The sequence below is a fragment of the Streptomyces sp. NPDC023573 genome (genome assembly GCF_055559735.1).
This window is the reverse complement of the sequence record NZ_JBVHKB010000014.1, coordinates 118,175-160,382: the sequence shown is the minus strand read 5'-3', so window position 1 is coordinate 160,382 and position 42,208 is coordinate 118,175. Positions and strand designations below refer to the sequence as shown.

The following is a 42,208-nucleotide window of genomic DNA, read 5'->3' as shown; positions in this document are numbered from 1 at the left end:
GCGCGCGTCCTCCTCCGGAGGAACGACGCACGACCCTACGGGTCGTAAAGACGACGAAACCCTACGGGTTTCCCAAACCATTCCTCCGGAATAGTTTGGTGAATTCCTCCGGAATTCCCGCATGGGCGGGGTGGGTTGTGAGGGTGGGTTCGGCGAGTATGGGAGTCGTGGTGGTGCATGACCCTACGGGCCATCACAAGCCAGGCGCGACAAGAGTCCTGACCGTTCGCCGGGCGACACGACCTCACCTGACGGAGCACGGGGGACCGTGGTGCCCGAACCCTCCGGGCCCGGACACCCGCACCAGGATGCCAAACACGCCAGCAACGATCGAGAGAATCGGACAGCACCAGCAGACCAGACAGCGGCCCCGGTGTGACTCAAACCGAGAGCTAGATAAGAACATGACGCAGTACCCCCCACCCCTGCACCCCACCAGGACCCCGGAAAAACCCCGAACGGAAAAGCCACCGGCCACCCCGAAAAGAAAAGCCCCACCCACCCGTGAGAGAAAGCCGATCCACAAGAGCCACTGACAGGACGACACCAACCCTGCCCACCACACCCGCTGACGGACACGCACCGCCCACCTGAGGCCACCCCCAACCCCACCCTGTCGACACCCAGCCGACCGGGCATCGAGGGGCGGAGGAGACCTCAGCCACCTAATACCTACGAAGATCAAGAAAGCGCTGGTCAGGGGCGTGGGAGCCCTGCGATAGGCCCCCTGAGGAGGGACATAACGCTGGCGATGTGTCCCTCCTCAGGGGGCGTTGAAGGGGCGCAATGTCAACTGGACTCGACACGCGGAGTGCTCGCGTGTCAAGCAGAGGCGACATGGGGGCCAGCGGGTTCATGACGGCACGGCTGGGCGCCACGAGTGAGTTGTGTCCCCCAGGAGGGACACAACTCGTCCTTCATGTCGTGTCGAAGCGACATCCATGTCAAGCCCAGGTGACATACTGCGGCCGGAACGACGAACCAGATGCTGGGAGAGCAACCTCGTGCCAACCGAGCCGCAGCGTCGCAGGACCGGTCCCCGCGGCGAGCCGCAGCCCAAGCTGCCACTGACCGATCCAGCTGACGCCTTCAACCAGCATCTGGCCCCCGTCAGAGGGCTCGACGACGTCGCCCGGCAGTACCCCGGGCGGAAGCTCACCCTGGAAAGCCAGCGGAAGCCCCTGGAGTTCTACGGGCAGCCGGACCAGCCGAACGCGTTCTCCATGGACAGCCTGGAGTTCTTCTTCGTCATCGCACAGTTCTTCCGCGAGGCCCTGCCCCTTCGGATGATCCTGCTCCTCATCGCCTGTCAGCGGGCCGGCGGGCGCATCCCCCTGACCCAGGACGAGATGGCCACGGTGCTGGACGTGTCCCGGACGAAGGCCAACGAGGCCCTGGGCGAGGTCATGTTCCACGGCATCGTGTTCAAGGTGAAGCGCGGGGTGTACCAGTTCAACCCGCCCTACAGCTACCGCGTAGCCGAGTTCATCCCTGGTACCGAGACGACGCCGGCGGAGTACGTGAAGGTCGACCAGCACGCGACGATCGCTAAGATCCGGTCCGACCAAAGCCTCCCGGATCTAGTGCGCTTCCCCTCATTGGAGAAGATGCGCCAGGAGATCGAGAGGCTGCGGAAGGAACGGGCCGAGCAGCGTGAGCAGCGCCGCCGGGACCGTGCTCAGCGTCTGGAGAAGGGGATCGATCTGTGAGTCTGCATTTCGCTGCAGTCAATGCCGAGGGCATCGTCGCCGACCTGGACCTGCTGCCCGCCGCCTACCGAGTCCTGCTGAAGCTCCGTGCTCACAGCGAGCCAGGCGGCCGCATCGAGATCGACCAGATCACCATCGCCGGCATGCTCCACCTCAGCCGAGCAGCCGTGAACGCCGCCATGCGGGACCTCGACCTGGCCCAACTCGTCACGAAGCAGCGCGCCGGGATCTACCAGATCAACGCCATGCTCGCCCCCTACCTCTCCCCCGAGGACGCAGTGGCCGCCATCAAGACGATGCCGGCCGAGCAGAGACTCAACTCCCCAGGCTTCGTCGACCGCTACAAGAGCGCCGCAGCCGCCTACCAGGACCAGCTGGAGACCAAGCGACGCGAGCGAGAGAAGCAGAAGCGCCGCCAGGTACTCAAGGCAGTCTCCTGACCGATGGTGCTTTCGCCTTGCGACGCACGTCCTCGAGGCGTCCCCGCAGTTCGGACTTAATCCTTGCCGGGACCACGCAGGGCCATGTGGCGCTTCAAGGCCTCCGCTCGCAGCCGCTCGGTCAGCCGGCTTCGGTCTGCTCCGTGAGTCTTGTTGCGATGGCAGTTAGGGCACAGAGCGATCATGGCGCTCGGGTAGTCGCGCCCGCCTGAGGCATGGTTGTCGATGTGATCGACTTCGAGCAGCGGCCTACCCGCTGCCGTGCGATACGGAAGGTTCGGAAGGAGACACTCAGGGTTCTCACAGCGGCCTTTGCTGCGCCTGAGTACCTCTCGGGTTGCCGCACCGTCCCGGTGACGACGCTCTGCCGTCGTCTCTCGCCGGACCCCGTGCTTCCCTGCTGCTTCACGTTCCAGCAGCGCATCGCACGCCGCGTTGTAGGCCGCAGTGTCCGAAGTGGACCGAACCCGCATCCGCTGCGGCGCATACGCGACTGGTTCGAGCCAGCAATTGCTGTCTCCGCGTTCTCCAGTTGCCGTCGCCTTGCGTAGTTCAGTTGACGAGACCTCCAGCCACTGAGCAAGGGACGGCATCCTTTGCTGCCGATTCGTCACCTTTGCAGCCTCTATGGGCTTTGCCCAGCCGTAAGGGCAAGTACTGCTGATCTCCCACGGCACCACATGGGGGCCACAGACAGCTAAGACGCTCTTAACCCCAACGCCGAACCTCCCAATCTCTCCCCCTCGCTTCCTGGCCGCAGACATCCTGAGGATCGTTGCGGCGCCCTCAGCGCCAATCGCGTCGTGCATGTGTCCCTCCCCGACGGCATCGACCTGCCAGGGTTACACGAGGCACTGACACGCAGTTCCGCTTCAGTCAGGCTCGAGATGCGCTTGTGATGCCCCACTTCCTGGGAAGGAGCGAGAGTCGCACCGCAGCGCCCGATTGTGGCTGGCCTCCTCTTAGCAGGGCTCCTGGTCCCCTCCTGCGGGCGCAGACCGCTCGATAGGGTGCCCTTGCCGAGGGCTGCCTCGGTCCCCTGCGCCAAAGCGCCACGGCGCGGGTGGTCTGGGACGAGCAGGGGGTTTGGGTGACGGACGTTTCGCCCGCGCAGGCGATGGCCCGAGCGACGGCCGTCGGTGGACGGGTGGCCGACCTGATGCGACGGGAGCCTCAAGGAGAGGACCAGACGTGCCCGTGGGAGCTCGTCGTCACTCTCAGCGGCAGCCCCGAGGACCGGGCAGCCGCAGGGTGGATAGTCGCCGACGAGATCATGCGGGAACGCACTGACGGGCGTGCACGGAGCTACGGCCAGTGGCGCGAGGCCACCCTGAACGGGGAGAAACTGACCGGGAAGGATCACCTCCTGGTGGAGCACTTCGCGAAGCCCGTCTTCGAAGCGGCAGCCGCGAAGAAGAAGGGCAACCACGGCCTGGCCGGTTACGTCGGCGAGTGGCTCTGGTACCTCCTGACCCGCGACCTGCCTAAGGATCCCGCGCGCGCCGTGGAGATCCTCGGACCGCCGAAGGCCGCCGTCAACGACGGAGGCGGCGACGGACTCATCGTCTACCGGGAAGGTGGAACGGACCGGGGCTTCTCCTTCCGTCTATGGGAGATGAAGAAGTACACCGGCAAGGCGAACCGGGCGGATGGGGCGATCCACAAGGGCTGGACGCAGCTCAGCACCAAGGGCGCGACCTACCTGGGGATGCTTTCCTGGGGCGACAAGCTGCTCGCTGACGACACCCGGGAATTCGTGGGCAGCCTGACCGAGCAGTGGGTCGATGAGGAGGAGTCGGCCGGCGGCGGGGTCAGCGTCGCGCTGAATACCACGGCGATCCCGACGAAGGCTTTCCACCTCGCGCACCAACACTTCACCACCCACAAGCACCCCGGCGCACTGCAGGGCCTGGTGGTGGCGATCGACGACCTTGAGGGCTTCGCCCATGAGGTGAGGGAGTACGTGTGGACCGCACTCTAGACCCGGCCGTACTCGCGACCGCCCTCGGCGAACACCGCCCCGGCGGGGTCCTGCCCTCGGCGCAGGACCTGCTGGCGGCCATCACCGAGCTGGAGATTGCCGCCTTCCGCAGGGACCATGAGATTCCGGACGACGTGCTGGCGACAGCGTGGCTCCTGCACGGACTGGCCGCGGTCGAGCCCGAGACGCCCGGGTTCGACCCAATGCGGACTCGGCAGGCCCTCGCTGTCAGCGCGCACGTGATGGACCTGGCCCTGGCCGACGAGCGACACTCCCCCACCGAGCGGCTGAGGATCGCCTTCGCCGCCCAGGCCGGGTACCGCAGGTGCGAGCAAGAGCCCAATGCCACCGCGGTCTACCGCCAGGTCAAGAACCTGGTGAACTTCACCTCCTCGCTCCCGGCGCACCTCGACACCCTGGCCCTGGAGGCCGGCGTCGTCTTCCTGGCGTTCGATCGGCCCGACCTGAACCGGGCCCTCTCCGCTTGGCGCCGCCAGTTCGCGGAGCTGCGGACTCTGATGAGCGATGAACCGCTGGCGGGCACAATGTACGGACCCGCTGAAGCCGTGGTTGAAGCGGTCCACTTCCTTCGCCTGTTCCTCTCGTTCGGAGATTCGGACCGTCTGCACGAGGCGCAGGACCTACTGGGCAGCGTGCTGGACGGGCGCGCCGGCCGCAGTGATCCGGCCGCCCGGTGGGTCGCGGCCCACCTTCTCGGCCTCAGCGGCGAGATGGCCGCCAGTAGCCTGTACACGCTGCTCCCCGAGGGGACGCCGGATGCGGTTGCGCGGACCTTCGCCGTGTCTCACCCGCCGGTGATGACTCTGTGGCGCCCGCAGCGCCAGCTGCTGAACCTGGAGCGGGGTAACCCGGTCGACCCCGGCACCAGCCGGAGCCTGATCAGCGTGCCAACCAGCGCGGGCAAGACGCTGATGGCCCAGCTGGTCATCTGCTCTCACCTGGCACAGAAGCCCGGCCGCGTGGTCTACGTCTCGCCGATGCGCAGCCTCGGCCGGGAGATGCGGGCCGCGCTGCGCGGCCGGCTGCGGCTGATGGAACGCAAGCTGGTCGCCGAGCAGCCGGACTTCCCGCTCGCCGACGGCAGCGGGTCCCTCGTCGGAGACGTAGACGTTGTGACCCCGGAACGGCTCATGCACACGATCCGCAACAACCCAGGTGGAGCGCTGGACGACGTCAGCCTCATCGTCGTCGACGAGGCCCACCACCTCACGCAAGGACGGCGCGGCTTCGTGCTGGAGAGCCTGCTCGCCCTCCTGCGAAACCGCCCCGACATCCGGCTGGTGCTGCTGTCAGCCGCTGTCGGCAACCGGGCTGCCCTGGCTTCGTGGCTGGACCCGACTCGGCCGGCCCAAGAGGTGTACTTCACCGACGACTGGCGCGGCCCCCGGCGTCTGCACGGCCTCATGTACCCGCAGCTGCTCAAGAGCCAGGCCGTGCGCACTCCGCGCAAGCGGAGCAAGAATCACTCGTCCACTACCCGGGCCAGCGTTCCGATAGCCTCCCGGCTCGACGTCCGGCCGACCGCCACCAGCGGCACCTTCGGTCTGACTATCCCCAGCGTCGGCACCAGGGCGTATGCCTCCCCCAGCTCCTGGCAGTGGAACAGCAGCACCAGGCTCGGCGGCGGCACCGCGGACTACGAGGTGTTCGCCGTCGGCGCCGCTGCCCTGACCCGTGCCGGCAGTGTCCTGATGGTCGTCGCCAGCAAAGTACTCGCCAGGAACGCCGCCCACGCCATGGCCGAGCGGTTGGCTGTCCGCCCCGAGGCGGCGGCGCTTACCGAGTTCCTGGCCGAGACCCTCGGTGAGCAGCACCCTCTGGTCAACTGCACCCGCCACGGCGTCGCCTTCCACCACGGTGACCTCCCCGACGACGTCCTCCACGCCGTCGAACAAGGGCTTCGCGACGGGGACCTGCTGGCCATCGCCAGCACCACCACCCTCACCGACGGCGTCAACCTCCCGGTTCGCACCGTCATCATCAATCACACGGTCCAGGGCGATCCAACGCGCGGCAACCAGCGCAGTCTCAGTCCTGCGGAGCTGTTGAACGCCATCGGCCGGGCTGGCCGGGCGGGTCGTGAGAGCGAGGGGTGGGTCATCCTCACCCGCCCCTATCCTCCCCGGCCAGAAGAGTTCGAGACACTCACCCCCGACACCGAACAGCTCACCGTCACGTCCGAACTGCTGAGTGAGGAAGCGCTGTGGGCACTTGCACAGGCTGAGCGGGAGCTGCAGCATTCTCTCGACGCTCTGTTCGGCGTGATGGGGAATGTCGCGGCCGACTTCGCCGCGTTCGTGTGGCTCGTCCTGCAGACCCATGCCGAGACCCTCCACGCACCCGGCGACCGGCTGGACCCGGTGCGATCGCTCCTCGCGATGAAGCAGGCCGACGACGAGACCGTCCCGGCCCGCTGGATGGCCCTTGCGGAGCAGGTCGCTACGGTCTACGACTCCACCGACCCTGGCACCGCACGTCGCTGGGCCAGCACCGGCACTTGCGTCGGATCCGCGCGCTTCCTCGACAGCATCGCTCAGCGCCTCGCGGAGCATCTGGTCGCCCAAGCAGCCCCCGTAGACACTCTGGACGAGATGAGCATCTTCTTCGAGCCGCCCGAATGGCCGCTCGAGCAGACCCTGAGCTTTCTAGCCGAGCAAGATGTCTTCGGGAGCCTTCTGGCGCTGCCCGAGACCCGCGGATGCTGGAAGTTCGATGGCACAGGGGCCTACGCCCCCGACGTGCCGATCAGCGACGCGATCCGGAGCTGGATCTCCGGCACCTCCATCCCGGAACTGGCCCGCATCTGGATGCCCGACAGTGAGCCGGCTGATCCGAAGCCGCTGGAGCAGGCCGTACACAGCATCAGCAAGGCCTTCGAGCACGCGATCAGCTGGACAGCCGGCGCCTTGGTCAACCTCGTCAACAGCCATCCCCTACTGACCCCCACCACGCCCCGCCTGTACGCACACACGGCCTGGCACATCCGGCACGGCGTTGATACCGCGCAGGCGATCACCCTGCTCACCTCCGGCATCACCTCTCGCCGCCTGGCCCAGCAGATCGGCCGCACCGCGGCAGATGCCCGCATCGGCTCCAATGACCTCCGCACCTGGCTCGCCGAACAGGAGATCGATGGCTGGATCACTACGTACAACGCCAACACGTACGAGGTCGAGGACCTCCTCGACTACGTGAGCAAGCCGGCCAACCCGCTCAATGAACTGCTGCGGGGGCGCCCAGTGACCACCCCTCTGACACGAATAGGCTGGGGCGCCGAGAACGGGCCCGTCACCCTGAGCCGCCCAGGCAAAAAGCCGACGCCCATTAAGGTCAGCCGCGACGCTGCCCAGATCGCGACGATCCCCGCCGCCCGGCACCACGCCGTCCTCACCATGATCGATAGCGGTCTCGACCTCACCCACCACCTTGAGGCCGGGCAGCTGGTCACCTCCCTGGCCATGTCCAGCCTGTAATCACCTCCAGCCCAGGGCGGCGAACCCACGGCCCCTCAGACATCGATGTAGGCCACGACGATCATCGTTATCTGGGGTTCGCGGGGTGTGTTGCAGGTCAAGCTCATGTGGCTGTGTGAGGGACGTTAGGCACGGTTCTGTCGGCTGGCCAGCGGCAAGTTGTGTCGCCAGCCGAGTTCACGACCGGGAGCGACCCTGCCGACGCCGTTGCGCCCGGCAGGGTCAACCTCTTCGTCAGGCACCGGTCAGGTGCTTGATTGTCAGATCGATCACCAACGCTGTCACCAGCGCAATGAACTGTCCGACAGGACCTAGCACGCGGCGGGGCTCTTGGTCGGCCTGGTGCCGATCGTCAGAGTTCGAGATGGGCATTCCCTCCGCCTCCTTCCTTCTTCCGTCTGCCATCGGGTATTCGTGGCAGCGGAACGTCCTACAACGGAGTCTTAGATTTCGGGAGTATTCAGGCATCGGTAGGGGGAAGTCGCAGCGCATCGTCATCTGGGAAGGCCGCCTTTGGGGAAGTTCCGCGGTCCCCAGCGGCCCGAGTTTTGGCGAATTTGTCGATGTCCAGCGCGCAGTGAAGCCGACACCTTGTGCGCAGAGCAGTGATGAAGTAGAGGACGCGGACGTCTTCGATCTCGTGGGCGTACTGGCGCAGGGCGCATTGTGTGTCGAGGCCTTGCCTGCGGCGTAGGCGGCCACGGCGGCGGTCAGAGCGACCGGGCTCGCGACAAGGGCGGCGACGGCTTCGGATTCCACGAGCCCCGGTCATGCCGAAGAGGCCCGGTCGCCGTAGGGCCTTTCGTCTGATCGGGTCGAGCTGTCAGAGCAGGCTGGCACAGTTCGGCTGCAGAGCGCCATGGCGGCGCAGTGAGAGAGGTTGAGCGCATGCCTGCTGATCCGGGAGTTGTGGAGACAGTCACGATCGCGTTGGTGACGGCACTGGTTACGACAGTGGGTACGCAGTGGCTGGTGGTGCCGAGGTTGGAGGCCCGCAAGCGCCGCATCCTGGATGTGCATCAGGCCCGGGACCAGTTCCTGGCGGAGATGCGGCGGATTCTGGGGGCGGGCGGTCGACTGCAAAACTTCGAGGCGCCGGCCCCGGACGATCCGGCGTGCTCGCCGGTCATGCGGGAGCGCATTGAGGCGGGGCGCGCCCGCTGGGTCAAACAGCTCGAAGACGCCACCGAGTGGCTGGTGGACAACGTGGAGCTGTACGCGCCCAGCTGGCCGACCGAGTTGCTGCGGGACCTGATCTCCACCTACGTGGCCCAGGCCTGGGCGGTGATGCTCTCCGAGCGTCAGGACACCAGGAAGGCGGAGATTCTGGTGGCGCTCACGACCCCTGTGTGGGAGGTCTTCGGCTCCCGAGGCTGGGAGCGACGCCCTTCAGACATCGCACGGGCGCAGCGGAAGCTGGCGGCGCTCATCGCGGAGATGGCGGCCGAGGCCGATCGGCGGAATGCCCCTTCTCCTGCCGCTGCGTGAGCACGGAGCCACGTCGTCTGAAGCCCCGTCTGAGGTATGGGCGGGGCAGTGACGGCAACCTGCGTCGGAGCGAGTTGGACCTCCTCAGGCTCACCTACTTGGGCGCTAGGTCAGCCGTCCCGGCCATCATCGGGCCCACGCCCGGGTCCTGGGCAAAGCGCGGCAGGCGGCGCTGTCAGCAGAAGTACGGAATGCGGCTCGGGCTGTTCATTCTGTCCGCAGGGAGCGCAGCCGCTCTGCGATGGCGTACGAGTCCAGCTGCAGGGTTCGGATGTCGGCGATCAGGTCACGCCACGCTTCAAACTTCGTGTTGATCTGCTCCCCGTGCATGCCCAGGTAGGCGACGGCGACGCCGAACCCGTACAGCTCGTTGCGAGCAGGTAGCGGACGCAGGAGAACGCACTCTTCCAGCATCACAGCGGCCCGCCAGAAGGGGTCCGGGGTGTGCTGGTCGTGGCGGGGCGGGTCGGTCTTGTGCCGAGCGGCCAGGCCGGCGAACACGGAGTAGTCGTTGACGGCCAGGTCGTCCAGCAGGTCGGCCTGGCGCTCCAGGAACCAGCGGTAGTCGACGTAGTACTCGGCAGGCACAGGTCAGGCCGCCCGCGGAGCGAGCGCGGCCGCCGCGGGTCCGCCGTATTCGGCGTCGAATGCGCTGGCCGTCGCCGTGTCGCCGGTCACCCGGCGAAAGATCTCTGCACCCTCATCGAGCGCGCGCTCACGCCTCTTCTCCGCGGCCACCTGCGCCAGGTAGCCATCCAGCGGAAGACCTTCCGCGTCGGCCAGGGCCTGCAGCGCGTCCAGGGTGGTGTCGTCGATCTCGATGCCAGCCATGCGTCGAGTATGCCGCGCCCATCTGTACCAGGACCACCCACTACAGAAAAGCGGGGGGGCTTGCTGGGCTTAGAAGGGATCCTCGGGGCCCGTCGCGGAGGATTCTTCCGAGCCTGCTTGCGTTGGCCGTGTGGCGATCAGTTGGTTGGTCAGTTCGATCGTGGCGAGGTACCACCAGAAGATCCAGTCGAGGAAGGCGTCGGCGTAGTCGCCATGCTGCCCGGCGTTGCGGTGGCGTAGGTCGTACCGGTTGGCGATCTCGAACAGGGCCCCTTCGTCCTTTCCGAGATGTTCCTTGATCAAGGCGCGGCGTTCCTCCAGGACGCGTGCGAGAGCGACGATGGCCGATCGCTTGTTCTCGATGGACGTGTGGCGTCTGCGGAAGAGTGCGATGGCGTGGTCGACGTCGCCCAGGATGCTGGGGGCACTGTCGTTGAGTGTGCGGTGCACCAGGGCGCTGCGTGCGTCGTCGGTGACAGCGACTAGCCGTCCGAGTTCCTCGCCTTCCGAGGCCAGCTCGTACTCGATGCCGGCTTCGCGTAGCAGCCGGTTGACCTTCCACCGGTACAGGATGCGGGCGGGGCTGTGGTGGAACTCCTGGTGGTGCCATCCGCAGCCGCTGTATGGGTGGTGCCGTCGTGTGCGAGGCCGGCTGACCAGGTCGTGGAAGACCTCGATGAGGCCGTAGAAGGTGTCTTCGTCCCAGTCCTGCCAGGCCAGGGGCCACAGATCGGCGATGCCGAGGCGGTCCTCGATGATCGCGGAAGCATCGGGTAGCTCGTCGCGGTCGTCGACGCAGTACGCTCCGAACGCCTCGGTCAGGTAGCCGTCGTCGGCGAAGGCACTGATGAGGCGGGCGAAGTCCTTACGGGGGCTCCGCTCGGCGCGGGATACTGAAGCGGCCCTCTGGCCCTGCCGCTGGGGCCAGTACGGGCGGGGCGCTGTCGCGTGCTGGAGCTCGGACGCGCGCGCGAGAAGCTCCTTCAGCCAGGCGCTCTGCTCGTCCTTCTGGGTCTTGTGCGCGGTGCCCCATCGGCTGGCTGAGGTGGTCCAAGGATCGTCGGTCAAGTTCGCTGCCGTGGGTATCGCTGCGAAGTCCGCGGCTGCCGTGCCGCCCACCAGGGCTTCGGTCAGTAGCCAGGTGACGCGCTCGTCCCACGAGGGGCCTGCGGCGTGAAGGGCGTGCTCCCCTTCGGCGACGAACAGTGATGTAGGCCAACGCAGCTCGTAGTTGCTCAAGTCCAGACTCACGTCGTCATCATTACCCACCGGGTAGATGCTGCGAGCCTGGTTGTCACAGTGCAGGTGCCTTCGCCTGGCTCCTTTACTGGCGTGGGACGAACGCAACCAGTGCCCCGGCAGTCGCCAGGTAGGGCGTCAGGCAGGAACTGTGTGCCACAGGGAGCTGGCCCCTGGTCGCTGGCCCTCACCGGGCGCCGACGTCCTGGCAGGCCCGCGCTGGGCCGGCTACCGCAGGCCGACCGTGCGCAGCGCCGCCTCGTTGCCCCTATAGGGGTAGTTGTGGCCGTGTTCCAAGCTGCGCTGGATCAGCTGCCCGTTCTCCTTGTCGGCGTGGAAGATCGACCAGCTGCTGCAGGCTTCGCAGATCTCGCAGGTGAGAAACGGGCGGAGCGGGTGCAGATTTTGGTCGCGGTCGGCGAGGTAGAGGCTGCCGGCCTCGATCCGGTCGGCGCCGGTGACGACCATGGTCGCGGTGGGCACGACGGGGTGGTCGCCTGTGAGTCGGCGGTAGCCGAGCGTCTCGCTGGCGCTCAGGCGGTCCCAGTTGACCGAGGTGACGTGCAGCAGGGACCAGTCGGCGAGGAAGCGGGCGCGTTCGAAGAGCAGGGCCAGGTCGGTGAAGGCGTCGGCGAGGGCGCCAGGGGTGGGCAGCGGTTCGTTGGCGCGACCGTGAGCGTGGTTGTTGCGCCGGCCAGCGAGGCGGGTGGCGGCCTGGTCGGCGTCGGACCCCTCGACGAGGAGGGCGGCGAGTTCATGGAAGGGGTGGTCGGCGTTCAGACCGGCAGTGCCGGTGGCGGATGCGGCTTGCTGGAGTATGCGTGTCCAGTCGCCGAATCCGGGGCCGCCCGGCTGAGTGGAGATCTTGTTCTGCAGGCTCTTGAGCGCTTTGAAGGTGATGCCAGTCTCCTGGGCGAGGCCGGCCACGAGCAGTGCGCAGAAGCCGAGTAGGGCCTCGGCGGCATCGAGGACGGCTTTGTAGGCGCGGTCCCGGTCGTCGGTGCTCATACGGGCCTCGACCTCACGCCAGCGCTGCGCCAGTGGGTAGGGGAAGCGCGTGCGGGCTATGTAGCCAGGGTCATCGAGCTGGGCGGCGGCGTCGGCCCGAAGGCGGATCAGCTGGCCGGCGCGGATGATCGAGCGGCGTGCCTCCAGGGGATCCTCGCTCTCCCCGAAGACGTCATCGACGAGATTCTCGGCCTCCTGGTGCCAGCGGGCCATCTGGTCTCCGGCGAAGTCCAGTTCACCGAGCACAGCCGACAGCGCATCATCCCGGCTGGGTACGCGAAGGCCCCGCAGAGCACGGGGCGAGATCCTGAAGACTCCATGCATCGACGTGAACAGTGGCCGAAGTTGAGGGCTGGAGCGCAGGAACGCCATGATCAGTCGGGGATGGCCGGGCTCGATGGGGACAATCGGGCGCAGAACCAGGAGGGCAAAACTTACCGCGGTGCGAATGCGGATCGGTCCGACGAGGCTCAGTCTGGGTCCGCGGGACCCGAAGGCGTTCACCATGAGAATGTCGCCCGCTTGGATGAGGTTCTGAGGTGGGGCCTCGGTCAGCCACTCGCCTTCGTCGAAGTCAGAATCGTCACCGTTCTCGGGATCGACGATGGACGGCGCATGGAGGTCCCTGGGTCGCAGGTAGCGAATGCTATCTGCGGTCCGCTGGGTCGCGCCGACTTCCGCGACCTTGATGGCTCGCGGGACGATCACCTGGTACAGGTCGCTGAGCAGCGGACCGGGCGCCGACGCCTGGCCGCCAGTCAAGGGCATTGCAGGATCCGGCACGAGTCCCCCTCGAATGTGAAGTGCCCAAATTCTAGGCCTGCACGGGCGCCCTGGTATCTCGGTGGCCGTCGTCGCGCGTGCGCCGCTTGCGCCCGGGCTCGGCCAGGGAGGTCGCGGTGTCTCCGGAGCGGCGGGGGGTTGGGGTGCTGAATGCCCTGAAAACAAGCAGGCTCACGGAGTTCGGGTCGTCGAATTTCGTTTCCTCGACCGCGAGAGAATGCAATTGATGCACGCGGTATTGCGATTTCGGGCCCGATTAGGGCCTGCGAAGTGCCTGACCCCTGCCCGGGCCTCCCGCGAGGGTCCGAGGGTGTAGCGGCCGAGGCCGTCGGGGTCTGGTGTGCGGCGGTGCCTCTCAGATGACGATCTCCCCAGGTGATGTGGTCTGTTGGTTGGTACGGCCGCAGGGTTCGGGGTGGAGTCTGATGGTCGTGTCGAGCGGGTCCAGGGGCGGGAGTGCATTTCTTCTCTGACGTCCCCCCGCAAGATCTCCGTTTGGAAAGTTTTCTTGTCATTTTCCTGGTCTGACGTGTAAGTTGTCTCTATGAGTGATGACGTGTGGGTCGATGACGGCGAGCGGGACGAGGGCATCGGCTTCGGGACGGCGCTTCAGGACCTGCTGTGGGCCGAGGCGAAGCGGCGTGAGGGCATCCCCGCGGACGGGCATCCGCACAGCGTGGACGCCCTGCGTCCGAAGTCGCCCGCGGCCCGGCGTCTGCATCTGCGGCACCTGGAGGTCGCCGCCGAGTGCGGTGAGATCGCCGAACGGGTGATGAAGGAGGCTGCGGCACGCTCCGGGCGGGCGGGGGCGAGCTACCCGGAGATGGGGACGGCGGCGAGGATCACGCGGCAGAGCGCGCGAAACCGGTGGCCGCAGGCCGTGGGCACCCGCTGGACCCTGCACACCCTGACCGGGCGCCAGCCCCCGCACGGGAGGGACACCGTGATGACGCGGAGCAGGGAGAAGGCCGTCATCACCGGCTGGGACGCGGTCCGCAAGGGCGACGCCGCCACCGGCGGTGTTCTCGCCGCCGTGGTCAGCGACTCCGAGCACCGGGTGGTGTGGGCCTCCCTCTTCGATCCCGCCGAGTACGACGCCGTCACCATCGACGTCCCCGAGGACCTGGTCGACATCCCCGCCGACAGCGAAGCCCACCAGGCGTGGGCCGACCGGTGGGCCCAGTTCGTGGATGCGGAGATCGAGCGCCGGACCGTGCGCGCATGAGCACCCCCTTACCGACGGAGGCCTCCCCCGTGAGCAAGCCCGTTCTACGTCCTCACCAGCGCGAAGCCCTCGACGCGATCCTGCGCGCCCTGGAGCTGCCGCCCGGCACCCGCCTCCCGGCCCGGGGCCTGCGCACGCAGGTCATCATGGCGACCGGCTCCGGCAAGACCCTCGTCGCCGCCCGGAGCGCGGACGAACTCCAAGCCGGCCGCGTGCTCGTCCTCGTCCCCTCCCTGGATCTGCTCATCCAGACCGAGCAGGCCTGGCGGGACAGCGGCCGCACCGGCCCCGTGCTAGTGCTGTGTCCGCATAGGTTCACCGGGTTGGGGTCAGCGCGCTTGGACGTTCCGTGAATTCCGGTACAGCGGCGCGAACGGCACCTCACCGCACAGCCCCTGGCAGACTCTCCGCGTGATTCAGAAGAAGCTCGACGCGCTCTCGCAGATGATGGACGAGTACAGGGCCATGCCGTTTCCAAACGGGTTCCGCGGCCTGGACATTGAGGACCAGGACATGGTCATGCTCGACGCGGACACCGCCGGCTACGCCTCCCGCGTTCTCAAAGGCCCCCTCCCCGAACCGTCCCGCGGAGGCTTGATCAGGTTGGTGGGGGCGTTCGAGAAGGTTCTTCCAGCAATCAGCGACGAGTACGCGAGCAAGTACTACACGCTTGCACGCCACGTGGCCTCGCTGGCTGCCGAGATCGAAGCCATACGCGACAAGTAGTCCCCTGGCGGGGAATGTTCGCCGGGCTGGCGGTCGTGACGGTTGGATGTGCGGTGACGTCCAATCCGACCGCTGGAGGTGCGGTGGCCGAGCCTGTCCGTGTGCGCAGACTGACCGATCAGGAGGGACAGCTGCTGCAAAAGATCGTGCGCCGGGGCAGCACGAGTTCGGTGCGCTACCGGCGCGCGACGATGCTGCTGGCCTCGGCCGGCGGGAACCGTGTCCCGGTGATCGCCCAGCTGGTGCAGGCCGATGAGGACACCGTCCGGGACGTGATCCACCGGTTCAACGAGATCGGCCTGGGCTGTCTGGACCCTCAGTGGGCGGGAGGCCGTCCCCGCCTGCTCAGCACTGACGACGAGAACTTCGTCATTCAGACGGCCACCACCCGCCCGGCGAAGCTCGGCCAGCCTTTTACCCGCTGGTCACTGCGCAAACTCGCCGCCTACCTGCGCAAAGTCCACGGCCGGACCATTCGCATCGGCCGCGAGGCGTTACGCAGCCTCCTCGCCCGCCGCGGCGTCACCTTCCAGCGCACCAAGACCTGGAAGGAGTCACCCGACCCGGAGCGCGAGGCGAAACTGGACCGGATCGAGGAGGTCCTGGACCGTTTCCCGGACCGGGTCTTCGCTTTCGACGAGTTCGGCCCCCTCGGGATCCGGCCCATCGCAGGCTCGGGCTGGGCCAGCCAGGGACGCCCCGACCGGCTCCCTGCCACCTACCACCGCACCCACGGGGTCCGATATTTCCACGGCTGCTACTCGGTCGGCGACGACCGCCTGTGGGGTGTCAACCGCCGCAGGAAAGGTGCCGTGAACACGCTGGCCGCGCTGAAGTCGATCCGCGCTGCCCGGTCCGACGGAGCACCGATCTACGTGATCATGGACAACTTGTCCGCCCACAAGGGCACTGACATCCGCCGCTGGGCGAAGAAGAACAAGGTCGAGTTGTGCTTCACCCCGACCTACGCCTCCCGGGCGAACCCGATCGAAGCCCACTTCGGACCGCTGAGGCAGTTCACCATCGCCAATTCGAATCACCCGAACCACACCGTTCAGACCCGGGCCCTGCACGCCTACCTGCGGTGGCGCAACGCCAACGCCCGTCACCGCGATGTCCTGGCCGCCGAGCGCAAGGAACGCGCCCGAATCCGCAGCGAGAAGGGCATCCGCTGGGGCGGGCGTCCCGTCGACACTGCGTCCTGAACAACCCGGCGAACCTATGCGGTCAGAGCACTAGGCATCTCCTCACTCCGTGGTGAGGAGGCGTCCTTCCCGAACACCACCGACGCCACCGAGCTCGTCGAGTGGACCCGCAACCTCGACAAGGTGACCGTCTTTGCGACCTACGCCTCCCTTGGTCTCGGCACTCTGGAGCGCGCCCACCAGGCGGGCCTGGCCGGCTGGGACCTGATCGTCGTGGATGAAGCCCACCGCACCTCCGGGCGGATCGGGAAGCCGTGGGCCGTCGTTCACGACAACCAGCGCATCCCGGCCGCCCGGCGCCTCTGCATGACCGCGACCCCCCGGGTATGGCAGCTCGACGAGGACACCCCGGGCCAGCCCGGGGAGCTCGTGGCGAGCATGGAGGACGACCCCGACGGCCCGTTCGGCAGCAGGGCCTACACCCTCACCTTGTCCGACGCGGTGAGCCGGGGAATCTGTGCCCGCTACCAGGTCGTGTGTGTCGACGTCACGGACACCGAGTACCAGGACACCCTGCGCCCGGGCAGTGAGGCCACTACCGAGGAGGTGCGCGGGGCGAGGATCGCCGCCCTGCAGACCGCCCTGGTCAAGGCCTCGGCAGAGGAAGGCTTCAAGCACACCCTGACCTTCCACCACCTGGTCAAGGAAGCCGAAGCCTTCATCAGCGGCCTGCCCGACGTCGCCGCCCGCCTCCACAAGGACGACCCGGAGCTCTACCCGAACACCATCTGGGCCGAGTGGCTGTCCGGGGAGCACACCCCGCTCCAGCGTGCCCGGGTCCTGGACGAGTTCGCCACCGGCATCGCCGGCGACGGCACCGTCGTGGAGAAGAGCTACCTCGGCTCAGTGAAAGTCCTCGGGGAAGGCGTCGACACCCGCGACTGCGACAGCGTGTACTTCGCCGACGTCCGCGGATCCATGCCCGACCTCGTCCAGGCCGTCGGCCGCGCCCTGCGCATGAAGCCCGGCGAGGACAAGACCGCCTCCCTCGTCGTCCCCATCCTCCTCAAGCCCGGCGAGAGCGCCGCGAGCATGCTCACCAGCAAGGCCTACGGAGACCTCGCCAAACTCCTCGAAGCCCTCCGCGCCCACGACGCCCGCATCGTGGAAACCCTTGGCCAGACCCCCTCCCTCACCCGTACTGAGCCCCCCAGCGATTCGGACATGGACGACGTCGAGACCGAACAGGGGGAGGGCGATGAGGCGCAGGGGCCGAGTGCCGGGGCACGGGAGCTGCTGAAGTTCAGCGCCCCCCGGGATCCCGCGGTGCTGGCAGCGTTCATCAAGCTGCGGATCCTGGACCCCGAACACGAGCACTGGCGTCGCGGGATCGAAGCCTCCGTCCTCTACACCGGCCAGCACGGCGACCTGCGCGTGCCCTTCACCTTCCGCGTCCCCGACTCCTCGCAGGACCACGACCTCGACGGCGGGCAGGGCTCTGTCGGTGAGATGGGGTGGCCGGCGTCGCTGGCCGGGTTCCCGCTCGGGCAGTGGATCGCCGACGCCCGCCGCCAGTACGCCCGCGGCACCATGTCGGACGACCGCATCGACCAGCTCGAGAAGCTCGGCATGATCTGGTCCACCGTCGACATCGCCTGGGAAGAAGGCCCGTCCGCCGCCCGCGCCTGGGCGCACCTGCACGGCCACCTCCTCGCACCCCTGGACGCCACCTACGAAGGAGCGAAGGTCGGCATCTTCCTGAAGAACGCCCGCGCCGCAGCCCGCCGCGCCCACGACAACCAACACCGCGAAGCCGAAGGACTCCCCGCTGACACCACAGGCTGGGCCCTGTCCGAGGAACGGCGCGAGCAGCTGGAGGAAATCGACGCATCCTGGTGCCCGGCCTGGCCCGTCACCTGGCAGCGCACCTTCCACCTCACCCGCCTCCACCTCGAAGCCGGCGAACCCCTCCCCACCCAGCCCGGGCAGGCCCTGGCCCAGGGCGAGGACCTCGGCCGCTGGGTCCAGGCCGTCCGCACCGGGTGGGACAAGCTCACTGGGGCACAACAGTGGATGTGTGATCAGGTTCTGGGCATCGAGCCGGCCGAGGAAGCTGAGAAGCCGAAGCCCTCGATGAGCCAGGCCCAGAAGTGGGCCATCCACCTCACCGCTGCCAAGCAGTTCTTCGATAGGGAAGGCCACCTCAAGGTCCCCCGCAAGCACATCGAGACCATCAGCTTGCCCGACACCGATGATGCCCAGGCAGAGGAGCGTGCCCTCAAGCTTGGCGCGTGGATCGCGAACCAGCGCTCTCGGGCGACGGCGCTGACCCCTGGCCGGGTGGAGCAGCTGTCCGCCATCGGGATGCGGTGGACGTGACCATCGCTTCCCCGTGGCCGCTACCCTGTCGCCCGGCTGCTGGGCCGGATCGCCGGACGTGCACCTTCCCTCGTGGGCACACCGGCTTGAAAGATCCGCTGATCCAGGCCTTCATCGCCGCGAGGGAAGCTGCACCACGGCCGTGGGTGGAGGGCACACAGGGTTCCGTGACAGCAATGCTCACCAGGACTGCTCACCAGGAAATTCCCCTGCGTCCCGACATTGGGCAGCATGCAATGTTCCCGAACATCCGTGAATCACGGAACTTGAATCCGTGACGTGCATTACGGTGAGGATTACGCCGCCAGCGCACTGCGTAGTGCGTTAGGTAGTGGGTACGTGGCGGAGCCGGCTGTACACCCAGACTCCGCCTCGCACCGCTGGTTACGGACGCCGGGTTAGCTGGAGAGCCACATCGCCAGGTTGATTGTCATGTCGAGCATGGCGAGAAAGACGGCCCAGCCACCCGGTGGTTCGTAGCGAAGCACAGCTACTCCTCTTTCAGGCCCCTACGGCGAGCAGCCGGGCGGGCCTGGTCCTCCCGACCGCGGTGCGGGAGCACGGAGTAGCGGGCAGCCACGAACGACCCGCGAATCACCGACTCTAGATGGCTCGTCAGCGCGCCGGGCGATTTTTCTGCTTTTCACGCTTTCGGTGATCTCGACGTGGAGAGCGGCTCTCGGAGCCGGGTCGAGATGAGGCACCGAACCCGTCGAGAATGTGCGCTCAGGCAGGGGCGGGGAAGTTCTGCCGATCGACCTCGGCCTCGATCTGCTGGATGCGCGCCGCCAGCTGCCGTTCCGCGCGCCTCATGCGTCCCGGGCTGCGCTGCCACCCTCGCGAACCGAAGACCTCCCACACGGGCGTGGTGAGCCACTCCAGAAGTTCGGCCTTTCGGTTGTCCTCACGCTCGGAGATGACTACCGCCCGGACTTAGGGAACGTAGGTGCCGACGACGCCACGCAGGAAGCCGGTGGGCCAGCTGACTGCGTACGTCTCCATGTTGTCGACCATCCACTCGGTCGCCACGTCAAGCTGCTTCACCCAGCGTGCCCGCTCCGCTTCTACGCGCTCACGCATGACGGGCGTCCATGCCCCATCGTCCGCGGCCGGCGCCTCGAAGTTCCGCAGCCGGGCGCCCGCTGACAGGATCCGCAGCATCGCGGCCAGGAACTGGTCCCGGGCCAGGTGCGCCTCCAGGATGCGGCGCTTACGGGCCTCCAGTCGCGGCATCACCAGCCACCCAGTGGCCACCGCCGTGACCAGTGCTGTCGCCAACGCAATGAGGATCGTTTCCGCCACCCCAGGCCCCTCGGACATACGCACAACCCCTTTTAAAGCGCCGCCGTGGCGCCAGCGGCCGAAGTCTGCCAGCCATCTCTGACACCTCGGACCGATCCAGAGAAACGCCTCCGGTCGGCCGAGTGATTTAGGCATGATCGAACTTGTGGAATCTGAAGTTGTCGCCGCACTCATCGCCAGCCCGGTCGCCCTCACCGCCGCTCTGGCCGCCTACGGCGCGGGCAAGGCACAAGGGCACAGCACCTTTGAGTCCGTACGGCGTACTTTCCAGCGGGAGTCCCACACGCATCTGCTCGCCACGGCGTACACGGTCAAGCGGGTTGCAGTCGAGGTCTTTCGGCCCTGGCACGATCCCTCCGAACCCGAGCTGGCGCCGCAGATTCAGGAAGCAAGGCATCGACGTCTCTCGCAGCGTTGCACCCGGTCACGGAAGCAGTGGCAGTCGTAACCATGGACGGCCCTTCACACATCGCGCGACTGGCTGAGGCCATTCTGAGACGCGCGGGAGTTCTCGAAATGCGCGCAGGCTTCCACCTGGCGCGCAGACCCGACCCGCAGCTCTCCGGGAGCCAGGGAGACTTTGGGCGCCTGACGAGCGCCATGGATACCGTGGGTGGACCCTCGCCAGAGTGCACCAACCCCTTCAACCACCGCGAGGAGACCGAACGACCGTGAGCGTCCACCCCTTGCCCCTGGCGATGGCCAGTCAGCAGACCGTCGAAGAGCGGCTCATCCAGTTCGTCAGCGCCCGCATCCAGGAGCTTGGCCCCGACTTCGGTTCCGCCCGCAGCCTCGCGGCCTGGACCACGGCACTCCTGGTCTCCTACACCGAGATCCTTCCCAACCTGAAGGGTCAGGGCCCGGAGTATGCGACCGGGGTAGCGGACGGCCTCGGGCAGGCGCTGCGCCACATCGCCAGCGGCTGGCAGGACCACCCCAACTTCGAGACAGAGTTCGCCGTGCAGACGCCGGCCAAAGCCGAGGACTGGACCCGATGAGCGACCAAAACGAACCGCAGCATCCCGAGGAGCCCGAGAGCGACGCGGAGCAACCTCCAGCGTCGGCGACCGTGCCCGCCCAGAGCGGGAAGAAGGCCGAGCGCCCGTCCCCGCGGCCGGACGTGTCCTACACCCCCGTGTCCAACGGCATGGACTACCTGGTGAGCGTCTTCCAGCACCTGACCGAGGGCGCTACGCCGCCCGGAGCCCGCGACCTCAAGTACACGGTGCTCCACCTCCAGGCGGCCACCGAGGTACTGCTTAAGGCCCGCCTTTCGCATGAGCACTTCAGCCTCATCTTCCAGAACCCGGCCGAGGCTACCCACGAGACCTGGGAGAGCGGCAAGTTCAAGAGCTGCGGCACTCTGGACGCCTTCGATCGGCTGCGCGGTATCGCTCGCCTGGCCCTCGACGTGGACGACCGCAAGCGCATTAAGGAACTCGGGGAGAGCCGCAACGCTCTCCAGCACTACGGCCTGACCCAGAACGCGTATGCCTTCGAGTCCCGCGCGGTGAAGGTGCTCGACTTTCTGCTCACGTTCATCAACCGGCACCTCATCCCAGGGCTCGACGAGGTAGAGGCTCGGGATGTCGAGCAGACGATGCAGGCTTTCCGGTTGAAGCTCAAGAGCATTGAGACGCTGGTCAAGCAGCGCATGAACAATCTCCGGGACGCCTTGGCCCGGGTCGCCGACGTGACGGTGCAGTGCCCCGACTGTGAGCAGTGGGCCCTCGTCACCGGGAACGGAGAACATGGCCTGACCTGCCTGTTCTGCGACCAGGATTGGAGTGAACCGGATTTCACAGCCCTCACCTACGCCTGGATGATCCTGGGGGTAGACGATGAGTCAGTCGTCCAGGAGGGGGGCGACCCGCCGGTGGTCGAATGCCCTGAGTGCAGTGACCGCGCGTTGGTTCCGGACACGGTGACCGCAGCGAGCAAACCGGGAATGTCGCCCTTGTGCTTCTCGTGCGGCACCGTCTTCAGGAATCTGATCAACTGTGAAGGCGGGTGTGGGACGGTTCTCGACGTAGTCCCTGATGGCGAGTCGATCCCCATGTGCCGCAACTGCATCGACATCCGATACGCCGCCTTCTGAACTCGTACCCCGCCACCTGATCTACCCGAAAGGCAGTGCCACGAGTACGGGATGCAGCCCGAAAGGCCACAGGCCAGAGCCGCCGAGCGCCCCCGCCACCGGGCCGCCTGCGCGAACTCACCCAGGACGGGAACTTCGCGTACCACGCCGCCATCGCCCACTTCATGGGCAGCATCCCCACACCCGCCAAGGTCGCCTCACCGACCCGATGGATCGACGGCGAGCAGACCGCTCGCGCCCGCTGGCGCTCCCTGGTCGACTCACGGCGTGTCCTGCGCGCACAGGGCTGACGCGGAATCGGGGATAACCATGGACCTTCAGGGAATCGGCGCAATGGGTGCCGTGCTTGTTGCAGCGGTTTCGGTCCCCGCGACCGTGCTCGTGGGCAGATGGCAGACGCGAGCCGCGCTGCGCAGCGCCGACGCCACGAGCCAGGCCGGGCTTTCGCAGGCTCATGCCACCTACCGGGCGGCCCTTGACCAAGCCACCGCCCAGACCTCCGCGGCCCACGACCAATGGCGCCGTGGAATCCGCCGGGACGCCTGGGCAGCCTTCCTTCTCGCCGTCGAAGACGCCGTAAGCTCCGCAACCGAAGCCCGGACCCGGGCAGACGAAGACCTGCATGCGCTGCGCCGGGCTGTGAAGACGGCACTGGTGATCATTGAGCTCGAAGGACCGCCACTCGTCGTCGAAGCCGCAAAGCTGCTGCGCCGTACCTCCAGCGACTACCTGGACCTCATCGAGGGCGACCTCGAGGCATCCCGTGCCTGGCACTCTCTGGAATCAGCCACCACCGAGGAGCAAGCAGATCAAGGCGACTGGGGGCCCACCCCGCTCCACGACGCGCAAGTTGCACTTTCAACCCTGTCCACCCTGATGCACACCGTCAGAGCCACGGCTGGTGGTCTACAGCCCGTTCTCTTCGGCTTCGACCCCAACGAAGAAGCCGACACCGCATACAGGCGGATCGAGCGAGCACATACCGACGCGGTTCAAGCGCTCGCGGTCTGCCCAGCCGTTTCCGCCGGGCAGGCCCGTACTTTGCTGCATGACGCTGCGCATGCCGGGCGATACGAAATGCACCTGCAGCAAGCGGACTACCTCGCCTTCATCGACCAAGCCCGCACCGCGTTCCTGGAGACAGCGCAGGCGCATCTCGACACCGCGGAGCCAGCCACCGTGATCTCACCGGAACGATAGGCGGCAGCAGTCAGTGCCTGTTTTCGATCCCCGGTTTTGAGTAGCTTTGGGTCCTAGGCTGGCTGGGTGTCCAAGGGCGCTGGGGAGGCCGGAATCGAAAACAGGCACTCAGTCACGCGCGAGGGCGCTCGCTTTCGCGCCGTACGCGGGGAGCGGCGGCCTCGTACCGATGGTGCAGCGCCCCGAGCGGCCACAGCACCTGCTGGACGAGGGCTCGGCTGCCAATCATGCTGTGCAGATGTTCAAACGTGGATGGCGAGCGTGGCAGGACCGGCAGACACAGAACCGGATAGTGGCGGCCCGGATGAACGCGTTCTACGACTCGCTTTCGAAACAGGAGAGGACGTCTGTCCAGGGCGTCGCTATCAAGTACGGCCGAGAAGTCGACTACCTGCGTCTACTGCGCGCAAAGAACGCCTCGGCCGCCCCGTACTACGTCGGGCTGTCCTCAGAGATGGGGGGCTTCACCCATGTCACCAAGCGGGCTGTCCTGGTCGCGGACACCGTGCTGTTGTCCGAGCACGGCACCGGAGCCGTGCACCAGCTCGGCTTCCACTCAAGCCAAAACCGTGAAGTCGACCCATCAGGAACAGGTGTTTCCTTCAACACTGGTCTGATCAGCCGCTACGGGATGGTGACCAAGGACATTGGAGAGTTAGGCCAGTGGCTTCTGAACGCTGAGCCTCTGCTCCGCAGCGGGCTGGTTTGGTATTGCCCGGTCAAAGTATCCGGGGGGTCTGTCAGCAGATCGGACATCGACTCGGAGCCTCCGGAGATTGATCCACTCCCTTCCTTCAGCGACCGGTCCATCGACTTCGTGGTGGAGCACGGCCGGGCCGTGGATCTGTCGAGGGTCAAGCCCATTGCCAGCCGGGTGGTCCGGCCGATCCTGGAAATCGATCTGCCCTTCATCAACGGGCTCAGCCTTAACGACTTCGCGCAGGTGACCAGCGAGGAGTTCAACTCCTACACCCAGTACCGTGACTTCATGCGCTCTCGGCTCCTCGAACTCGACGACGCGCTGGAAGCCGTCGACTCACAGCTCGCCCTGGAACGAATCGCGCTCGCCATCCGTGACGAGTTGAGCGCCGCTACTGCTGAGATACACAAGGCGACCCGGTCCCGGGCCCTGATCCGGTCCGGTGCTGTGCTGGGTTCGACGAGCGCCGTCCTTGCCGCAGTCCGCCCCGATGCCCTCCAAGGTGCGCTTGCCACCAGCGCGACGATCGCAGCTGGCGCAACCGGCCTGTGGCCGACCATCCAGGCATTTGCTGATATCAAACCCAAACGCGCACACGGCAAGTGGTACTACGTATGGATCCTGCAGAAGAAGGCCGCACGCTGAGCATGCTGTCACTGTCACTTCTCTTGACCGGGAGCGGGCACCATCTACAGCTACGTGCTCCAGATGGAGGGTGGTCGCCTCGCACTCGACGAGGCGACCAGTGCGACCGAACTGCCGCGGTCTCCAAAGTCCAAGGGCTGATCACCGCCGTTTGCGGCTGGTGACAGAGTTCCTACCGGCACCCCTTCTCGCGCTCGCGTCACTCCAGCCTCAGCAGTTCCGTTCGGGGAACGGTCACAGTGACCGTTCCCCGAACGCTTTCCGGAAGCTCCCCTTTCGGATAGTTGCCCTTTGACCTGCTGGCACGGGGTTCAGAAACAGGCACTCAACTTGTTCTTTATCTACCAAGATCTTCCGGGCTTGCCGATGGCCTTGAGGGTCTCGGGTCGTTTGACGGTTTTGCCGACGTCGTAGCGGGGTGCCGGGTGTTTGTTCTTGGCGCCGGGTGGCCGGCCGGGTCCGGTGCCTCGGGGTTTGGGAACACGGGCCGGGCAGGCGAGGTGAGCGCGGATCGCAATTCCTAATTGGCAGCCGAGTCGTCGTGAGGCGTCGGGTGGCCAATCCGGGGAAGCCACAAGCGGCAGAAGCGTGAAAGCCACACCCGACACCTCTGGGCGGGTCAACCATACGAAGGGCTCACCACGTCCCGCAGAACAACGTAGGGAAGCGTGACGCCTCCGCAAACGCTTCCCTCCGAACAGCATCAGGCAGCAGACTCACCTCACGGCCTTCGTCGTGGTCACGTGCACCTTGGTCGGAGCACATGATCAGACGAAGGCCGCCCCCATGTCCGGTGATTCTCCATGTGAGCGACGCAGTTCGAGGCGCCCTTCGAGGGGGCCCGGACCTCGAGCGAGTCCCTACCAACCCATGTTCTTGGCCACCTCGGCCTGGGCTGCGGCGATCTCTTCACCGGTGGACTCGATGATGTCCACCTCCTCCAGGCGTGCCAGCAGGTCTGCGAGAGCCTGCTTCTGAGCCGGGTGCGTGATCGGCACGGTGTTCAGGTCGGTGCTCATCAGCCAGTCGAACAGCACGATCGCGTCAGCACGCCACAGACGGAGATCGACGGTTGGTGTAGACCCCCAGGGGAACCCAGTCTCCATGGGAGCATCTTGCCAGGTCAGCGCGCTGTGGCGCGTCACAGATCAACGGTCACGCGGCTGCCCGCCCAACCTTCGGCGTCGAGGTCAGAAGAAAAAGAACAAGCTCAGCCCTCGTCGGATTACCCGAGTACCCCAAGATCGGTATCGGGCCGGCAGTGGTCGCATGCTCGGACCCCGTCGGAGAGAAGGGCGCGGGCCTGGTCCCGGTCGATGCTCCGGCGCCGCGGTCCCGCAGCGTGGCAGTGACCGGAGTGCACCTCGATCGGAGGCCGGCCCTGGCCGATGCCCAGCTCGACAATCCAGTCCGGTGGCGGCGGCCGCCGCTCTTCGCCCTGCCGCCGCTCGGCCTCCCGCTGCTCGACTGCAGCGATGGCGTCGTCGATCCGCCCGAGCCACATGGCGTGCCACAGCCGCAGCGTATGCAGGCGCGGCAGGTCCGAAGGGAGATCGTACATATGTTCTACTTTACGTCGCGTCCGCGAACCACAGCAGCGGGCGTACCTTTCGGGAACCGGTGAGGAGGGGCCACATGACCGGCGCTGACCTGCTGCGATCCCTCGCCGTCGATCCGTCGGCATTGGATCCTGCCCCGCCGTGGACTCCGTGCGGGAGCGCCGGCATCGAGCGGCTCGAAGGCCGCTATCCGTGTGTGCGCTGCGGCCAGACAGCGACGGTGGCCGGTGTCGTCGACGCCCCGGGCCATGGCCGCCGCTGGATGGACACGTGCATGCCCTGCCTCATCGCCACCGCCCCGCGCGGCGGTCCCAGTGCACCGCTGGCTGACACGCTGGCTGTGCTGCGGGAGGCGGCCCATGAAGCAGGTGCCACCGTGAACATCGTCGCGACGGGGGCATAGGCAGTCGTGGATCGCTACTGCCTGACCCTGACGATCGGGGCTCGGATCATCGCACGCGGCTGGTGGCCTGACGTGGCGACGGCCGACCGGAAGTTCGCGTCCTGGATCAACGAGCGAAGCAGCACCGACGGCGCCCACATCATCCTTACCGATGAAACCGACGAGCGACACGTACTGAATGCGTGGCCGCGGCAGGACTGACGCGAGCACCCGATAGCGCGCTTCGGCCCCTGCCCGGATCCGGGCAGGGGCCGAAGTCTCCTGCGGGGGCCGATAGGTATTTGCTGCGGGGTGTGCAGGTCAGAGCCGCAACACGCCTGCGTTGCAACCCGATGTTGCACCCTCGTGTTGCACGCCTCTTTCGCGTGACGAACCCGCTCGGCAGGCATGGCGATGCTGCAGAACCAGGTCCGGCTGCCAGGTTGAACACGTCCGTCCGGCCCACAAGGATGAGTGGAGATCCGCCGTGCCCGTCGCGTTCCGCATCAGGTGCTGCCTGTGCCGCAAGAACATCCCGCTCGCCGGGGACGTCATCGCCCTCGATGGCGAGTGGCAGCGCCGCCACCCGAACATGCACGGCACCCTCGCCTGTGAACGGTGCATCAGCGACTACGGCTGGAACTGCTGCACACGGACCGAGGGAGGCTTCGTCGACGGGCACGTCGCCGCACCCGAGGGGCAAATTGACATCGACGCCTGGTGCCATCACCTGAACCGCGGCACCCACCGGGCCCTGGTGACGCTCCACCCCCGCTCCGGCCTGCTCCAGGGAGCGGAGCCGTACCTGCGCTCCCTCGCCGCCCGCAGGGGGACCAACCCCGAGATCGCCGCCATGCTGCGCACGGTGATCCAGGAATGGGAGGAGCAGCACAGCCACCCCGGCACCCGGCAGGCGGCCACCGCCTGAATCCGGCTTCTCCCCCGCCGCACGCTGGCTGATCATCTCGCTGACACGGACTCAATTCCCGTGGCAGGGTGCGGTGATCGGATCACCGGACGGCAGGGGGCCCCGTGGAAGCACGGATGTGGAACGGACTGGTCGGCGTCGCGAAGGAGACGTACACCGCCTCGCTGGGCGAGGGGGCCGTGCCAAGCCCGCTGATGATGCCGCTGGTGCGCGGCGAGCTGGTCGGGCTGATCTGGGTCCGTCCGCTCAAGGTCGGCCAGGACGCGCTCGCCGGGATCGCGGAGCTCGCGAACATCGCCGCGGCGGCCGGCGCGGACGAGGTCGTCCTCGCCTGGGAGACCCACGACGTCGCCACCGCCTGCGATCTGCCCATCGTCGGCCCGGCGCCGTGCCTGAACATGGTGCTCGCCACCCCGGCCGGGCACGTCCTGCACCAGTTCCCCTACAGCGAGCAGCTCCTGTCCCGCAGTCCCGAGGGCGGTCGCCCCCGACTGGAGGCCGGCCCCCGCGCCGCAGCCCGGCGGCGAACTGGTGCCGCCGATCCAGGCCGCGGTGAACTTCTCCTTCACCCCGATCGAGCTGGACCACCCCGACCCGTTCGGCGTCACCGTCGTGCTGATGGAAGAGGACGGCTACCGCATCAGCCTGACCGAAGCATTCGCCCGCTGACCCCGTGGCCCGCGACTTCAACGACGACGCGCCCCGCCGCATCCAGGACGCGGACGACCTGATCAACGCCCGCAAGCGGGACGAAGCCGAACGGATTCGCGCCCGCCAGCAGGACGAAGCTGAACGGATCTACGTGGTGACCACCAACCTCGTCATCGACGCCCAGGAGCAGCTCGCCCGGCGCCGGCTCCTGGACCGCATCTGGCGCGCAGGGGCGGCCATCAGCTGGCTGTCCTTACTCGCCGCCGTCATCGGCACGGGCATCGCCTGGGGAACCACAGGCGACCCGGCGCGGTTCGTCGTGGGTCACCTGATCTGCGGCGGCCTACTCCTCATGTCCCTGCTGACGCTGGCCGGCGTCTACTTCGCCGGGCGGAACGTCTCCAGCCGCCAGCGCCTCGAGGCGCACCTCGCCTCACAGCAGGAGTCACTGTGGCAGCAGAAGGCCAAGAACAACCCGGACGTGGACGACCGACGCAAGCTCTACCGCGAGGAAGTCACAGCCGGGGTCGAGCAGTACCAGGCCGACAGCCGTAAGTACCGGCGCATCCACAACGGCCTGCAGACCCTCATCATGATCGGCTCAGCGTCCACGACCACGATCGCGGCCCTGGACACCGGCAAGGAGCTGACCTGGCAGAGCGTCACCCTGACCGCCATCAGCTTCGCCATCACGGTGGCCGCGATGTTCACCGGCTACTACAAGTTCCGAGAGCGCAGCTTCTTCCTCCAGCAGACCGCCGACGCCATCGAGGAGGAAGTGAACGCCGTCCGGCTCGGCATCGGCCACTACAGCGAGTACGGGCCCGGCCGGGAGGACGAGGCGCTGAAGAAGTTCACCCAGCGCGTCGAGGACCACCGCAACGAACAGCGCCGCCGCCAACAGCAGCTGGACCAGCCCGCCGACCAGGCCACGCCCACCAGCCAGCCGCCCGCCGCCTGACGCAAGCTCGCATTGCCCCGTCCGCTACGAGTCTGATGACGGGCTCAGCCCGACGGTGTCTCCCCGTTCAGCACCCGATGTCAGAGGGTCTCTTTACGCTTGAAAGATTGGGCTGCCGTTTCCGCCCCAGGGCATTCGTCTCGTCAGGTGACCTGGAGCAGGAGCGGCTGCGTGGGGCAGCTGGCGAAAGGGCTGGCGATGGACTTTGACATCCGGAAGATTCAGACGGCAGTACAAGGGGGCCCAGAATCGGATGAGCCTTTGATCTGCCCCACGGATCCAGACGAACTGGACGCGTTCCTCCTTGAACACCCCGACAAGTCGTTCTGGTGCGGTGAGCTGTTGGGAGGATGCGGTGGGAAGCTGACGACCAGGCGGTTCGGCACTCGGCTCCGGGTCTGTCATTTCGCGCATCTACCGGGCCAGGGCGGGCTGCGGCCGCAGTGCGGATACCGGGACCGCGGCCTCAGCAGCGCGGACCACCTGTATGTGAAGACCGCCACCCTGGGCTGGCTACGCGATCAGGGCCATACCCCGCGCTACCACTTCATCGATCGGGACGACGTTCCGATCGGGTCTCTCGTGGACGTCTATCTCAACGACCGCAAACTGCGCTTCCACATGAATGCTCAGGTGCCGCCCGACTGGGACGCTCCTGACGCCGGCGAGCCCATCCTCGGGCCTGGTGTGCGGATCCCTGCCGATCTGCTGGAACAGAGGCGGTACGTCAACCGTGTGAAGTTCACGACCGACGGCCATCGGCGCATCTTGGTCCTGGGAACCGAGGTCTTCGGCGAGAGCACCGAATGGGACATCGCTCTCGAAGACTGTGAGATCACCGAGGACGGCCGGCTCAAGACTCCGGTGGTCGAGCGCATCTGGAACACCGAGAGCCGCAAACCTGCGCCGGCCCCTGCCCCAGCTGCCGCACCATTGGCCCAGCCCACGGCTCCACCGGACACGGGCACGCACCCCGCGGGGGTACAGATCGGCGACCTGGTCCACAACATCACTGCTGCGGTCCGCCGCAAGGACGTTCCCCGTGTACGGGAATTGTGCAAGGAAGCCGACCAGGAGATGAGCCGGTGCGAGGGCCCGGCACTCCGTCACCTGGAGACGGCAGCCGAGAACGCCCGTCTCTGGCTGGAGGCCCGAGACCATGAGCACAGGGCCCTGTTCACCCGCCTGGAGCAGGCCGTGGCTGACGGAAAAGGGTGGCACGCGCGAACTCTGCTCGATCAGGCGAAGAAGCTGGTCACCCATGTAGAACCGCTGACCGGTCACGACGAAAAAACGGTGGCAGCAGCATGGAAACTCCTTGCCCGGCCGCCGGTCCGGCCGGCTCCAACGCCAGTAGTGACACCCTTCGCACCGCAGACGGTAGACAGCCGGGAACAGGAGCAGCGCCGGACACGGCGCCTCGCCCATACGAAGGCCAGAAGCCTGATCGGCCGTCTGCGGGCCAAGGGCCTGCCCGCGCAGGAAAGGCGGGAGCTCCTTACCGAGCTCATACCGGTGGCCGAAGCCGCTGGCGACTGGCTTTCCACCCGAGACCGCCGGGACGTACAGAACTGGCTGAAGCAAGCCGAGAAGCAGGCGCCCGTTCCTGAGCTGCACGAGGCCCGCAAGCCTCCGAGCAAGGCTGTGGCTTCGGCTGCTCAAGCTGTTCGGGGAGCATTGAAGAAGGCTGCTCGGGAACAGAGGACGACGACGTGGAAGCAGCTGGAGCAGCAGCTTGGCTCAGCCCTTCCCCACATGAGCATCGCCGACCGCATACACGTTCTGATCCTCGTGGACGAGGCGACTCCGCCCGACCACGCGCTGCTGGCCTCACTGGTCGTCGCGACCGATCCCCAGATCAGGGAGCACTACCGGGAGATCGCAGCAGCCCAGAACCTGGAAGCGCCGGAGAATCGGGACGAGCTCCGCGACGTAATCGACGCTGACGTCCAGCAGGTGTTCAGCACCTGGTCTCGCTAGAGCCGAACCCCCTGCCGGGACTGTCCCTGTCCCACCAGCCCTGCCTCGGCCGCGCATGGATTCACACGGTCCGAGGCAGGGGCTTCGGCTCCACCGCGCGCTGTCCTGTGGTCCTCACTCCCGCTTGCTTGGCTGCCAGCTTCTGCAGGGCCTAGGCACGGGCGGCATCGCTGGAGCGTCAGCTGCTGACCCGTGGTCTTGGCTTGGAGTTCAGCCACCGCCTGGCAGCCTTCGAACGGTTCCTCCAGCTCGCGAGCCAGCTCCCGGATCTGGCGCTCGAACGCACCCTGGATCGCAGGGCGACCACCGTCGCCTTCCGGCTGGCTTGATGCGCCTCGAGGGCACGCCGGTAGCCTCGCACGTCGTCTCCCTGGTCTTCGCCGGGCCGTTGGGCGCGGCCAGGTGAACGGGCCTGCCGGCAGCGCCAGCCGGACCGGGTGCGGCGCCGGGCGGCAGGGTCCGAAGGGAGCGCGCAACGGCACGGCCGCAGCCGCGTTGGCGGCCATGACCCCGGGTCTGCTCCAGCCGGGCCTGGGCCGCCCTGCTGGTCGTCCAGCCGGGCACCGGCTCATCGGGGGGAAGCTCGGTGTGGGCTCACGCACCGGACGCTACCCAGAGACCGGCGGCATCACGGCCGGAACGGATCTCTGTGTTGGCCAGAAGGCGTCGTTCTGGACCGAGTTGATGCGATTCCCGCGCAGAGCAGGAGCCACTCGGGCAGCATACGCAGCGAACACGTGTGATTACATACTGCGATTCAGAGGGGGGCCGATGGCTCGGGACAACAACCCGGACTTCGCCACAACGCTGGTGATGCTGCACACCGCTGTCACGAACACGGGCAACGAGCTGCGGGACGCGCTCGACAAGGGCGTGGAGAAGCTGCAGGCGAGTGGGCAGGCAGCGCAGCGGGAGACGGCCCAGTCCGTGGTCGATGAACTCGGCCGGATGCGCACCAACCTCCGCGAGGCGAGGGACCGGCTGTCCGCCGGCGGGGACATGCTGAACTCGGAGGTCAGCCGAGCGGTCACCGAGCTGCGGGCTGAGATGCGCGATGTGCGGGCGGCGGTCGACAATATGACCCCGCCCGCTCCGGCGCCGGTCGCCTCGGAAGCGCACGCGCCCTCCTACGGGCCCGCCGCCCGCGACGTGCCGGCCCCGGGGCTCTCCACGTTCTACGGCACCGCCCCGGAAGCGGCCCCGGTGGCCACCACCACGCAGCACGATGAGCTCCCGCCGGAATCCGACCGGCCCGCGGTTCCGGCGCAGCGCGGCGGTACCGACAGCGAACTGCCGGGCGACGCTGTACTGCCCTTCGACCTCATCCAGCAGGCCGTCCGCGACGCCCTCGCCGCAGAACTCGCCCCGATCGGTGCTCTCCTGGCAGAGAGCAAGGACCGCGGAACCGAGGATGCCTCCGCGGTACGGGACCAGCTGCGCGAAGCGGTCCAGGAAGTGCGCGAGCAGCTGCAGGAGGCCCGGCGTGAGGCTCTCCTCGAGCTCGCCGCCCTCCGGGAAGAGGCCGTCGGTCTGCGCGCCGGGCTGGAGCAGCTGCGGTCCCAGTCGGACGGCCATGAGCCCGCAGCCGGCGAGGTGAGCAAGGAGCACAGTGAACTGCTCCAGCAGGCCGCCAGGGTCTCCTCCGTCGATCTGCTGTGCCACCGCGACGTCTGGGAGTTCATCACCGCTCAGGCCGGACGCCATCAGCACTTCCGGGTGCCGCCGCAGGTCACCGCCGAAGGTGACGAGCGGGTCCGGGCCGCCGTGTCCGGGCGCTCCCTGATCGCCCTGCTGATCAGCCTGCACGCCGTCAGGCACACCGCCCGGGACGGCGACGGCGACCAGGAGCTGGCCGCCACCCTGTACAAGAGGATCCAGGACCGCCTGGCCGGCCTGGCCGCAGACGGTCAGCCGGTCACCATCACCCTGGACGACCGCTCCTCCCCCACCAGCGATGACGCCTCCGCCGACGGCGCCCCCAGCAGCACCGAGGAGCAGGTTGCCGGCCCTCCGGCAACTGACGACGACGAGGGCAACGATCAGCAGAGGCCCCACGACGGCACCTCGCCCTCCTGAGTAGCTGCCCCTGGGCGGTCACCCGCCCGGGGGCGAACGCCTGGATGCCCCTCAGCCCGCAGCGCGCCGTTCGTCGTCCAGGTAGGCCATGGCGTAACCGCGCTCGTCCGGGTGGCGGGCGAGGCGCGCCATCGACCACGCGGTCCTCGCGTCGATCCCTTCTCCGAAATCGGCGGCCAGGCGCCGCGCCTGCCACGTCGTGCGCGGGGCGAACACCCACCGTACGAGCGGGAAGCGGACACGGCCGGTGCCGGCTGTCGTCCGGCCTTCCCCGGGACGGGAGTCCTCGGAGGCGAGATCGGGAAGGTTCGGGTCAGGCACGATGTCGAGTCTGGTGACGGCCATGGCCGCCGCGGTGGTAATCGGGCTAGAGATCACCGAAACGGGCGGCGCCCCATCGCCGGGTTGACGCCCGAGAGTCACAGAGACAAAAACTGAGGGCCCCACCAGCTGGTGGAGCCCTCAAAGTCTGAACCCTGGGGGTATGGCCTGCCCTCGTTAGAGGGCTACCAGGGACGATTCCAGGGTCTTCGTTGCCTAGTGTACCTACGATGACCCCACCATGCACAGCACGCCACCCACCCTCATCGAGCCGCCTGACGACAAGGCCGTCATCGAGCTGATCACCCCCGACAGGCTGAACCCCTACCTGGGCGTGTGCGCCGGTGATGCCGGCGCCGCGCTCGCGCTGTACCGGTGGAACAGTGATCTCGCCGCTGCGTTCTTCGAGCCGCTGGGACATTTGGAGATCATGCTGCGCAATGCGCTGGACGCCCGGCTCGTGGCCCGCCAGCAGCGCCGGGGACGCACCACCGAGTGGTACGTCGACAGGCAGCTCCCCCTCAGCGGCAAGGCCCGCAACGACATCACCCAGGCCCAAGAGCGTGCGGGGCGGGGCGGCGGGGCCGTCCCGCGCGGAAAGGTCATCGCGGAGCTGTCCTTCGGATTCTGGCGCTTCCTGCTGGCCCGCCAGTACAAGACCAACCTCTGGCCCGACCTCGCGGGCGCCTTCCCCCACGCCCCCAACCGTGCCCTGACCACGGTAGAAGACCCGGTCAAGCGACTACACAAGTTCCGCAACCGCATCGCCCACCACGAGGGCATCTGGCACCTGCCGCTCGAAGCCCGCCGGGACGACATCCAGACCGTGCTCGGCTTCATAGCGCCCGCCGCTGCGGCCTGGGTCGCTGACGCCTCGCGTATCGACGATGTCCTTGCCCGCCGCCCCTGACACGCTCGACCGTCATCCCGTCCGCTCCAGGCGCTGCGCCACAGCCACTTCCCGACCGGCCTCCTTGGCACGGGCCCGGCGCAGCGCGGCAGCCTCGATCGCCGCGACTGGCGGCGACGCTGAACGCGGACCTGGTCAATCAGGGCCGGCGCATGATCCGGGGCAGAAGGCGGCTTGGGGAACGCGCGGCGGCCGAGCTCGCGCATCGCCCGGTTCTGCCGCTCCCCTGCCTGAACGATGCCCGGGCCCCCTGGACGGCACTGCGGCCTCGCGGTGCGCTTCGAGGGCGCGACGGTAGCCGTCCGGCGGAAGCCGCCGCTGCACCGGTGTGGCGGGCGGCCGGCTACGGGTCCGGTTCGACGGCCATTGTGGCGGGGCCGGGCTGCTTCAGATCTTCCTCGCCGCCTGAGCGTTCACCGCGGCCGGCGCGGTGCGGGCGGCGGGTCGCCGCACTCCCGGGCCATGGCCTCGGCCCTGGCGCGTAGGTCCTCGGCGCGGTCCTCGGCGTCCTGGGCCAGGTAGCGGGAGGACTCGTCACCAACGGCGTCGACGAGCCGGTGCAGCAGCGCGGCCCGGCGCTCCAGATAGTCCAGCCGACTGTCGGACGTGGAGCTGGGGCCGCTGTAATGCTCGGCGTCGCCCAGCAGCCCCACCAGCTCCGCAACCAGCAGCCGGTCCGAGCCCAGCCCCACGGTCATCACGAAGGCTTCCCGGCGAGCGCTGCCAGGCGCTCCATCTCGTCCACGCCGTCGTTGCAGCACTTCCCGCACACCAGCCGCCGGCGCCCCGGCTGCTCGGGCAGCCGGACGTCGAACGGCGCACGGTCCTCGGCCTTGTCGCGCAGATCGTAGTCGCACTCCGCGCAGACCAGCCGGGCGGCGCGGGCCTGCTTCTTCGACCAGGCGGGCCACTCTGCCGACAGCCGCAGGATGGCGATGGCCATGCCGTCGGCCCGGGGCTGGAACACCGTGAAATCCCAGTGCGGGGCGTCGTCGGGGACGTCGGCGATCACCTGCTCCAGCGACGGCATCCACGGCACCAGGTGGCCCAGGTTCTCGCGCAGGACGCGGACTTCCTCGCCCTCGCGCATGGCCTTGCTGTAGGAAGTGGCGAGCGGGAAGCGGAAGGCGGTCACGACGGTGTGCGGGACCTGGAGCAGGTCCAGATCGCTGCTGAGGTCGGCGGCGGTGGCTTTCCACTCGCCACAGTTGATCTCCCGCCACATCGCCAGCCCATCCGCGTTCAGCCTCCCGGACGCGTTGATCGTGCCGACGATCCGCCGCTGCGCGGCCCGGACCTCCGGGGCGACCGCTACCGTCATCTCCCACTCCCTGCTCTCATCAGCACCCTGTTCACAGCGCCGTCCGTGCTGGTCAACGAGCAAGTCCCCGGAAAGACCCGGTGGCGGCCGGGGCAGGCCCTGCGCATCCTGGAAGAGGAGGCGATCGGCATGGGAAAGAACAGCGGCAAAGGCACCGGTGGTCGGCGGATATCCATGACGCCGCAGGCGGCCTCGCGTGTGCAGTCCTCCGGCGCGAAGAACCCTGGCAGTCGGACCGCGCAGACCGGTTTTCCTGCCCGCGCGCAGTCCGCAGCGGCGAAGGGCTCGCCCGCCGCCGGGAAGTGATCCCCACACCGCGAACCGTCGGTGGCCACGACCAGGACCATGATCCTGGGGCGACGCTCCGCCCGGGGCCGGCCGCTCAGCAACAAGGTATCGCTCTGCCCGCAGCACGCAGGATTCACGCCGTACGGTCCAGCCGACCGGGCGCGGCCGCCGCCGGGGTGATGGTGGTCAGCCCGGCGCGTTCGGCGGCGAGGCGTTGAAGGGCCCGTGCCCGGGACGCATCGCTGGGGCGTGCCCGCTGCTGGGCGGCTTTGGCGCGGAGTTCCTCGAGGGCCTGGCGGCCGTTGGCGAAGTGCTCCTCGGGTTCCCGGAGCCGTTCGCGGAGCTGCCGTTCGGCCGCCGCCTGGACCTCGGGGTTGGTGTGCTGCTGTGTGGTGTTCCAGGTGGCGCGGTGGGCGGTGAGGGCCTCACGGTAGCCCTTTGGCGGAGTCCGCCGCTGCACCGGGGCGACGGGCGCGGTCGGCTGCGGGGCCGCTTCGGCGGCCGTCGTGGCGAGGCCGGCCTTCACGGCTGCGGGCGCGAGGACGTGCAGGGCGCGGACGTTCGCACCGGACACCCGCTCGTTGGCCTCCGCGACCAGCTTCGGCGCGCTCCAGCGCAGCTGCGTGCCACAGGCCGGGGCGTCGGGGACGACGTCCAGGCGGCCGATGGCCACATCGAACCCCACAGCTCGAACACGGCCGGAGAGCTTGGGTACGACCGCCGCGAGGATGGCGTCGAAGTCGGCGAGGATGCTTCCGCCGGCGGCCGGGGCGGCCATACCGCGCTCTGTCATCATCCGGTTGATTGCGCTGCCCAGTCCGAGTGGCTCGCGTCCGTCGCGCCGTACGACGGTGGTGGTGCGCCGCTTCGGCTTCTCACGGTGGGGCTCGGCGTCCGGGCCGGCCGCGCCTACGAGCTCGCGTGCACTGGGCTCCCGGCCGACCTGGCGTGCGCCGTGCTGAACAACGCGGCGGAGCAGCTCGTCGTCGACGACGTGGACCCGGCCGACGGGATGCCCCTCGAAGAGGTCCTGATCGGCTTCACCGTCCGTCTGCGCCCCGTGGACGATCCCAGCGCCCTGACGGTCATCCGCACCACGCTGGGCGTACAGCCGCCCGTGTGGCAGGTCCTGTGGCCTGACGCGTGGGGGCTCTTCCCCGGCAAGGACGGGCACCTCGACCTGCCGCCGCAGCCGTTTCTCTGATGAGTTCGGGTCCGGTCCCTGTCGGATCATGTCCACAGGCAGCAAAGGGGTGTAGGGCGGTCCACCCAGGCGCCGCCCGTGGTGGAGAGGCAACACCCCATGACTCAGCTGACCGTCCGCACGTACGTGGTGAGCAACCCCAGCGTGCTGTTCGACCCTGCCCGCGTGATCCGCTTCCGCAGCTCCGCCCCGGCGGGTTCCGTCGTCCAGGGCAAGGTCGACGGCCGCACTGTCCGCGTGCTGCTCACCGACGACACGCTGTACGGCGGCTGGTTCGGTGCCGTGCTGGTCGTCAAGTACCTGTAGCCGAGTCCCCCTGCGGCCCCGTCTCCGGCCGGCGGGGCTGCGCCCGGGGTAGTTTCCCTTGCCCCGCCTCGTCGGCCTTCCTGACCGGCTGTGAGCCGCTTCGGCGCGCCGCCCGCAAGCCGGGCTGCGGCCACTCGTACGTGCACGTCGTGATCTCCGTGGTGCCGTGCAGTTCCACCTCGACCTGATAGCGGACCGTGCCGTCCGTCCAGTTCTGCCGGGCCACGACCGTCGCGTGCCTCCACCGTCCGGCGGACCACACCTGCAGCGCCGGACGGTCGCCCCGCGGCCAGACCCACACCTCCGGCCAGGGCCCATCCTCCGGCCGCCACGGGCGGGCCTGATCGGGTTCGGGAATCGTGCTCATCCTCCCGAGGGTAGGCGGCCCGCCCCGGGCGCCCGTCCGGGTGCCCGCGACACAAAGCCGTTGGCGCCTCCACGATCCGCGGCCTCATCTCTCCCTCGGAAGGCCACGCTGTGAAGATCAACCTGATGCACCGCGACCGCGAATCCCGCCTGCTCGGCTGCTTCGTCGTCTTCTGCATCGTGTTCGCCCTGCTGGTCCTGGTCGCCGTCGACGACGACGAGGGCGGTCACAGCTCCGGGCGTTGCGCCCCGGCGGTCGCGGGGACCGTGGACCCGGTGACGTGCCTGCCGTACGGCAGCTCCGGCAGCAAGACGGTCCCGGGTACCAACGATTCCCGGAGCAGCGTCCAGAAGCCGAAGCAGAACGCCCCCGCCGCGAAGGCCCCGGTCGCGCCGAAGGCCCCGGCTGCGCCGCCGCGCATCTCCATCAGGAAGTGACCCTGCTCGGCCCGGCCGGGAGCGCGCGACACAAGGCGCCCGGGTCGGGCATGGTCCGCCGGTCCCACACTCGTACGGAAGGCTCTCCCGTGTCTGACACCACCACTTCGCCCGCCGCCTGCAAGGCTCTGTGCACGACCCCGGGCAAGGCCGGCTGCGGCCTCGCCCCCGCTGCGCCCGGCTCATGACGCCCCTGCTCGCCGTCGCCGCGGTCTTCTCGATACTGAACTGCGGGCTCAGTCTCGGCTTGCTCCTCGGCGACGATCCGGCCGGCGGGAAGCCGAACCCTGTCCCCTCGTCGTCCGCCTCGGCCGACCCGACCCCTGAGCCGACTCAGCCGCCTTCGACCAACGGCGGCACTGGCGACGACGGCGGAACCACCGACGGCGGCACCGGCGACGACGGCGAAACGTCCTCCGGCACGACCGAGGGCTCCACGGCAGGGAACACCGCCGGGGCCAGCGCGGGCAACACCGGCGGTCTCTGGGCCGGAGGTACCAGCGGCTGACGCCCGACCCCACCGATACGCGCCCCGGCCGGAGCCCCCTTTCGGCCGGGGCGCAGCCGTATCCGGCACCGGTGGCTGCCCGCTGCTCCCGTGGCAGTGATCGACGTCTCAGCCCCTGACCTGCATGTTCGCCAGGACGTAAAGGCTTCCCGGTCGGCATGGTGCGCCCTCGCCCAGGTCGAGCCCCGCGGCCGCTTCCCAGCGGTCCCTCGACCCGGGCAGTGGGAGAGCGCATGCAGCCACACGTCACTCAGGCACTCGACAGCTGGTACGGGGCGTGGAAGCTCCACGAACAGACAGCCCAAGGTGCCTTCACCGCGGCGTTCCCGGCCCTTGATACCGCCGACCCCCGATGCCGTTGCTACGGGCCGACCCTGCGCTGGGTGACGCCCGGCGAAGGACGGGGGAAGGTCTGCCTCGACGACCACGGGCGCGCCACGATCGAGTTCGAGAACGTCCCCAAGGCGGCCGTCGGCGCCGCGATGACGGAGTCCTGGGGGGCCGACTGGTTCGACGAGGGGCCCGGCGGGTTCGCCGCCGCCGAGCCCGGTCACTACACGTACGACGACGAGTCGACGTACACGGAGTACGAGTTCGAGGTGCGCCCGGACGACACCGTGACGTTCTCGATCAGCTACGTGAAGGTCGACGACATCGTGGCGATGCTCGACGCCCTCGAGCGAGCCCTCTCCGAGCTGCGCGCGACGTGACGCGGCGAGGTGACGCGGCGATAGCCGCAGCATCGCATCACGTCACCTCGCTGGCCCCCCGTTCAGGTACCGGCGGGCCTCCCGCAGAAGTTCGTCTTCCGCTTCGCTGAAGTCCACGATTGCCTGTTGCCTCGCGGCCGTCACGTTTTGCTCTCTCCAGTTGAACAACGGTGGTGTCCGCGATCCTTCGACGTTCGTGCGGGAGCCGCCAAGGCGGTTGGCGGCCTTCCAGAGGCGCACAGCAACTTTCGCCAGGGGTTCCGGCCCCTCCAACAGCACCATTTCGTAGGCGGGCTCGAGGGCCTTCTGGGCGTCATACATGGCGTTCAGTGCAGCTTGCTGGCTGGCGTCCAGTGCAGCCCGCCGACCGGCATCCAGCGTCGACTCTGGTCTGCGGACGACGACGCGCAGGCTGGTCATTGCCGTATCAGCCACTTCCCAGGCCTCAGCGAAGGCGCGCGCCTTGCGGTGTAGGTCGGCGTACGCCTCACGTTGGGCTGTCCGGCGAACAGCGTCCACCGGCCCGTGGTACGCCCCACGGCCTTGTGCGCGGCCAGCCGCCCACGCCGCAGTGGCGGTGATGACGACCGTCGGTGTGGCTATGAGCGCCGCAATGACTTCGGACTCCATGAACGCGAAGTTTGCCAGGCCGTGACGCAAGCAGGGGCTGTTCTTACGGTCCCGCCCATGCTCCCTACTGCCGTACCGCCCCGCACGCAGATCGCCGCTCTTGCCGGCCGGGCCCGGAACCTCGTCGACTCCGGCCTCTGCAGCCGGGACATCGGGCGTCCCCGACTGGCTCGTCCGCCTCGACGAGCTCGAGCACCTGACCGCGGTCCCGGAGTGCGCGACGTAAGGCTCCCCGGTACCGCATGGTCCCGGCTCGCTCCCGCCGTCCCCCGCGGCCGCCACCCTGGGCGGCCCGACGCGCGAGGGCAGGACGGACGTACTCGTGGCGGCAACAGACCTGGCCCCGGCCGGGCAGGAAGCCCTGATACCCGTGGAGGCGCTGACAGGCCCTGAGCCGGTCGTCCACTGCGCCGAAGCCCTCGAGTTCCTGCGCACCCTCCCCGACGCGTCGGTCGCCGCGGTGGTGACCGACCCTCCGTACGAGCTGGGGTTCCTCGGGAAGGCGTGGGACGCCTCCGGTTCGCGTACAGCGTCGAGCTCTGGGCGGAGTGCCTGCGCGTCCTCAAGCCGGGCGGGTACCTCGCGGCGTTCGGCGCGACCCGCACCTATCACGCATGGCCGTGGCCGTGGAGGACGCCGGATTCGAGATCCGCGACTCACTGCACTGGATGTACGGCACCGGGTTCCCCAAGGGCCAGGACGTCGGGAAGCTCATCGACAGACGCCGCGACGACCGCCCCGCCCGCCGCCGGTTCACCACCCTGTTCGCCGAGCTCCGCGACGCCGCCGGGTGGACGAACCCGCGGATCGACGCCCTGTTCGGCTACAACGGCATGGCGCAGCACTGGACGACACAGCGCAAGACCGCGGCGGTGCCCACCGTGGAGCAGTGGCAGCAGTTGAAGGCCGAGATGGGATTCGAGACCCCGGCCGGCCTGGACGACCTGGTGCACGAGCTCAACGGGCGGAAGAACGCCCCCGGGGAGGCATGGGAGAACCGGGAGGTCATCGGGAAGGCGCGGCGGGCCCGGGGCGGGTCCGGGGTGTTTCCGCAGCTCCAGTCCGACACGTTCGACGTCACCGCCCCGGCGACCGCGGAGGCCGCCCGCTGGGACGGGTGGAACACGGCGCTCAAGCCCGCCCACGAGCCGATCGTCCTGGCCCGGAAGCCGCTCGAGGACACGGTCGCCTCCAACCTCCTGGCGCACGGCACGGGGGCGATGAACACCGCGGCGTTTAGAACTCCGCCGCACGATCCGGAAGGGCGGTGGCCGACGAACGTCGTGCTGTCGCACGCGGCGGCCGTCGTCGAGAACGGGTGGATCGTCGACGGCTGCACGGACGGCTGCGCGCCGGAGTGCCCGGTCGCCGAGCTGGACCGCCAGTCCGGGCTGCTCACCTCCGGGGCGAACCCGCGGCGCCGCAGCGCCGACAAGTTCCGTGACGTCTACGGCGACTTCAAGGGGCAGGCCGCGTGCAAGCCGGTTCGGGGTGCGGACTCCGGCGGTGCGTCCCGCTTCTACCCGGCGTTCCGCTACCAGGCCAAGGCCCCGACGAAGGAACGCCCGCGGCTGGTCGACGGGACCGTGCATCCCACCGTGAAGCCGGTCGCGCTGATGCGGTGGCTGGTCCGGCTCCTCACCCCGGCCGGCGGCCTGGTCCTGGACCCGTTCGCCGGGTCGGGCACCACCTTGGAGGCCGCGCGTCTCGAGGGCTTCCCGGCCGTCGGCGTCGAGGAGAAGGCCGAGTACGCCGAGCTGTGCAGACTGCGGCTGCGCCGCGATGACCGCAGGGGCTCCCGATGATGAAGGGCTCCGGGCGGGCCCTGGTCATCACTTCGTTGGGCCGCTCCCGCCCCGTGAATCGTGCTTCGCCTGGGTCCTTCGGTTGATCCAGGCGACGACCACGCTTCCGGTCGCCGTGATGGCGGCAGCAACGATGATTTCCACGGGCTCTCCCTGAGATTCGGTATCCGGCGCGGCTTTCGCGCTATGGGCAGCAGAATGCAGGGCGCGCCAGGAGCGCGGAAAGGCCGAGATTTGGACATCAGTGCAGGTCAGAACGCTTTTTAGTGTGAGGCGAGTCCTGTTTCCAGTGCGGAGCGAAACCCATTTTCGAGACGGCTTCGGAACCCTTTTCGGTGAACGGCGCAGGTCCGCGCAACTACACCCCTGCAACCACGCCTCCGCGTGAATCACACCGGCCACTTCGGCCGAAAAGCGATGCTGGCCCGACGGCGGCACGGGTGGGCGGAGAGCTCCAGGAGACGTAAGGCC

48 protein-coding genes and 1 pseudogene are annotated in these 42,208 nt (G+C 68.1%); 32 read left to right on the top strand and 17 right to left on the bottom strand.

Annotated features, from left to right (window positions below; translation table 11 throughout):
- Positions 1-1,004: 1,004 nt before the first annotated feature.
- On the top strand, positions 1,005-1,709 hold the full coding sequence (locus tag ACZ32T_RS33330; RefSeq protein ID WP_467371113.1) for a hypothetical protein: 705 nt from the start codon (positions 1,005-1,007) through the stop codon (positions 1,707-1,709).
- Positions 1,706-2,149, top strand: coding sequence for a MarR family transcriptional regulator (locus ACZ32T_RS33325; RefSeq protein WP_467371111.1), 444 nt, complete (start codon positions 1,706-1,708; stop codon positions 2,147-2,149). Before ACZ32T_RS33330 ends, ACZ32T_RS33325 begins: the two co-directional genes overlap by 4 nt.
- Before the next feature lie 56 nt (positions 2,150-2,205).
- On the opposite strand, the gene ACZ32T_RS33320 is transcribed toward ACZ32T_RS33325, so the two are convergent.
- Positions 2,206-2,622: an HNH endonuclease signature motif containing protein gene (locus tag ACZ32T_RS33320; protein ID WP_467371123.1), complete on the bottom strand. Its 417-nt coding sequence runs from the start codon at positions 2,620-2,622 to the stop codon at positions 2,206-2,208.
- Between the two features lie 617 nt (positions 2,623-3,239).
- On the opposite strand from ACZ32T_RS33320, the gene ACZ32T_RS33315 reads away from it, so the two are divergent.
- Both ACZ32T_RS33315 and ACZ32T_RS33310 read left to right on the top strand, forming a co-directional pair.
- Positions 3,240-4,130, top strand: coding sequence for a hypothetical protein (locus tag ACZ32T_RS33315; protein WP_467371109.1), 891 nt, complete (start codon positions 3,240-3,242; stop codon positions 4,128-4,130).
- Complete coding sequence (locus ACZ32T_RS33310; protein WP_467371107.1) at positions 4,115-7,624, top strand: DEAD/DEAH box helicase; 3,510 nt, start codon at positions 4,115-4,117, stop codon at positions 7,622-7,624. The genes ACZ32T_RS33315 and ACZ32T_RS33310 overlap by 16 nt, the downstream gene beginning before the upstream one ends.
- Positions 7,625-7,858: 234 nt before the next feature.
- On the opposite strand, the gene ACZ32T_RS33305 is transcribed toward ACZ32T_RS33310, so the two are convergent.
- Positions 7,859-7,996, bottom strand: a complete 138-nt coding sequence (locus ACZ32T_RS33305; RefSeq protein ID WP_363143015.1) for a hypothetical protein — start codon at positions 7,994-7,996, stop codon at positions 7,859-7,861.
- 516 nt (positions 7,997-8,512) lie between these two features.
- Between ACZ32T_RS33305 and ACZ32T_RS33300 the strand changes: the two genes are divergently transcribed.
- Positions 8,513-9,112: a hypothetical protein gene (locus ACZ32T_RS33300; RefSeq protein ID WP_467371105.1), complete on the top strand. Its 600-nt coding sequence runs from the start codon at positions 8,513-8,515 to the stop codon at positions 9,110-9,112.
- A 207-nt stretch (positions 9,113-9,319) separates the two neighbouring features.
- Here ACZ32T_RS33300 and ACZ32T_RS33295 read toward each other — a convergent pair whose 3' ends face one another.
- The 4 genes from ACZ32T_RS33295 to ACZ32T_RS33280 form a co-directional block, all read right to left on the bottom strand.
- Positions 9,320-9,700, bottom strand: a complete 381-nt coding sequence (locus ACZ32T_RS33295; protein WP_319306943.1) for a toxin Doc — start codon at positions 9,698-9,700, stop codon at positions 9,320-9,322.
- A gap of 3 nt (positions 9,701-9,703) precedes the next feature.
- The gene (locus ACZ32T_RS33290) at positions 9,704-9,943 is read right to left on the bottom strand and encodes an antitoxin MazE7 (protein WP_467371101.1); all 240 of its coding nucleotides are present in this window, start codon (positions 9,941-9,943) and stop codon (positions 9,704-9,706) included.
- Positions 9,944-10,012: 69 nt separating this feature from the next.
- Complete coding sequence (locus ACZ32T_RS33285) at positions 10,013-11,194, bottom strand: hypothetical protein (protein WP_467371099.1); 1,182 nt, start codon at positions 11,192-11,194, stop codon at positions 10,013-10,015.
- A gap of 216 nt (positions 11,195-11,410) precedes the next feature.
- Positions 11,411-12,958, bottom strand: coding sequence for a restriction endonuclease (locus ACZ32T_RS33280; protein WP_467371097.1), 1,548 nt, complete (start codon positions 12,956-12,958; stop codon positions 11,411-11,413).
- Positions 12,959-13,517: 559 nt separating this feature from the next.
- On the opposite strand from ACZ32T_RS33280, the gene ACZ32T_RS33275 reads away from it, so the two are divergent.
- From ACZ32T_RS33275 to ACZ32T_RS33255, 5 genes are all read left to right on the top strand, one after another.
- Positions 13,518-14,198, top strand: a complete 681-nt coding sequence (locus tag ACZ32T_RS33275) for a hypothetical protein (protein WP_467371094.1) — start codon at positions 13,518-13,520, stop codon at positions 14,196-14,198.
- Positions 14,195-14,551: a DEAD/DEAH box helicase gene (locus ACZ32T_RS33270; protein ID WP_467371092.1), complete on the top strand. Its 357-nt coding sequence runs from the start codon at positions 14,195-14,197 to the stop codon at positions 14,549-14,551. The genes ACZ32T_RS33275 and ACZ32T_RS33270 overlap by 4 nt, the downstream gene beginning before the upstream one ends.
- A gap of 58 nt (positions 14,552-14,609) precedes the next feature.
- Positions 14,610-14,924: a hypothetical protein gene (locus ACZ32T_RS33265; RefSeq protein WP_467371089.1), complete on the top strand. Its 315-nt coding sequence runs from the start codon at positions 14,610-14,612 to the stop codon at positions 14,922-14,924.
- Positions 14,925-15,007: 83 nt separating this feature from the next.
- Positions 15,008-16,129 (top strand): IS630 family transposase, encoded by a 1,122-nt coding sequence (locus ACZ32T_RS33260; RefSeq protein ID WP_467371087.1) that lies wholly within the window; start codon positions 15,008-15,010, stop codon positions 16,127-16,129.
- A gap of 123 nt (positions 16,130-16,252) precedes the next feature.
- The gene (locus tag ACZ32T_RS33255; RefSeq protein ID WP_467371085.1) at positions 16,253-18,448 is read left to right on the top strand and encodes a helicase associated domain-containing protein; all 2,196 of its coding nucleotides are present in this window, start codon (positions 16,253-16,255) and stop codon (positions 18,446-18,448) included.
- A gap of 933 nt (positions 18,449-19,381) precedes the next feature.
- Here ACZ32T_RS33255 and ACZ32T_RS33250 read toward each other — a convergent pair.
- Entirely contained in the window at positions 19,382-19,726 is a 345-nt protein-coding gene (locus ACZ32T_RS33250; protein WP_467371083.1) for a hypothetical protein, read from the bottom strand.
- 169 nt (positions 19,727-19,895) lie between these two features.
- Between ACZ32T_RS33250 and ACZ32T_RS33245 the strand changes: the two genes are divergently transcribed.
- The 6 genes from ACZ32T_RS33245 to ACZ32T_RS33220 all read left to right on the top strand — a co-directional run bounded on the left by ACZ32T_RS33245 (position 19,896) and on the right by ACZ32T_RS33220 (position 24,393).
- On the top strand, positions 19,896-20,198 hold the full coding sequence (locus tag ACZ32T_RS33245; RefSeq protein WP_467371081.1) for a hypothetical protein: 303 nt from the start codon (positions 19,896-19,898) through the stop codon (positions 20,196-20,198).
- A gap of 223 nt (positions 20,199-20,421) precedes the next feature.
- A complete protein-coding gene (locus tag ACZ32T_RS33240) occupies positions 20,422-20,748 on the top strand; it encodes a hypothetical protein (protein ID WP_467371079.1) in 327 nt (108 codons plus the stop codon).
- Positions 20,745-21,848: a hypothetical protein gene (locus ACZ32T_RS33235; RefSeq protein ID WP_467371077.1), complete on the top strand. Its 1,104-nt coding sequence runs from the start codon at positions 20,745-20,747 to the stop codon at positions 21,846-21,848. The genes ACZ32T_RS33240 and ACZ32T_RS33235 overlap by 4 nt, the downstream gene beginning before the upstream one ends.
- A 35-nt stretch (positions 21,849-21,883) precedes the next feature.
- Complete coding sequence (locus tag ACZ32T_RS33230) at positions 21,884-22,138, top strand: hypothetical protein (RefSeq protein WP_467371074.1); 255 nt, start codon at positions 21,884-21,886, stop codon at positions 22,136-22,138.
- Between the two features lie 19 nt (positions 22,139-22,157).
- Complete coding sequence (locus ACZ32T_RS33225) at positions 22,158-23,048, top strand: hypothetical protein (RefSeq protein ID WP_467371070.1); 891 nt, start codon at positions 22,158-22,160, stop codon at positions 23,046-23,048.
- Positions 23,049-23,217: 169 nt separating this feature from the next.
- Positions 23,218-24,393: a hypothetical protein gene (locus ACZ32T_RS33220; protein WP_467371067.1), complete on the top strand. Its 1,176-nt coding sequence runs from the start codon at positions 23,218-23,220 to the stop codon at positions 24,391-24,393.
- A gap of 341 nt (positions 24,394-24,734) precedes the next feature.
- Here ACZ32T_RS33220 and ACZ32T_RS33215 read toward each other — a convergent pair.
- From ACZ32T_RS33215 to ACZ32T_RS33205, 3 genes and pseudogenes are all read right to left on the bottom strand, one after another.
- Positions 24,735-24,905, bottom strand: a pseudogene (locus ACZ32T_RS33215) (NF041680 family putative transposase); the annotation flags it as partial.
- 348 nt (positions 24,906-25,253) lie between these two features.
- On the bottom strand, positions 25,254-25,499 hold the full coding sequence (locus ACZ32T_RS33210; protein WP_285574222.1) for a hypothetical protein: 246 nt from the start codon (positions 25,497-25,499) through the stop codon (positions 25,254-25,256).
- A gap of 119 nt (positions 25,500-25,618) precedes the next feature.
- The gene (locus ACZ32T_RS33205; protein ID WP_467371061.1) at positions 25,619-25,954 is read right to left on the bottom strand and encodes a DUF6233 domain-containing protein; all 336 of its coding nucleotides are present in this window, start codon (positions 25,952-25,954) and stop codon (positions 25,619-25,621) included.
- A 74-nt stretch (positions 25,955-26,028) separates the two neighbouring features.
- Here ACZ32T_RS33205 and ACZ32T_RS33200 point away from each other — a divergent pair, with 74 nt between their 5' ends.
- The 3 genes from ACZ32T_RS33200 to ACZ32T_RS33190 all read left to right on the top strand — a co-directional run bounded on the left by ACZ32T_RS33200 (position 26,029) and on the right by ACZ32T_RS33190 (position 27,262).
- Positions 26,029-26,355, top strand: a complete 327-nt coding sequence (locus tag ACZ32T_RS33200; protein ID WP_467371059.1) for a hypothetical protein — start codon at positions 26,029-26,031, stop codon at positions 26,353-26,355.
- A gap of 6 nt (positions 26,356-26,361) precedes the next feature.
- Positions 26,362-26,556: a hypothetical protein gene (locus ACZ32T_RS33195; RefSeq protein ID WP_467371057.1), complete on the top strand. Its 195-nt coding sequence runs from the start codon at positions 26,362-26,364 to the stop codon at positions 26,554-26,556.
- A gap of 265 nt (positions 26,557-26,821) precedes the next feature.
- Positions 26,822-27,262, top strand: a complete 441-nt coding sequence (locus tag ACZ32T_RS33190) for a hypothetical protein (protein WP_467371055.1) — start codon at positions 26,822-26,824, stop codon at positions 27,260-27,262.
- 82 nt (positions 27,263-27,344) lie between these two features.
- On the opposite strand, the gene ACZ32T_RS33185 is transcribed toward ACZ32T_RS33190, so the two are convergent.
- Complete coding sequence (locus tag ACZ32T_RS33185) at positions 27,345-27,662, bottom strand: hypothetical protein (RefSeq protein WP_467371053.1); 318 nt, start codon at positions 27,660-27,662, stop codon at positions 27,345-27,347.
- 131 nt (positions 27,663-27,793) lie between these two features.
- On the opposite strand from ACZ32T_RS33185, the gene ACZ32T_RS33180 reads away from it, so the two are divergent.
- From ACZ32T_RS33180 to ACZ32T_RS33160, 5 genes are all read left to right on the top strand, one after another.
- Positions 27,794-27,931 carry a hypothetical protein gene (locus ACZ32T_RS33180; RefSeq protein ID WP_311637975.1) on the top strand — a complete coding sequence of 46 codons (138 nt, stop codon included), beginning with the start codon at positions 27,794-27,796 and terminating at the stop codon, positions 27,929-27,931.
- 4 nt (positions 27,932-27,935) lie between these two features.
- Positions 27,936-28,874, top strand: a complete 939-nt coding sequence (locus ACZ32T_RS33175; protein ID WP_467371047.1) for an SLATT domain-containing protein — start codon at positions 27,936-27,938, stop codon at positions 28,872-28,874.
- A 171-nt stretch (positions 28,875-29,045) separates the two neighbouring features.
- Positions 29,046-30,854: a hypothetical protein gene (locus ACZ32T_RS33170; protein WP_467371044.1), complete on the top strand. Its 1,809-nt coding sequence runs from the start codon at positions 29,046-29,048 to the stop codon at positions 30,852-30,854.
- A gap of 203 nt (positions 30,855-31,057) precedes the next feature.
- On the top strand, positions 31,058-31,183 hold the full coding sequence (locus tag ACZ32T_RS33165) for a hypothetical protein (protein ID WP_467371041.1): 126 nt from the start codon (positions 31,058-31,060) through the stop codon (positions 31,181-31,183).
- 442 nt (positions 31,184-31,625) lie between these two features.
- Positions 31,626-32,930 (top strand): serine/threonine-protein kinase, encoded by a 1,305-nt coding sequence (locus tag ACZ32T_RS33160; protein ID WP_467371038.1) that lies wholly within the window; start codon positions 31,626-31,628, stop codon positions 32,928-32,930.
- A gap of 51 nt (positions 32,931-32,981) precedes the next feature.
- Here ACZ32T_RS33160 and ACZ32T_RS33155 read toward each other — a convergent pair whose 3' ends face one another.
- Positions 32,982-33,275 (bottom strand): hypothetical protein, encoded by a 294-nt coding sequence (locus ACZ32T_RS33155; RefSeq protein ID WP_467371036.1) that lies wholly within the window; start codon positions 33,273-33,275, stop codon positions 32,982-32,984.
- 217 nt (positions 33,276-33,492) lie between these two features.
- Here ACZ32T_RS33155 and ACZ32T_RS33150 point away from each other — a divergent pair, with 217 nt between their 5' ends.
- Positions 33,493-34,161 (top strand): hypothetical protein, encoded by a 669-nt coding sequence (locus ACZ32T_RS33150; protein ID WP_467371033.1) that lies wholly within the window; start codon positions 33,493-33,495, stop codon positions 34,159-34,161.
- A 413-nt stretch (positions 34,162-34,574) separates the two neighbouring features.
- Here ACZ32T_RS33150 and ACZ32T_RS33145 read toward each other — a convergent pair whose 3' ends face one another.
- Positions 34,575-34,859, bottom strand: coding sequence for a hypothetical protein (locus tag ACZ32T_RS33145; RefSeq protein WP_467371029.1), 285 nt, complete (start codon positions 34,857-34,859; stop codon positions 34,575-34,577).
- Positions 34,859-35,482, bottom strand: coding sequence for a hypothetical protein (locus ACZ32T_RS33140; protein ID WP_467371027.1), 624 nt, complete (start codon positions 35,480-35,482; stop codon positions 34,859-34,861). Before ACZ32T_RS33140 ends, ACZ32T_RS33145 begins: the two co-directional genes overlap by 1 nt.
- Before the next feature lie 45 nt (positions 35,483-35,527).
- Between ACZ32T_RS33140 and ACZ32T_RS33135 the strand changes: the two genes are divergently transcribed.
- Positions 35,528-35,788 carry a hypothetical protein gene (locus ACZ32T_RS33135; protein ID WP_467371024.1) on the top strand — a complete coding sequence of 87 codons (261 nt, stop codon included), beginning with the start codon at positions 35,528-35,530 and terminating at the stop codon, positions 35,786-35,788.
- Positions 35,789-35,903: 115 nt separating this feature from the next.
- Here the strand turns inward: ACZ32T_RS33135 and ACZ32T_RS33130 are convergent, their stop codons facing one another.
- Complete coding sequence (locus tag ACZ32T_RS33130; protein ID WP_467371022.1) at positions 35,904-36,563, bottom strand: DciA family protein; 660 nt, start codon at positions 36,561-36,563, stop codon at positions 35,904-35,906.
- An 87-nt stretch (positions 36,564-36,650) separates the two neighbouring features.
- Here ACZ32T_RS33130 and ACZ32T_RS33125 point away from each other — a divergent pair, with 87 nt between their 5' ends.
- Complete coding sequence (locus ACZ32T_RS33125) at positions 36,651-36,974, top strand: DUF4262 domain-containing protein (protein WP_467371018.1); 324 nt, start codon at positions 36,651-36,653, stop codon at positions 36,972-36,974.
- Between the two features lie 99 nt (positions 36,975-37,073).
- Entirely contained in the window at positions 37,074-37,280 is a 207-nt protein-coding gene (locus ACZ32T_RS33120; protein ID WP_467371015.1) for a hypothetical protein, read from the top strand.
- Here the strand turns inward: ACZ32T_RS33120 and ACZ32T_RS33115 are convergent.
- Complete coding sequence (locus ACZ32T_RS33115; RefSeq protein WP_467371012.1) at positions 37,267-37,647, bottom strand: hypothetical protein; 381 nt, start codon at positions 37,645-37,647, stop codon at positions 37,267-37,269. The two genes, ACZ32T_RS33120 and ACZ32T_RS33115, sit on opposite strands and share 14 nt — an antisense overlap.
- Positions 37,648-37,757: 110 nt before the next feature.
- Here ACZ32T_RS33115 and ACZ32T_RS33110 point away from each other — a divergent pair, with 110 nt between their 5' ends.
- The 3 genes from ACZ32T_RS33110 (at position 37,758) to ACZ32T_RS33100 (ending at position 39,302) form a co-directional block, all read left to right on the top strand.
- Positions 37,758-38,084: a hypothetical protein gene (locus tag ACZ32T_RS33110; protein ID WP_467371010.1), complete on the top strand. Its 327-nt coding sequence runs from the start codon at positions 37,758-37,760 to the stop codon at positions 38,082-38,084.
- 184 nt (positions 38,085-38,268) lie between these two features.
- Positions 38,269-38,592, top strand: a complete 324-nt coding sequence (locus ACZ32T_RS33105; RefSeq protein WP_467371006.1) for a hypothetical protein — start codon at positions 38,269-38,271, stop codon at positions 38,590-38,592.
- 233 nt (positions 38,593-38,825) lie between these two features.
- The gene (locus ACZ32T_RS33100; RefSeq protein WP_467371003.1) at positions 38,826-39,302 is read left to right on the top strand and encodes a hypothetical protein; all 477 of its coding nucleotides are present in this window, start codon (positions 38,826-38,828) and stop codon (positions 39,300-39,302) included.
- A 42-nt stretch (positions 39,303-39,344) separates the two neighbouring features.
- Here the strand turns inward: ACZ32T_RS33100 and ACZ32T_RS33095 are convergent, their stop codons facing one another.
- Positions 39,345-39,932 carry a hypothetical protein gene (locus tag ACZ32T_RS33095; RefSeq protein ID WP_467370999.1) on the bottom strand — a complete coding sequence of 196 codons (588 nt, stop codon included), beginning with the start codon at positions 39,930-39,932 and terminating at the stop codon, positions 39,345-39,347.
- Between the two features lie 614 nt (positions 39,933-40,546).
- Between ACZ32T_RS33095 and ACZ32T_RS33090 the strand changes: the two genes are divergently transcribed.
- Positions 40,547-41,737, top strand: a complete 1,191-nt coding sequence (locus ACZ32T_RS33090) for a DNA methyltransferase (RefSeq protein WP_467370995.1) — start codon at positions 40,547-40,549, stop codon at positions 41,735-41,737.
- Positions 41,738-42,208: the final 471 nt, after the last annotated feature.

Excerpts from the sequence above, each read along its gene's own strand:
- ACZ32T_RS33160 (WP_467371038.1), top strand. The coding sequence starts at position 31,626 with ATGGCTCGGGACAACAACCCGGACTTCGCCACAACGCTGGTGATGCTG.
- ACZ32T_RS33130 (WP_467371022.1), bottom strand. The coding sequence starts at position 36,563 with ATGACAGAGCGCGGTATGGCCGCCCCGGCCGCCGGCGGAAGCATCCTC.
- ACZ32T_RS33095 (WP_467370999.1), bottom strand. The coding sequence starts at position 39,932 with ATGGAGTCCGAAGTCATTGCGGCGCTCATAGCCACACCGACGGTCGTC.
- ACZ32T_RS33145 (WP_467371029.1), bottom strand. The coding sequence starts at position 34,859 with ATGACCGTGGGGCTGGGCTCGGACCGGCTGCTGGTTGCGGAGCTGGTG.
- ACZ32T_RS33305 (WP_363143015.1), bottom strand. The coding sequence starts at position 7,996 with ATGCCCATCTCGAACTCTGACGATCGGCACCAGGCCGACCAAGAGCCC.
- ACZ32T_RS33280 (WP_467371097.1), bottom strand. The coding sequence starts at position 12,958 with ATGCCCTTGACTGGCGGCCAGGCGTCGGCGCCCGGTCCGCTGCTCAGC.
- ACZ32T_RS33100 (WP_467371003.1), top strand. The coding sequence starts at position 38,826 with ATGCAGCCACACGTCACTCAGGCACTCGACAGCTGGTACGGGGCGTGG.
- ACZ32T_RS33140 (WP_467371027.1), bottom strand. The coding sequence starts at position 35,482 with ATGACGGTAGCGGTCGCCCCGGAGGTCCGGGCCGCGCAGCGGCGGATC.
- ACZ32T_RS33275 (WP_467371094.1), top strand. The coding sequence starts at position 13,518 with ATGAGTGATGACGTGTGGGTCGATGACGGCGAGCGGGACGAGGGCATC.
- ACZ32T_RS33220 (WP_467371067.1), top strand. The coding sequence starts at position 23,218 with ATGGTGCAGCGCCCCGAGCGGCCACAGCACCTGCTGGACGAGGGCTCG.
- ACZ32T_RS33270 (WP_467371092.1), top strand. The coding sequence starts at position 14,195 with ATGAGCACCCCCTTACCGACGGAGGCCTCCCCCGTGAGCAAGCCCGTT.
- ACZ32T_RS33185 (WP_467371053.1), bottom strand. The coding sequence starts at position 27,662 with ATGTTCAGGCACGGCGCCGGGCCGACGATGGGCAGATCGCAGGCGGTG.
- ACZ32T_RS33205 (WP_467371061.1), bottom strand. The coding sequence starts at position 25,954 with ATGTACGATCTCCCTTCGGACCTGCCGCGCCTGCATACGCTGCGGCTG.
- ACZ32T_RS33225 (WP_467371070.1), top strand. The coding sequence starts at position 22,158 with ATGGACCTTCAGGGAATCGGCGCAATGGGTGCCGTGCTTGTTGCAGCG.
- ACZ32T_RS33120 (WP_467371015.1), top strand. The coding sequence starts at position 37,074 with ATGACTCAGCTGACCGTCCGCACGTACGTGGTGAGCAACCCCAGCGTG.
- ACZ32T_RS33150 (WP_467371033.1), top strand. The coding sequence starts at position 33,493 with ATGCACAGCACGCCACCCACCCTCATCGAGCCGCCTGACGACAAGGCC.
- ACZ32T_RS33155 (WP_467371036.1), bottom strand. The coding sequence starts at position 33,275 with ATGGCCGTCACCAGACTCGACATCGTGCCTGACCCGAACCTTCCCGAT.
- ACZ32T_RS33115 (WP_467371012.1), bottom strand. The coding sequence starts at position 37,647 with ATGAGCACGATTCCCGAACCCGATCAGGCCCGCCCGTGGCGGCCGGAG.
- ACZ32T_RS33105 (WP_467371006.1), top strand. The coding sequence starts at position 38,269 with ATGACGCCCCTGCTCGCCGTCGCCGCGGTCTTCTCGATACTGAACTGC.
- ACZ32T_RS33200 (WP_467371059.1), top strand. The coding sequence starts at position 26,029 with ATGACCGGCGCTGACCTGCTGCGATCCCTCGCCGTCGATCCGTCGGCA.
- ACZ32T_RS33290 (WP_467371101.1), bottom strand. The coding sequence starts at position 9,943 with ATGGCTGGCATCGAGATCGACGACACCACCCTGGACGCGCTGCAGGCC.
- ACZ32T_RS33300 (WP_467371105.1), top strand. The coding sequence starts at position 8,513 with ATGCCTGCTGATCCGGGAGTTGTGGAGACAGTCACGATCGCGTTGGTG.
- ACZ32T_RS33090 (WP_467370995.1), top strand. The coding sequence starts at position 40,547 with ATGGCCGTGGCCGTGGAGGACGCCGGATTCGAGATCCGCGACTCACTG.
- ACZ32T_RS33320 (WP_467371123.1), bottom strand. The coding sequence starts at position 2,622 with ATGCGGGTTCGGTCCACTTCGGACACTGCGGCCTACAACGCGGCGTGC.
- ACZ32T_RS33210 (WP_285574222.1), bottom strand. The coding sequence starts at position 25,499 with ATGGAGACTGGGTTCCCCTGGGGGTCTACACCAACCGTCGATCTCCGT.
- ACZ32T_RS33235 (WP_467371077.1), top strand. The coding sequence starts at position 20,745 with ATGAGCGACCAAAACGAACCGCAGCATCCCGAGGAGCCCGAGAGCGAC.